Raw genomic sequence first — 55,291 nt, 5'->3', positions numbered from 1 at the left:
GTTCGGTGACCTGTTCGGCCGCAAGACGGTGTTCCAGATCAGCGTGCTGGTCTTCGTCGGCGGCTCGGTGCTGTGCGGCGTCGCGCAGGACATGGTCATGCTGATCGCGGCGCGGGCGGTCCAGGGGATCGGCGGCGGCGGGCTGATGGTCACCGCGATGGCGCTGATCGCCGACGTCATCCCGCTCCGCGAACGGGGGAAGTACCAGGGCGCGCTCGGCGCGGTCTTCGGTGTCACCACGGTGCTCGGGCCGACCCTGGGCGGGCTGTTCACCGACCACCTGAGCTGGCGCTGGGCGTTCTACATCAACGTGCCGGTGGCCGTGGTGGTGCTGGCCATCGCGGCCCGGGCCATCCCGTCGATCCGCAGCGACACCCGCCCGATCGTCGACTACGCGGGCATCGCCCTGGTCGCCACCGGCGCGTCCAGCATGATCCTGGCGCTCTCCTGGGGCGGCAACCAGTACGCCTGGAGCTCGGCCACCATCCTCACCCTGTTCACCGCGTCGATCGTCCTGCTCACCGCGTTCGTCCTGGTCGAGCTGCGGGCGAAGGAACCGATGCTGCCGATGCGGCTGTTCCGCAACTCGGTCTTCGTGGTCTGCTCGACGCTGAGCTTCATCGTCGGGTTCGCCATGCTCGGCGCGATGACGTTCCTGCCCACCTACCTGCAGTACGTCGACGGCGTCTCGGCCACCGGCTCCGGGGTGCGCACCCTGCCGATGGTGGCCGGCCTGTTCACCACGTCGATCCTGGCCGGGAACCTGGTCAGCCGCACCGGCAGGTACCGGGTCTTCCCGATCGCCGGCACCGCGGTGATGTCGCTCGGGCTGTGGCTGATGTCCACCATGGGCCCGGACACCGGTGCCGCGCTGATGTCGCTCTACATGTTCGTGCTGGGGATGGGGATCGGGCTGAGCATGCAGGTGCTGACGATCGTCGTGCAGAACACCGTCCCGTACGCCGACCTGGGCACGGCCACCTCGGGCGTGACGTTCTTCCGTACGCTGGGCAGCTCGTTCGGCACCGCGATCTTCGGCACCCTGTTCACGAACAAGCTCAGCTCGTTCCCGGCGGCGGCGGATCCGGCGGCGGCCAGCCCCGCGGCGTTGCACAAACTCTCCGCGGTCCAGGCCGCGCCGATCATCCAGGCCTATGCCGACACCATCGGGTACGTCTTCCGCTGGGTGGTTCCGGTCGCCGTGCTGGGTTTCGTGATCGCCTGGTTCCTCAAGGAGCTGCCGTTGCGGGACGGCGCCCGCTCGCACGCGACCGACGTGGGCGAGGGTTTCTCGGCGCCGGCCGCCGCCGACCGGGTCGCCCAGCTGGAACGGGCGATCAGTGACACCATGCGCAAAGCCGGACATGACCGGACGGTCCTGGAGGAGATCCTGGCCGACTCCGGTGGGCGGCTGAACCCGTCGCAGGCCTGGGCGATGGGCCAGACGCACCTGCACACCCGGGCCCGGGGGCGGGCCGACCTGGACACCATCGCGCGTACCAACCGGATGCCGGCCGAGGTGCTGCAGCCCGCGTTCACCGACCTCTGCCAGGCCGGATATGCGCGGCTCGACGGTGACGCGGTGCAGCTCACCGAGGCCGGGCAGGAACAGTTCGACCGGGTACGGCATGCCTGGCGGGAGTGGCTCGACGTCCGGCTGGAGGACTTCACGATGACCGATCCGGGTGACCGCGCGCTGCTCGACCAGGCGCTCACCAACATCGCGACCCGGCTGGTGGACGAGCCGGCGGCGGCCGGTTCCCCCGGTCGAGCCTGAACACGGCGCGCCGGGTCGGTTAGGGTTCCGCCGTGGGAATGCTCGACCGGTTCGTTTCGCCCCGGCGCCGATTCGCGGCGCTGGCTCTCCGCGTCGCGCGGCGCACCCCCGGTGTGGAGCGCGCGGTGCACCGGCCGGACGACTTCGCCATCGAGATCTACCGCACCGGTTCGCCCGGTCCGGCCCATCTCTACCTGGCCAACATCTTCCGGGAGACGGCCGACGCGACACCGTCCGAGCGCCGGGAGCGGCTGGTCAAGCTGGTCCGGATCATGGCGGCGCCACCGCCGCATGACGACTGGGAGACGGTACGCCCGAAGCTCCGCCCGGTCCTGCGCCCGGTCACGTTCGGCACCGCCGGCCCGCCCGGCATGCGCCCGCCGATCTCCCGGGCCGCGTTGCCGTACCTGAAGGAACTGGTTGTCGTCGACCAGCCGGACGCGATGGCCTACGTGGTGCCGGACCGGGTCGACGAGTGGGGCGTCTCCGCCGAGGAGGTGTTCACCACCGCCCGGGCCAATCTGGCCGGGATGGCCCGGCACTCCCTCGAGCAGAACTGGCCCGGCGGGCAGCCGCTGATCAGCATGCTGGACGACGGCGACGCGTACTTCACCTCGCTGCTGCTGGCGCCGGGCTGGCTGGCCGAGGTCGGCGAGCGGCTCGGCGGTCCGGTGCTGGCGTTCGCCCCGGACAACAACACGCTGCTGCTCTGCCCGTTGCCGGACGCCACCGCCGAGCCGTTCTACGCGCTCGTCGACCAGCACTTCAAGGAGGCGCCGCGGAGCCTGTCGCCGGTCGGGTACGTGGCCGGGCCGCAGGGCCGGACGGTGATGTACTCCCCGCCGCCCGAGCACGCGCACCACCTCTCCGCCCGCCGCGCCGAGACCCTGCTCGCCCTGACCGAGTACCACGGCCAGACCAACTGGCTCGCCGAGCAGTACGCCCAGGCCGGCGTCGACGTGCACATCGGCGGCCTGCTCGCCGCCGAGCCGGTGGGCGGCCTCCCGGAGACCATCGCGGTGTGGACCGCGGGGGTGAGCACGCTGCTGCCCAAGGCGGACACCATCGCGTTCGTGCACCCGGACACCGGCCCGCAGTTCCGGGCGCCCTGGGACGCGGTCGCCGAACGGGTCGGCCTGGACGCCGAGCCGCTGCTCGCCCCGGCCCGGTACCGGGTGGACGACTGGCCGTCCCCGGCGGTGCTGGCCGAACTGCGCCAGGAATACGCCTGACCGATCGGAAGATCCGGCTGGAGCCCGGCCGGGTCGGCGAGGCAGACTGGGCCCATGGCGCCGATCGATGACGAAGAGGCCCGCCTGCGGGTGGGTCCACCGGCTGACCACGCCGCCGGGTTGCAGGCCGTGCGCCTGAGCCTGGCCAACGCGGTGGGGCAGATGGGCGTGCGGAAAACCGTCCGTAACCTGCGCTCGCTGAACCAGCGCGACGGCTTCGACTGCATGAGCTGCGCCTGGCCCGACCCGCAGGGCCACCGGCACGCCGCCGAGTTCTGTGAGAACGGGGCCAAGGCGGTCGCCTGGGAGGGCACCCGGGACACCGCGGGCCCGGCGTTCTTCGCCGCGCACTCGATCGCCGACCTGGCCGGGCAGACCGACCACTGGCTGGAGAAGCAGGGCCGGCTCACCCACCCGATGGTCCGCCGCGACGGCGGCACGCACTACGAGCCGATCTCCTGGGGCGAGGCGTTCGCCCTGATCGGTGCGGAGTTCCAGAAGCTCGCGAGCCCGGACGAGGCGGTCTTCTACACCTCCGGGCGGGCCAGCAACGAGGCCGCGTTCGTCTATCAGCTCTTCGCCCGGGCGTTCGGCACCAACAACCTGCCGGACTGCTCCAACATGTGCCACGAGTCGACCGGCAGCGCGCTGATGCGCACCATCGGCGTCGGCAAGGGCTCGGTGACCCTGGAGGACCTGCACCAGGCCGACCTGATCGTGGTCTCCGGGCAGAACCCGGGCACCAACCACCCGCGGATGCTGACCGCGCTGGAGATCGCCAAACGGGACGGCGCGAAGATCCTGGCGATCAATCCGCTGTCCGAGGCCGGCCTGTTGCGCTTCGACAACCCGCAGAAGGCCCGCGGCCTGGTCGGCGGCGGCATCGGTCTGGCCGACCGGCTGCTGCGGATCCGCTCGAACGGCGACCTGGCGCTGTGGCAGGCGATCGGCAGTCTGCTGCTGCAGAAGGGTGTCGCCGACCGGGAGTTCATCGAGTCGTCCACCGTCGGCTTCGAGGCCTGGGCCAAGCACGTCGCCGAGGTCGACCGGGAGGCGGTGCTGGCCGCGACCGGCCTGGAGTGGTCCGAGATCGAGGCCGCCGCCGACATGCTCGCCTCGTCGAAGCGGATCGTGCACTGCTGGGCGATGGGCATCACCCAGCACCGCAACGCGGTCGCCACGATCAAGGAGTTCGTCAACGTCGCGCTGCTCCAGGGCATGATCGGCAAGCCCGGCGCGGGGCTCTGCCCGGTTCGCGGGCACTCCAACGTGCAGGGCGACCGGACCATGGGGATCTGGGAGAAGCCGCCCGTGGTCTTCCTCGACCGGCTGCGCGACGAGTTCGGGTTCGAGCCGCCGCGTGAGCACGGTGTGGACGCCGCCGACGCGGTCCGGGTGTTCCGGGACGGCAAGGCGAAGGTCTTCGTCGCGCTGGGCGGCAACTTCGTGGCCGCGATGTCGGACACCGAGGTGACCGCGGCCGCGATGCGCGGCGCCGACCTGACCGTGCAGATCTCCACGAAGCTGAACCGCAGCCACGTCGACGCGGGACGGACCGCGCTGATCCTGCCCACGCTGGGCCGCACCGAGCAGGACCGCACCGGCGGCGTGGTGCAGCGGGTCACCGTCGAGGACTCGATGTCCGCGGTGCACGCGTCGCGGGGCCGGTCCGAGCCGGCCGGGCCGCTGCTGCGCTCGGAGGTGGACATCATCTGCCGGATCGCCGAGGCCGTGGTGGGCGACCGGCAGGGCATCCCGTGGGCCGAGTTCGCCGGGGACTACTCCCGGATCCGGGAGCGGATCGGCCGGGTGGTGCCGGGCTGCGACGACTACGCAGCCAAGGTCGACAACGGCGGGTTCACCATGCCGCACCCGCCCCGGGACTCGCGGACCTTCCCGACCGCGGAGGGCCGTGCCGTGTTCACGGTCAGCCCGCTGCAGGTGATGACCGTGCCACCGGGCCGGCTGGTGCTGCAGACGCTGCGCAGCCACGACCAGTTCAACACCACGATCTACGGGCTGGACGACCGTTATCGCGGGGTCTACTCCGGGCGCCGGGTGGTCTTCATCAACGCGGCCGACCTCGCCGAGCTCGGCTTCGCCGACGGCGAGCTGGTCAACCTGGTCTCCGAGTTCGACGACGGCGAGCGGCGGGCCGATCGGTTCCGGCTCATCGCGTACGACACGCCGAAGGGTTGCGTGGCCGCGTACTACCCGGAGACGAATCCGTTGGTGCCGCTCGACTCGCAGGCCGAGGAGAGCGGAACACCGACGTCGAAATGGGTCATCGTACGGTTGGAGAAGATGGGTTGAGTCACACCGCCGGAGTGCTCGGAACTGTCGCTCCGGTGTCCAGAAGTCCCGCGATGGTCTCCACGCCGCCGCCCCACGCGGCGGCCAGCACCGCCGCCACCACGGTCACTGCGCGTAACGCGTGGAAGCCCCCGCGCCCCATCGTGGCGTGCAGCAGGTTGCGGGCCACGGCACGGGGCAGGGTCCGCTTGAGGTAGTCGGCCTCGGCGCCCAGCTTCTGCTCCTTCGGCAGCAGCCCGGCCATCTGCACCTTGCCCCGGCCCTCGTGGTAGCAGCGCGCCATCAGGAACCGGAACGTCGAGCGGGACCGCGGCACCTCGTGGTCGATCACCGCGCTCGGGACGTACATCCAGTGTCCGCCGTTCACCGCGCTCATCCGCAGGCAGAGCTCGGTGTCCTCGGGCCGGTTCTGGTCGCCGAGCTTGCCGAAGCCGGTCCGGAACCCGCCGACCGCCAGGAACGCATCCCGCCGCACGATCATGCTGGCGGACCAGACGTTGCGGATCGGCGCGGTGCTGGTCGGCATCCCGGTGTACGACACCCCGACGGCCCACAGCAGCTCATCGGGCCACCAGCGCGGATGTGACCCCTCCCAGGCCGGGATGATCCCACCGCCGGCGCCGACCACCCGGTCGTCCCGGAACGGGGTGATCAGGCCCTGCAGCCAGGTGGTCGCGGCCACCGTGTCGTCGTCGAGGAACGCGATCAGCGGGGTGCGGGTGTGGAACGCGCCGGTGTTCCGGTTGCCCGACGCACCCCGGGTGTACGCGTTCTCCAGCACCGTGACGCCGGGGAACTCGGCCCGGACCCGGGTCGCCATGGCCGGGTTGTGATCGACCACGACCACCACCTCGACGGCCGGGTACGTCTGGCTCTGCGCGGACCTGACGGTCCGGGTCAGGGACGCCCAGCGACGCTCGGTGTGTGTGGGGATGACGACGCTGACGGCGGGATTGCCGAAGGGGTCCAAGTCGGCTGCTCCTCAAGGAAAACTGCTCGGTGGGCGGCGATGACGCTACGTAACCGGTCAGGCGAGCGGAACTGCTGGAACGGGGCGGTGTCGTTCAACCGAAAGGTCGGCCGGGCGGGAAAATAGCAATGGGTGACGAGGTGTTCCCGGTCGGTTCACATTTCACCGCCCGAGGCCTGCAAATCTCCCCGAATTCGCTGTGCCGTTCCTGTGATTCGAAAAGGCGGGGCGCGCGATTTAGATCACTGCGCCGGGGCGATCGGGCAACAATTGCCGCAAAAGGCGCGGTCATGTCCTAGTAACTCAGTCTGATATGTGGGAACAGTGTGTAATGCCAGTCACTTTCTCCTGGTGGCGGCGTTGCGGCGTCCGTACGTTGCCCGGATGATCATCACTGGAACCAGCCGTCGCCGCTTCCTCGCCGCCTTCGCCGGCACGTCGCTCGTGCTCGCCCTCGGTGCATGCGGCGACGGTGACAACGGCGATACGCCCGCCGCCGGCGCGAGCGGGGCGTTGCGCAAGATCCAAGTCGCCCTGGACTGGACCCCGAACACCAACCACACCGGCCTGTACGTCGCCCAGGCCAAGGGCTACTTCGCGGCGCACGGCCTGGACGTCGAGATCGTCCAGCCCGGCGACGCCGACCCGGCCGCCCTGGTCGCCGCCGACAAGATCCCGTTCGCGGTCAGCGCGCAGGAGGCGCTCACCCAGGCCCGCGCCGAGGGCGCCCCGCTCGTCTCGGTCGCCGCGATCCTGCAGCACAACACGTCCGGCTTCGCCTCGCCCCAGGACCGCAACCTGACCCGGCCCGCCGACTATGCCGGCAAGACCTACGGCGGGTACGGCGGCGCGATCGAGGAGCCGCTGCTCAAGACGCTGGTCAAGGCGGACGGCGGCGATCCGGACAAGGTCAAGGTGGTGAACGTGGGCGAGGCCGACTTCCTCACCGCCACCAAGAAGGGCATCGACTTCGAGTGGATCTTCTACGGCTGGGACGGGGTCAACGCCGAGCTCAAGGGTTCGCCGCTGAACATCCAGTACGTCAAGGACTACGACAAGGCGCTCGACTTCTACACCCCGATCCTGATCACCAACGAGAAGCGGATCAGCAGCGACCCGGCGCTGGTCAAGGACTTCACGGCGGCGGTCTCCGAGGGGTACACGTACGCCGGCAAGAACGCCGCGGAGAGCGCGGACATCCTGCTGAAGGCGGCCCCCGACCTGGACGCCGCGCTGGTCAGGAAGAGCCAGGAGTGGCTGAGCCCGAAGTACCAGGACGACGCGGCGCGCTGGGGTGAGCAGAAGGCGACCGTGTGGACCGACTTCTCCGCGTGGCTCTACGCGCAGAAGGTGCTCAGCAAGGAGATCGACCCGGCGAAGGCCTACACCAACGACTTCCTGCCAGCGGCATGACGTACAAGAAATGGCTTCCCCCGGCGATCACGCTGATCCTGCTGATCGCCGGCTGGCAGGTCTACACCACGGTCTCCGGGATCGACGCGTGGCTGCTGCCCAGCCCCAAGGACATCGGGGACGCGGCGATCGAGCAGCGCGACGCGCTGACCACGCACACCCTGGCCACCGTCGAGCTCACCCTGTACGGCCTGGCCGCCGGGGTGGCCGCCGGCCTGCTGATCGCGATCGTCCTGCACCTGGTCCCGTTCCTGCGCGCGGCGGTCTACCCGCTGCTGGTGATCAGCCAGAACGTGCCGATCATCGCGCTCGCCCCGCTGCTGGTGATCTGGCTCGGCTTCGGCATCGCCCCGAAGATCGTGGTGATCGTGCTGGTCTGCTTCTTCCCGGTGGCCGTCGCGACCCTGGACGGGCTGGGCCGTAGTGACGCGCTGATCGCCGACTACCTGCGGATGAGCGGCGCCAACCGGCGGCAGCTGTTCACCAAGCTGCAGTGGCCGCACGCGCTGCCGACGATGTTCTCCGGCCTGAAGATCGCGGCCACCTACAGCGTGTTCGGCGCGATCATCTCGGAGTGGCTCGGCAGCGAGAAGGGCATCGGCCGGTACATGATCGTCCAGAAGTCCGCGTTCCGGGCCGATCGGATGTTCGTCGCCATCGTCATCGTCGTGGTGCTCGCCCTGGCCATCTTCGGCCTGGTCGCGCTCCTGGAGAAGCTCACCGTGCGGGGGCGCCGACATGCCTGATACGTTGCGGGTCGCCGGTGTGAATCACGGCTTCAAAGACCTAGAAGTCTTGAAAAATCTAGATATTTCGGTTAAGCAGGGCGAGTTCGTCTCGATCATCGGCCCGAGTGGCAGCGGCAAGAGCACCCTCTTCCACCTCATCGGCGGCCTGCTGACGCCGGCAAGCGGCACCATCGAGATCAACGGTGCAAACGCGGTCGGCCGCCGCGGCCTCATCGGCTACATGCCCCAGGCCCCGGCCCTCATGCCCTGGCGCACGATCGAAGCGAACGTCATCCTGGCCCGCGAGATCGCCGGCAAGAAAGACCGCAAGATCGCAAGAGAGTGGCTGGCCAGGGTAGGACTCGACGGCTTCGCCCGCTCCTACCCCCACCAGCTCTCCGGCGGCATGCAGCAACGCGTCGCGTTCCTCCGCGCCCTGATCTCCGACCAGGAGCTGCTCTGCCTGGACGAGCCGTTCAGCGCGCTCGACGCGATGACCCGCGCCGACATGCACCGCTGGCTGCTGGACATCTGGGAGGCCAACCGCCGCTCGGTCCTGTTCGTCACCCACAACATCGAGGAGGCGCTGCTGCTGTCCGACACCGTCTACGTCTTCTCGCACCGCCCGGCCACGGTCCTCGAGAAGATCACCGTGCCGTTCGGCCGTCCCCGTCGTGCCGAGGTGGTGGACGACCCCGAGTTCGTCAAGCTGCGCCGCCGCCTCACCGATCTGCTGACAGGTGTTCCGTCATGACACTCACCCACCTCCGCGTGATGCTCGAGTACTTCCACCCGTGGCCGAACGCGGCCGGTCTCTACGTCGCCAGCCACCGCGGCTGGTACCGCGACGCCGGCCTGGACGTCGAGCTCACCGTCTTCGACGCGCTGCGCGGCGACACCCTGGAGCACCTGGCCCGCGGCGAGGTCCACCTCGGCGTCTTCCCGACCAACCGGCTGCTGGTCCGCAGCGCGGCCGGGCAGCCGGTGCACGGCGTGGCCTCGGTCAACCACCGGGGCATGGAGACCATCCAGACGGTGGCCGGTCGCGGCATCACCCGGCCCCGCGACCTGGCCGGCAAGCGGCTCGCGCTGAACCCGACCCCGCGCGGCGTGGCGATGGTCCGGCACCTGATCACCGCGGACGGCGGCGACCCGGACGCGGTCGTGCTGATCGACAGCGGTCACCGTGAGCTGAGCGTCGACGACATCGCGGCCGGCGCGGTGGACGCCACGTTCGGCGGGTACTGGGCCTGGGACGCGCTCTTCGCCCAGTTGCCGGGTGAGCAGCGGATCGTCTGGCCGGTCGACGAGATCGGCGCGCCGCCCTACCACAGCTACCTGCTCGGCACCGGCCCGGCGCTCACCGACCCGGCCCTGCTGGCGACGTTCCTCGAGGTCACCGAGCGGGGCTACCGCGCGGCCACCGACGACCCGGCCGGCACCCTGGAGATCCTGGACCACGTCATCCCGTACTTCCCGCGCCCGATCCTGGCCCGGTCGCTGGAACTGATCGCGCCGACCTGGTGGCACGGCGGTCGCTGGGGCGAGATCCGTGGGGACCTGATGACGCCGTACACCGACTGGCTGATCAAAAACGACATCCTCCCGGCGGCCTTCGACTGGCGCCAGGCCGTCACCCCCGCGACGTCCGCTCCGGTCCAGACCGCTCCGCGATGACCGGTCCGCTGCTCTCTCCGCAAGACCTTGAGGTACGACGTCAGCACGGCGACATCGTCATCCTGGACGCCACGGTCGAGCTGGCCCCGGCCGCCCACGACGGCGACCACCGTTCGGTGTCGGGGCTGGCCGGGTGGCGGCGTGCGCACATCCCCGGTTCCCGGCACGCCGACCTGCTGCACACCCTGAGCGACCCGGCCGCGCCCTACCACTTCGCGGCCCCATCCCCGGAGGCCCTCGCCGCCGCCCTGCACGACCTGGGCGTCCGCGACGGCATCCCGGTGGTCACCTACGACCGGGCCGGTGGCCTCTGGGCCGCCCGCCTCTGGTACCTCCTCGACTGGCTGGGCCTGGAGTCCTACGTCCTCAACGGCGGCCTCCCCGCCTGGCAGTCCGCCGCCCTCCCGGTGGCGAGCACGCGCGAGGCCCCGGCTGGTTCTGGGGGCCCTTATGCCGGCCCCGAAGGGGCCGTCAGGGCCAGCTGGGACCGCGAGGTGGCGGGCACGCGCGGGGCCTCGGCTGGTTCTGGGGGCCCTTATGCCGGCCCCGAAGGGGCCGTCAGGGCCAGCCGGGACCGCGAGTCCGCTGCCCTCCCGGGTGCGGGCGGGCGCGGGGCTTCGGCTGGTTCTGAGGGGTCTCTCGGTGCCCTCGAGACACCCCTGGGGGCCAGCCGGGCCGGCGGGATCACCGTGCGGGCCAAGGGCGGGCGATGGGTGGGTGCGGGGGAACTGCGGGCTTGGCTCGCCGGGGACGTCGACGCGACGGTGGTGTGCGCGCTCAACCCTGAGGCCTACGCCGGGGAGGTGCCGACGCGGTACAGCCGGCGGGGGCACATCCCGGGGAGCGGGAACCTGCCGGCCCGGTCGCTGACCGGGGCGGACGGGCGGTTCCTGCCCGAGCCGGAGCTGCGGGCCGCGCTCGGTGACCTGGTCGACGACCCGGCGCCGGTGTGGCTCTACTGCGGCGGGGGCATCTCGGCGACCGTCGTCGCACTGGCCCTGGCCGTGGTCGGGCGGTCCGATGTGGCGCTCTACGACGGTTCGCTGGAGGAGTGGTCGGCCGACCCCGCGCTGCCGCTGGAGCTGGGCCGGGCCGGGAGCGCCGCATGACGGTCCGGCTCGGCGCGGAGGTGCGGGAGTTGCTGGAGCGGCCGGAGTTCGCGGTGCTGGCGACGGCCGAGGGGGATGGGAGTGTGCAGCTGTCGGTGATGTGGGTGGGCTGGGACGGTGAGGATCTGCTGATGGCGACGAAGGCCGGCCGCCGCAAGGTGGCGAACATCCGCCGTGACCCGCGGGTCACCGTGCTGCTGCACGACCGGGCCGCGCCGGCCCGGTACGCCGAGATCCGCGGCCGCGCCCGGGTTACGGGCCAGGACCCGCACGCACTGGTCGACGAGCTGGCCCGGCGCTACACCGGCGCCGCCCACGTGGTGACCGATCCCGATCAGGAGGACGACCGGGTGGTCCTGCGGATCACCCCCGAGCGGGTCCGGCACATCGGATGACCGGCGAGGCGACGTGGCTGGCGGCCGCGGTGGACCGGGTGGCCGGCTGGGCGGGCGAGCGGCAGCCGTCGGCGGGGGAGCGCGGGGTGCTCGCCGTCGAGGGCCGGTCCGGCTCCGGGAAGACCACCCTGGCCCGGGCGATCGCGGCACGTCTCGGCGCACCGCTGATCCACATGGACGACCTGTACGCCGGCTGGGACGGCCTCGACCAGGGCGTGGCCGAACTGCGCGACCGGGTGCTCGAGCCGCTCGCCGAGGGCCGTCCCGCGGCGTGGCGGCGCTGGGACTGGGCGGCCGGCGAGTACGCCGAGGAACACCCGGTGCCCGACGCCGCGTGGCTCGTCGTCGAGGGGGTCGGTGCCGGGGCGACGGTGCTCAGGTCGTACCAGATCGGGGTTGTCTGGTTGGACAGCTCCACCGGATTGCGCAAGCGGCGCGCCCTCGCCAGGGACGGTGAGACCTATGCCCCGCACTGGCAACGGTGGGCGGCGCACGAGGACGCGTTCTACGCGGCCGACCAGGTCCGCGCGCACGCCGATCTGATCATCGAGAACGAGGAACCCTGACCGCGCACGGGGCAGGATAGCGGGATGAGTGATCAACACATTGGTGTGAGCGGGGCGACCGGGCAACTGGGCGGCCGGGTGGCGCTGCGGCTGGCGGCTTACGGCGTACCCCAGAAGCTCCTGGTGCGGGACGTGGCGCGCGCGCCGCAGCTGCCCGGTGCGGTCGCGGCCGTCGCGCCGTTCCACGACGGCGAGGCCTGCCGGGCCGCCCTGGCCGGGCTGCGGACCGTGCTGATGGTGTCGGCGTCCGAGGCGCCGGACCGGGTCGGGCAGCACCGCACGTTCGTGGACGCCGCGGTGGCCGCCGGTGTCGAGCACCTGGTCTACATCTCGTTCTTCGGCGCGGCCCCGGACGCCACGTTCACCCTGGCCCGCGACCACTGGGCCACCGAGGAGCACATCCGGGCGTCCGGCATCGGCGCGACGTTCCTGCGGGACAACCTGTACGCGGACTTCCTGCCGATGCTGGCCGGCGAGGACCGGGTGATCCGCGGGCCGGCCGGCGACGGGCGGGTCGCGGCGGTGGCGCAGGACGACATCGCCGACGCGGCCGTGGCGGTGCTGCGCGACCCGGGCGCGCACGCCGGCCGGACGTACGGCCTGACCGGCCCGGAGGCGCTGAGCCTGACCGAGATCGCGGCGATCGTCGGCGCGACCTACCACCCGGAGACGGTCGACGAGGCGTACGCGTCCCGGGCGTCCTACGGCGCGCCGCCGTGGCAGCTGGACGCGTGGGTGTCGACGTACACCGCGATCGCGGCCGGCGAACTGTCCACGGTGACCACCGACGTGGCCGAGCTGACCGGCCGCCCGCCGACCCCGGTGGCGACCCTGCTGGCCGGGTCGTGAACGTTGGCTGAAGAACCGGCGTGAGCTGCGGAACCGGTGCATCGACCGGCATAGCATCAAAAGCCTTCCCGGGTGTGCGGAGGCGGAGATCGACTTCTGGTGGAGCGTCGCGCTGGCGACGCTCGGTGTGCTGGTTCCCAGCGTCGCGGCGTTCTACGAGTTCGTCCTCAAGGGACGCAAGCGGCTCGGCTACCGGCTGCAGATGGACACCACCACGACGAACGTCGCGGAGACCGACGCGGAACTGCCCGGCGCGCTGCTGGAGCTGCAGAACCACGGTGTGCCGTTGAAGCACGCGTCGCTGGTGCTGCTGCGGGTGGAGAACAACGGGTTCACCTACATCGACACGCACGACTACGTGGCGCTCGACGACGACCGGGTCGGCATCCGGTTCTTCTTCCCGAACCGCAAGGTGGTCGGGACCGTGGTCACCGAGCTGAGCAACGACTCGCTGCGGGCGAACTTCCGGGACCTGCGGACCAGCTTCCGCCCGGAGACCGACCGGCACCCGAGCGGCGGCGTGATCGAGCTGCCCAAGGTGCCGATGAACCGGCTGGCGCACTACAAGGTGCTGGCCGCGCTGGAACGGGTGGAGGGGGTCACCGGTGAGCCGGGACCGCCCACCCTGGAGGGTGACATCAAGGACGGCCGGATCCAGGAGACCCGGAGCCGGCCCGGCCCGCCGCGACGGGCCATCGCCCTGGTCGGCTTCCTGGTCGTGCTGGTCGTCGCGCAGCTGCTGGTGTTCCTGCGCAGCAACAGCGGCGCGCCGCTGGACTGCGCCACCGGGCACGTCACGATCTACGGCTCGACCGCGTTCGAGCCGATCGTCCAGGAGGCGGCCGGCGCGTACCGGGACCTGTGCCCGGGCGCGTCGTTCGCCTTCGCGATGGCGGGCAGCGGCGAGGGCGTCGCGGCGCTCGACGACCGCGCGCGGGCCGCGGACCCGGGGCAGTTCGTCGCGTTCTCCGACGGGCGCAAGGCCGACGGGATGCCGGCGCTGACCGGCCGGCCGATCAGCTTCTTCCTGTTCGCCCTGGTCGCGAACCCGGAGGCGGGGGTGCGTGACCTGACCCTCGCCCAGGTGCGGGACATCTACCGCGGCGAGATCACCAACTGGAAGGCGGTCGGCGGCAAGGACCTGCCGATCCGGCTGATCACCCGGCACCGGGGCTCCGGCACCCGCGCCGCGTTCAAGGAACGGGTGCTCGGCGACCTCGTCGAACGACCGTCCGACGTCGACGTCTGCCCGCGCGGCGACAACGGCCAGTGGGCCGGGAAGAGCTTCGCCTGCGAGGTCGGTGACACCGGGAAGCTGCTGGTCACGGTCGCCGGCACGGCCGGCGCGCTGGGCTACGCCGAGGCGGGCGCGGCCGCCGACAAGAAAAACCTCATCACGGTACGACTGGACGACCACGCCCCGACGGTCGAGGAGGCCGACGCGAACCGCTACCCGTTCTGGGAGACCGAGTACGCGTACACGGCCGGTGAACCCGCCGCGCGGTCGTTGAGCGGCAGCTTCCTGCGGTTCCTCACCAACCAGGTCGGAGCGGACATCCTGCGCTCGCACGGGCTGCGTCCCTGCCCCGAGCTGGCGAACCCGGCGCGCTGCCAACCCGTCTGAAAGTGATCACAGAAAGTCGCGCGCAGGTTACCGACTACGGGTGATCGACGGGGAGGCCCGGCGGGTCGTATGGTGAGCCGGCGGTTGAACGCGAGGTGACGGAGGGTCCTCCGATGCTCGATTCCATCCTGGAGATTCGTACCGCTGATGACGGCAGCGTGGTCATCAGCCCGCACGGCGCCGGTGACCCGGTCCGCGCCGGCGAACTGCGCCACGCTCTGGTGCACCTGCTGCGCCGGGTCCGCCCGCTCCGGGTGATCGTGGACCTGAGCGACGTGCCCGATCTCGATCCGTTCGACGTGGGCTCGGTGGCCGCCGCCTGCGATCTGGGCGACGACCACCAGGTGCCGGTGTTCGTCCGCAGCCCGAGTGGGGCGATGACCGACCGGCTCACCGCGGCGGGGATCCCCCGCCAGCGGGTCAGCCCTTCACCGCACCGGCCGTGATGCCGGCGACGAAGTGCCGCTGCAGGAACGCGTAGGCCAGCACCATCGGCAGCGACGCGACCACCACGCCGGTGAACAGCAGCGGGTACTCGGTCAGGTACTCGCCCTGGAAGTCGAGCAGGGCCAGCGGCAGGGTGCGCTTCGACGGGTCGTCGATGAACAGCAGCGGGTAGAGCAGGTCGTTCCAGTGCATGACGACCAGGAAGATCGAGGTCGCCGCCAGGGACGGCGCCGAGACCGGTACGACGATCCGCCGGAACACCGCCCACGGCCCGGCCCCGTCGATCTCGGCCGCCTCGAACAGCTCGGCCGGCAGCGTCCGCATGAACCCGGCCAGGATGAACACCGCCACCGGCAGCGTGACCACCACGTTGATCAGCATCAGGCCGGTCAGGCTGTTGCGCAGCCCGAGCCGGTCGAACTGGACGTACTGCGGGATCATCACGGCCTGGGCCGGCACCGCCAGCCCGAGCGCGAAGATCCCGAACAGGATCCGGGACGGCCAGCGCGGCAGCCGGGCCACCGCGTACGCGGTGAGACTGCCCAGCAGCAGGGTGACCGGGACCGAGACGGCGACCACCAGGACGCTGTTGCCGAGCACCCCGAGCAGGTCCTGCTTGGCCAGCACGGTGACGTAGTTGTCCAGGGTGGGCCGGGTCGGCAGGCCGAACGGCGAGGCGAACAGGTCGGCGGTGGTCTTGAAGCTGCCGCCGACGATCACGACGAGCGGCACGATGATCAGCAGGGTGTAGATCCCGAGGGCCACACGCCTCATTTGTGGACCATCCTCGCGGCTCGGTTCTGCAGGAACGTGACCACCGCGATGGCGACCATGAAGACGATCGACTCGGCGGCGGCGTAGCCGAGCTGCGAGTTCGCGAACGTCGCGTAGATCCGGGTGGCCAGCACGTCCAGACTGGACCGCGGCGGGTTCCCGGCCAGCCCCAGGATCAGGTCGAACGCCTTGAACGACTGCAGCGTGGTGTACGCGACCACCAGCGCGGTGGCCGGCGCGACCATCGGCCAGGTGACGTGCCGGAACTGCTGCCAGCGGCCGGCGCCGTCGGTCTTCGCCGCGTCGTAGAGCTCCTCCGGGATCTGGTGGAGGCCGGCGATGTAGATGACCATCATCTGCCCGGCGTGGAACCAGATCTGGGCGACCGCCACCCAGAGGATGGCGGTGTCCTCGTCACCCAGGTACGCCGACTGGAACCGGTCCAGCCCGACCGCGCCCAGCACCGCGTTGGCCAGCCCGAAGTTCGGGTCGTAGACGAACTTCCAGATGAACGCGACGGAGACCGAGGAGAGCACGGTGGGCAGGAAGAACACCGCGCGCAGCCAGGTCGAGCCGCGGCTGCGGGCGGCCAGCAGCACCGCCAGCAGCAGGGCCAGCGCGGTCTGCCCGAGCACCACCACCAGCAGGAACTTCAGGTTGTTGGTGAGCGCGTTCCGGAACAGGTCGTCGTCCGACACCACGTCGGTCAGGTTCGCCGCGCCGACATGGTGGAAGGCCGGGCTGAAGCCGTCCCAGTCGGTGGTCGCGTACTGCAGGCCCTGCACCGCCGGGAGCAGGAAGAATCCGCCGTACAGGGCCAGCGCCGGCAGCGCGAAGAGGTAGAGCGCGCGCGGGGTTCGACGGCTCATTTCTTCTGGTCGACGACCTTCTGGGCGGCCTCGGCGGCCTCCTCCGGGCTCGTGCCGCCGACCACCTGCACCGCCGCGTTCTCCACCGCGCCGCGGACGTCCAGGTTGGTGAACTGGAACCGGGGCGCGAGCGCGGTCTTCTTGGTCAGCCAGGGTGCGAGCGCCTTGAGGTCGGCGTTGGTGTATTCGACGCCCTTGACCGTGACGTGCTGGGAGGTGCCGTTGGCGTACACGCCGGCCACCGCCGGGTCGGAGAGGCGGTCCAGCCAGGCCAGCGCGGCGTCCTGCTTCGCCGACTTGGCGTTCACGCCGAGGATGAACGTCGCGTTGAAGACGCCCTCGTACTTGGCCTTGTCGGCGGTGGTCGTGATCGGCGCGAGCAGGTCGATCGGGAACGTCGCGCCCAGCTTGCGCACGCCGCTGACCTGGAACGACCCGGTGGCCAGCAGGCCCGCCTTGCCCTGCGCGAACAGCGCCAGCGCCGCGTCGCTGCTGGTGCCGGTGGCGCCCTTCTGGAAGTACGGCGCGAGCTGCTGGTACTGCTTGAGCACGGTGAGGAACCAGTCGTCGGTCACCTTGGCCTCGCCGCTCTCGATCTTGCCGAGCGCGTCGTCGGTGGGCGCGTTGTTGACCACCATGACGTTGAGCAGCTGACCGGCGTTCGCCGCGTCGCCGCCCGGCCAGGCGATCGGCGTGACGCCCTTGCCCTTGAGCGACTCGAGCAGGGCGAGGAAGCCGTCCCAGTCCTTCGGGGTCTCGGTGACCAGGTCCCGGTTGGCGAGCGGGGTGTTGAACACCAGCTGGTACGGCAGGCCCAGCTGCTTGCCGTCCTGCGCGCCCGCGGCGATCAGGGCCGGCTCGTACTTCCCGACCAGCGGCTTGCCGGTCAGGTCGGCCCACACCCCGGCCTTCGCGATGTCCAGGAACTGCGCGCCCCGGAACGCGGTGAACGCGTCGCCGACCGAGCCGCCGCGCAGCTTCTGCAGCGCGGTGCTCTGGTAGTCGGCCGACGGGGAGATGTCCTGCCGGACGGCGAGTCCGGAGTCCTTGATGATCTGCGCGAAGACGTCCTTGTCCTCGGCACGCCAGTGGGCGAAGGAGAGGTCACCGCCGGTGCCGGCGGTCTTCGAGGAGTCGCCGCCGGGGCCGGCGCACGCGGCCAGCAGGGAGGCGGCGCCGGTGCCGGCGGCGAGCCGGAAGAGGGTACGACGATCGATGGGCATGACCCGAGATATTTCCAGAAATCCTATAGATCAACAAGGTGATGTAGGGCATGTGCACGTGAACAGGCAATAGCCCGTTCTGTTGACGAACCTAACTGGCCGGCACCGCGTCGAGAACCGGCGCGTGCGCCGGCTCCGGCCCGTAGGCCACCGAGCCGGGCAGGGTGAACGCGAAGATCGTGCCACCGCCTGGGTTCGGGCCGGCGTCGATGTGCCCGCCGTGCCGTTCCACGATCCGCCGGCAGATCGCCAGCCCGAGCCCGGTGCCCGGGTGCGCGGTGCCGTTGCTGGCCCGGTGGAAGCTGTCGAAGACCGCGGCGTGCTCGCCGTCCGGGATGCCGATGCCGCGGTCGGCGATCCGCACCCGCACCCCGCCGTCCTCGTCGGTGCGCGCGGTGATGTCGATCCGTGCCGGCTGCCCCGGCGGGGTGTACTTGATCGCGTTGCCGACCAGGTTGTCGATCACCTGGCGGAGCAGCACCGGGTCGGCGTAGACGTCCGGCAGCGGCCCGACGAACACGTCCGGGCGGGACACCGCCTGATGGTCCGGCGAGTCGGTACGGGTGACCACCACGTCGTCGACCAGGGCGCGCATGCTCAGCCGCTCGACCCGCAGGGTGGCGTCCCGGGCCGCGGTGTAGTCCAGCAACTCGGTGATCAGCCGCTGCATCCGGGCGGCGCCGTGCAGCACCTTCGCGGTGCCCTTGCGGGCCTGCTCCAGGGTCGGCGCGCCGGCGCCGGCGGCCAGGTCGTCGAGGGCCTCGGTGACCAGCTCGCCGTACGCGCTGACCAGCGTGAGCGGCGCCTTGAGATCGTGCGCCACCACGCCGGCGAACCCGCGCAGCTCGGTCTCCACCCGCTTGCGGTCGGTGATGTCGTGGAACACCGCGACCGCGCCGCGCAGCCCCCCGCTGGTGTCGACCGGCCGGGCCGACACGCTGAGCACCCGGCCGTCCGGGTGGGTGCTGTTGCGGACCACCATCTCCACGTGGTCGACGCTCTCCCCGCCGAGCGCCCGGACCAGCGGCATTTCCTCGACCGGGAACGCGGTGACACCGTCCGCCCGGTACAGCCCGAAGTGCTGCTGCCAGGAGTCGGTGCCGCCGACCGCGTCCTCCTCCCGGCCCAGCAGTCCCCGGGCCGCCGGGTTGTGCAGCAGGAAGTTGCCGTTCGGGCCGATCACGCCGACCCCGTCGCTGATGCTGTCCAGCACCGCGCGCAGCAGCGCGGCCTGCCGGCTGGCCGCGGTCTGCTCGGCGGCCAGCTTGCTGGTGGCCGCGTGCACCCGGGACCGGGCCCGATCCCGGCCGGTGGCCAGCACCCAGATCAACGAGGTGAGCAGCAGGGTCACCACGAGACCGCCGGCCGCCACGGTCAGCGGCTGGCCGGTGTCCGCGCCGGGCAGCGTCCGGCGGTCGGCGCTCAGGCGCAGGGCCCAGGTCGAGTTCGCCACCGGGATCTCCACCGTGCGCCGCAGGTCGGCCGAGCCGGCCTCCGGGTGGTGCACCGACGCCATGGTGACCAGAAGGCCGTCCGCGTCGTCGGCCTGCAGAACCAGGTCCCGCAGCCCGGGGCCGACCGCGGTCAGCATGTCGCCCATGAAGTCCTGGCCGCGCACCCCGAGCAGCATCCAGCCCAGGAAGGACTGCTCGGCGCCCTGATAGACCGGTGCGGCCAGCGCGAACGAGTTCTGCCGCTGCTCGCTGGGCAGGGCCCGGTCGACGAGCAGCTGATAGGTGTCCGAGACGGCGATCTGCCGGCTGCGGCGGGCCTCGGCCAGCGCCGCGGCCGGGGCGGCGGCCTGCATCATGTCCAGACCGGCCGTGCTGGAGATCGCGTCCAACTCGGTGACCAGGACCGAGAACGCATGGTCACCGCTGCCGTGCGGGCGCAGGTCGAGGCCGGTGAGGCCGCGGTCGCGCCAGAGCTGCTGCACCCGCGCGACCTCGCCGTTGCCGGCCGGCACCACCAGGGAGATCGAGGTGGCGCCGGCCAGCGCCATGGCGCGCAGCGGAGCGGTGATGGTGGTGAAGTCGGCGGCGGTCAGGTCCTGCTGGGCGCCGACCGCCGCGGCCGTGTTGCGCAGTGTGTCGATGTAGCGGCGGGTTTCGAACTGCACCGCGGTGGTGGCGGCGGCGCTGCGCCGGTCCATCTGGGCATCGCCGGCGGCCAGTTCGTTGCGCCGCAGCACGGCGCCGACGCCCAGCGCCAGCGTGCAACCCACCACGGCCACGAGCGCGCTGACCGCCGCAGCCCGCCACCAGGGTTGAACACGCCTCCGGCTCACACCCGACTTATCGGGCGAAAAAGCGTGTCCCTGAACGTGCCGGGGCTCACGTGTTCGGCAGCAGCCACCGGACCCGCCGGACGAGATCCACCGGGTTGAGCGGCTTGGCCAGGTACTCCTCGGCGCCGGAGACGTACGCGAGATCGATGTCGGTCTCGCTGGCCATGCCGCTCAACATGATCACCGGGATGTCCGCGGTGGCCGGGTCGGCGTGCATCCGGTAGCAGACGCTGAGCCCGTCCATGCCCGGCATGACGATGTCCAGGACCACCAGGTCGGGATGGGTCTCGGTGACCATGGTGAGCGCGGTGCACCCGTCGGCCGCGGTGACCGTGTTGTACCCGGCCATCTCCAGCTTGAAGCTGACCAGGTCACGGACGTTCTCGTCGTCGTCGACGACCAGGATGGTGGGGCCGGCCAGGATCGGGCGGACAGCGGGTACGGACACGGATTCGAGAACGGCCGTCATGGTGGCTCCCATCGCCAGCGCGGCGGGCCGCTCCGTGGGGGGAGCGTCCCGAGATGCTCGAAGTCATCGGCCCGCGGTCCGCCCCCGCCAGCTAAACGCCGGTTGCAGGCCGGTTGTCACTGCTCATTCCGCGACGGCTCACTCCGCCACTGCTCGGAACCGAACACCTCGTAGCGGATCCGCTCGTCCGGGATGCCGCGCCGGTGCAGACCGGCCCGGACCTGCTGCATGAACGGCACCGGGCCGCACAGGTAGACCTCCGCCTCCGGGTGCACCGGGATCGCGTCGACGTCGATCCGGCCGGCGCCGTCCTCGTACCAGACCTGGCTGGTGAACGAGCGCAGCCGGGCGCCGTTCACCGCCATGTCGGCGCGCAGCGGGTGCCGGTCGGCGCTGCGGTCGGCGTGCACCGCGACCACCTCCCGGGCCGGGGCGACCCGGGACACGTGGTCCAGGATGGCGGCCATCGGAGTGATCCCGACACCCGCGCTGACCAGCAGCAGGGGGCCGTCGCCGGGGCGCAGCACCAGATCGCCGTACGGTTGGCTGATCCGCAGCTTGTCGCCCGCCTCGACCCGGTCGTGCAGGAAGCCGGAGATCAGGCCGTCCGGCGCGCCGGCTCGGCCCCGGACCCGGCGCACCGTGATCCGCAGCGTGCCGCCGGTGGCGGCCTGGGAGAGCGAGTACTGCCGGAGCTGGCGGCTGCCGTCCGGGAGATCCACCGCTACCGTGACATATTGCCCGGGCCGGAAGTGCGGCGCGGGCTCGCCGTTCAGCGGTGCGAGCAGCAACGACACCGTGTCGTCGGCCTCGGTGATCCGGTTGACCACCAGGTAGTCGCGCCACGGGTCGGTGCCGTCCACCCCGGCCTCGGCGTAGAGCCGGGCCTCACGGCCGATCAGCCGGGCCGCGAACAGCCAGTACACCTCGTCCCAGGCGGCCGCGATCTGCGGCGTCACGGCGTCGCCGAGCACCGTGCCGACCGCGCCGAGCAGGTACCGCCCGACCATTGTGTACTGCTCCGGGCGGATGCCGAGGGCGCAGTGCCGCTGCGCGATCCGCTCGACGATGTGGTCGAAGACCGCGGCGTCCGGTCCGGCGCCGATCAGGTGCGCGGCGAACGCCGCGACCGCGCCGGCCAGGGCGCCGCGCTGCTCGCCGGTGGCCTGCGCGCTGCGGCTGAACAGGTTGGTGAGCTCCGGGTTCTCCTCGAGCATGGTCCGGTAGAAGACCCCGGTGATGGCGTCCAGGTGCGCGCCGACGACCGGGAGGGTCGCCTCGACCACCGGCTTGCTGGATGCGGACAGCATGATTCCTCCGTTGTCTTCAGGGACGGCTTGTCCTCAGGGACGGCTTGTCCTCAGGGACGGCTTGTCCTCAGGGACGGCGACCGATGCTGAGCAGCGTCTCGCGCACCGGGGGCGCGGCGAGGTCGCCGATCGTGATCGGGTCCAGTGCGGCGTAGAACGCTTCCTGCGCGAGTCGTAACGCGCCCCGGAGCCGGCAGTTGCCGCGCAGCGGGCAGGGCGGGTCGCCGTCGCAGTCGACCACCTCGGCCGCCCCCTCCAAGGAGCGGACCAGGGCGCCGACCGACTCGCCGAGGCCGGCGGCGGCCAGCCGCACGCCGCCGCCACGGCCGCGGACGGTCTCCAGGAGGCCGCGATGCTGCAGCGTCTGCACCACCTTGGCGAGGTGGTTGCGGGGCACGGCGAGGGCCTCCGACAGGTCGTCGACGGTGAGCCGGTCGTCGCGTGCCGCGCACAGCATCAGGACGCGGAGGCCGATGTCGGTGGAGCGGTTCAGTCGCACACGAGCACCGTACGCTAAAAAGGTATCTCAGATACTTCTTTTGAGAGCGGGGTCTCAGGTCGGTGAATTTTCAGGCCTTTGTGCCCGGATGTTCAGGGATTCGCCGTTGCTGCCGAACTGGGAGTCGGAGCCGGCCACCTGACCCGAGGCGTACCCAGATGAGTCTTCAGATGCTGCCCAGCACCGTGCGCTTCGCGGTGCTCTACCTCGTCGCGATCGCCGCGGGACAGCTCACCATCCTCGGCATGCCGGACGCCATGCCGGTGATCTGGCCGGCCACCGCGGTCGCCGCGGTCTGGCTGGTCAACCGGAACGACTCCCGGTGGCGCTGGGTGGACGCCACAGTGCTCGGCGTGCTCACCGCTGTCGCGCTCGCGGCCACCGGGATGGACATCGGCCTGGCGCTGCTGCACGGCGGCACCGCGACGCTCGAGGCGCTGGCCTTCGCGGTCGCCGCGGTCCGCTGGATGCCCGGCATCTGGGTCACCGGCGCCGGCCCGGAGGGCACCGGCCGGCCGCTCGCCACGCTGCCCGACCTGGTGCGGGCGCTGATGGTGGCGACCGGCGCCGCGTTCCTCGGCGCGGCCTTCGGCGGGCTCGGCCAGCACCTGATCGCCGGGGATCCCTCGCTCACCGTGACCGCGATCTGGCTGATCCGCGACGTGGTCAGCGTGCTGGTCTTCGGAGCCGCCGCGCACCGGCTGCTGGCGGTGCCGTCCGACCAGCGGGTCTGGCGGGAAGCGGCGATCATCTACGCCATCTCGGCCGCTGCCTACTTCTACGTGTTCTCGGTCAACGAGGACCTGCCGATCGGGTTCGCGCTGCTGGCCATCACGGTCTGGGCGGCACTGCGGCTGCCCACCGCGCTCACCATCGGGCACGTCATGGTCTTCGGCACCACGGCCGCCGTGTTCACCATGCACGGCCAGGGCCCGTACGCCGCGATCGACCACGACAGCCCGGGCACACACACCCTCGTCGTGCAGCTCTTCATCGGGGTCCTGGCCCTGGTCGGCCTGGCCCTGGCGTTCAGCCGGGACGAGCGGAACGCGCTGATCGAGCGGCTGCGCGCCTCCGAGTTCGAGGCCACCGAGAAGGCCGGGCTGATGACCACGATCGTCAACTCGATGACCGAGGGCCTGGCGATCCTCGACCAGGCCGGTGGCCTGGTGCTGCGCAACCCGGCCGCCGGTCGGCTGCTGGGCAGCACCAACCAGGTGGCCGGCGGTTCCGCGCTGGGCAGCGACTACGGGTTCTTCCACCCGGACGGTGCCCCGCTCGCGGACGCCGAGCTGCCGTACCAGCGGGCCCTGGCCGGCGAGGACGTGCAGCCGATGGACGTGCTGATCCGCAACGCCGCGGTGCCGGAGGGCCGGATCGTCCGGTTCAACGTGGCCCGGCTGGCCAGCCCGGGCGGTCAGCAGCACGTGGTGGTGGTCTTCCACGACGTCACCGCGGACCGGCGGCACCGCGACGAGCTGATGTCGTTCGCCGGGATGGTCGCGCACGACCTGCTCAACCCGCTGACCACGATCGAGGGCTGGGCCGAGGTCCTGGAGACCGAGCTGGCCGGGTACAAGCCGGCCGAGCGGGTCGGCCGGATCCAGCGCGCCGCGGCCCGGATGCGGACGTTCCTGAACGGGCTGCTCGCCTACACCGCGGCCCGCGACGGCAAGCTGATGCCCACCACGATCAACCTGCAGCTGCTGCTCACCGACATCGCCAACAGCCGGCACGACCAGGCGGAGTCCAACCGCACCCAGCCGCCGCAGTTCGCCTTCGGCCAGCTCGACGCGGTCGAGGCCGACCCGGTGCTGGTCCGCCAGCTGCTGGAGAACCTGATCGACAACGCGCTGGAGCTGGCCGCGCCGGGCGTGGCGCCGCAGCTCAGCGTCGCCGCCCAGCCCGCGCCGAACGGGATGGTGCGGATCGACATCCTGGACAACGGGCTGGGCATCCCACCCGGCATGCGCCAGGCGATCTTCACGAACTTCCACCAGGGCGAGGGCCAGGGCGGGTCCGGGCTCGAGCTCGCCGTCTGCAAACGGATCGTGGAACGGCACGGCGGGACCATCGAGGCCGCCGCGAACCCGTACGGCAGCGGCACCCGGATGACGTTCACCCTCCCGGCCGGCCGCTCGGCGTACGCCCGGGTGCTCGAGAACCAGTGGCAGCAGCGCACCCAGGCTGCCGCGCCCTCCTCGCCGGCCGCGCATCCCAGGTAGCGGGCCTGCACCTGAGGAGGTCTCATTACCCCGGTCCGGCGACCGACTTTTACCTGTAGGGAAGTGCTCCGGGAAGTCCCGGAGGACCGCGAGGGGGATTTCGGATGGCGGCCACGCAAGTCGAGCGCGAGACGCTGGAGCAGGAACGCCTTGCCGCCCTCTATGGCTACGAGATCATGGACACCCCGGCGGAGAGCGACTTCGACGACATCGTCACGCTCGCCGCGCAGCTCTGCGACAAGCCGATCGCGCTGATCAGCCTGGTCGGCGCGGACCGGCAGTGGTTCAAGGCGCGGGTCGGCACGGAGCTCTGCGAGGGGCCCCGTGACGAGTCGTTCTGCACGCACGCCCTGCACCACGACGACATCCTGCAGGTTCCGGACGCCCGGCAGGACCCGCGGTTCGCGGAGCTGCCGCTGGTCGCCGGTGAGCAGCACGTCCGGTTCTACGCCGGCGCGCCGCTGATCACGCCGAACGGCCGCCGGATCGGCACCCTCTGCGTCGCCGACCGGGAGCCCGGGCTGCTCACCCCGGCCCAGCGTGAGGGCCTGCGTGCGCTGGCCCGGCACGTGGTCACCCACCTCGAACTGCGCAAGTACGCCCGGGACATGCATGCGCTCTACGAACGGTTGCGGGACGCCGAACGGATCAAGGACGAGTTCATCGCCCGGGTCAACCACGAGTTCCGTACGCCGCTCACCTCGATCCACGGGTATCTGGAGATGCTCGGCGACCCGGAACTGCCGTCGTCGAGCCGGGACGGCTTCCTGATGCGGGTCCAGCGCAACTCGGACCGGCTGCTCGCGCTGGTCGACGACATGCTGCTGGCCGCGCAGGTGAGCGCGGAGAGCCGCGACTTCCACCGGCAGCCGGCCGACCTGGCCCTGCTGTGCCGCGCCAAGGTCACCGAGAACCGGTCGCTGGCCGAGGCCAAGGGGCTGACCATCACCGTCGCGTCGGCCGGGCCGGTCTTCGCCGACATCGACCACCGGCGGATGGGTCAGGCGCTGGAGCGGCTGATCCTGAACGCCATCAAGTTCACCGAGCAGGGCTCGATCGAGGTGACCGCCGAGACCCGCGACGGGCAGGCGATGATGCTGGTGCGCGACACCGGCACCGGGATCAGCAAGGCCGACCAGGAGCGGGTGCTGGCGCCGTTCCGGCGTGGCGCGGACGCCGAGCGGGCCGAGGTGCAGGGGCTCGGGCTGGGGCTGAGCATCGTCAAGGCGATCGTGGAGGGCCACGAGGGCACTGTGGTGATCGACAGTGCTCCCGGGGAGGGCGCCACGGTAGGCATCGCGGTGCCGGCGTCCGGCCCGTACCCGGAAGTTTGATCTTTATCGGTCAGTTCGTGAAGGCGGCCTCGAGCTCGTCGTCGCGCAGCGCGCCGGCGCGGAACCCGGTGGTGCCGGTGGTCAGCAGCTCCTGCGCCGCGTCGCGCAGGGCGCCGTACGCCGCCCAGGCCAGCGCGCCGCCGGTGGACACCCGGCGGACACCGAGGGCGGCCAGCTCCGGCACGGCCGGCGCACCCGGCACGGCCAGCACGTTCACCGGTGCGGACACCTCGGACACCACCCGGGTGATCTCCGCGGGCGTCCGCAGCCCCGGCGCGTAGACCACGTCCGCGCCGGCCGCCCGGTACGCCAGCAGCCGCGCCACCGTGTCGTCGAGATCGTCCCGCCCGTACAGGTGGTTCTCCGCGCGGGCGGTCAGCACGATCCCGTGCCGGGCGCAGGCCCGCGCCGCCGCGGCCACCCGCTCGGCACCGGCCTCCAGGGTCTCGACCCGATCGGCCGCCGGGTCGTAGTCCTCGATCGAGATGCCCGCCGCGCCCGCCGCGGCCAGCAGGTCCACCGTCTCCGCGATGCCGGCCGCGGTCGCCGCGAAGCAGCGCTCGGCGTCCACGTTCAGCGGGATCTCGACCGCCGCGGTCAGCGCCGCCACGTGCGCCACCAGCTCGTCCCGGGTGACCTGCTGGTCCAGCTTGCCGAGGGTGGCCGCGAACCCGGACGACGTGGTGGCCAGCGCGGCGAAGCCGAGGCTCGCCAGCAGCCGGGCCGAGCCGGCGTCCCACGGGTTCGGCATCACGAACGTGCCGCTCTCGTGCAACTCCCGGAACCGTTCCCGCGCAGCAGTCATCTGCCGACCCTAAACGACGTCAGAGGGTCAGCACGACCTTGGCACGGGCGTGCTCGGTCTCCAGGTAGTGGATCGCCGCGGCCGCCTCGGCCATCGGGAACGTCCGGTCCAGCGCCGGGGTCAGCTGGCCGGAAACGGTCAGCCGGCTCAGCTCGTCGAGGGTGGCGCGGCTCGGGTCGGGCACCGGGTTGATCACTCGCTGCGGGCGGACGAACGCGGCGGCCAGCTTGCCCCGGATCAGCAGGGGGAGCGGGCCGATCACGGTGCCGCCGGTGGAGACGCCGCCGCCGGAGAGGACCAGCGTGCCGCCCGGCGCCAGCACCCGGCGCAGGTCGGCCAGGCTGCGGTTGCCGACCAGGTCGAAGACCACGTCGTAGCGCTGCCCGCCGGCGGCGAAGTCGGTGGTGGTGTAGTCGATCACGTGATCCGCGCCGAGTCCGGTGAGCAGCTCGACGTTGCGGGTGCGGCAGACGGCGGTCACCTCGGCGTGCCGGGCCTTGGCGATCTGCACCGCGAACGTGCCGACCCCGCCGGAGGCGCCGTTGATCAGAATCCGCCGGCCGCCGGCTCGATCAGCGCCCCCTTGATCAGTGCCCCCTTGATCAGTGCCCCCTTGATCAGCGTCCTCTTTGTTCGCGTCCTCTCGGTTCGCGTCCTCTCGGTTCGCGCCCCTTTTGTCCGCGGGCTCGGTCACGCCGGCCGCGTCGAGACAGGCCAGGGCGGTTCCGCCGGCCAGCGGCAGGGCGGCGGCCTCGGCGAAGGACAGGTGCGCCGGGATCGGGGCGAGCAGGCGCTGCGGGACGACGGCGTACTCGGCGAAGGCGCCCTGCGCGTCGCCCAGGTCGGCGAAGACCCGGTCGCCGGTCCGGAAACCCGTCACGTCGTGACCGATCGCGATCACTTCGCCCGCCAGGTCCCGGCCGCGGATCCGGCCGCGCGGCGCGCGGAGACCCAGGGCCAACCTCATCACGTACGGGTCGCCGCGCATCAGATGCCAGTCGTACGCGTTGAGCGCCGCCGCGCGGGTCCGCACGAGCACCTCGCCGTCGCCGGGGACCGGTGTCGCCACGTCGGCCCAGCGCAGCTGCTCCGGCCCGCCGTACTTCTCCTGCGTGATCGCCTTCACGGGTGCCTCCTTCGATGGGGTGTACGCTGTACACCATAGGTGTACGGCGTACACCGGTCAATGGTCCGGTTTAGGGTTGGCCCGTGGATGTTGCCGAGCGGCGGGTTCCGCTCAACCGGGATCGGGTGCTGCGCGCCGCCGTCGAGCTGGCCGACCGCACCGGCATCGACGCGCTGAGCATGCGCAATCTGGCCCAGGAACTGGGCGTGGTGCCGATGGCGCTGTACAAGCACGTGGCCAACAAGGACGAGCTGCTGGACGGCATGGTCGACACGGTGGTCGCCGCGATCGGCACCTCGGTCGCCGGTGACGGCTGGAAGACCGCGGTGCGGTCCCGGATCCTCGGCGCCCGTACCGCGCTGCTGCGCCACCCGTGGGCCTGGCGCGTGATCGACTCCCGGACCGCGCCGACCCCGGCGGTCCTCGCCTACCTCGACTCGATCATCGGACTGTTCCTGGCCGGGGGCTTCTCGCCGGACCAGACCCACCACATCGTGCACGCGCTCGGCACCCGGATGCTCGGCTACACCCAGGAGCTCTTCAACGACTCCCCGGCCAGCTCACCCGCGGCCCAGCGCGAGGCCGCCCGCCTGATGGCCCCGGCCTTCCCGAACCTCGCGATCATGGCGCTGGCCGCCGCGCACGACGAGTCCTCGGTGGTCGGCTCCGGCTGCGACGACCAGTTCGAGTTCGAGTTCGCCCTCAATCTGCTCCTCGACGGCTTCGACCACCTCCCCCGCTGACCCCGCCCGCGAGGCACCCCGGGCTCGAGACCGCAGCGCGCGTCCCGCCCCGCCGGCTGGTCGTGAGGGGTGCCTCGGCACGCCGCAGGCACCCCTCACGACCAGCCACCCCCGGTCCGGTTGCGGTTCCCGGCTGGTGCTCAGGGGTGTCTCAACGGCCGGGAGGCACCCCTGAGCACCAGCCGGGGTCGGGAGGCGCGCCGCGGTCCGGCAGGGTCGCGGTGTCGCGTCGCCTCACGGGCGGGACTCGGCTCGTAGCCTGCGGGCGGGCGCTCCGTACTCGTACCGGATGAGGGTTTCAGTGGAGCGCGGTCTTGAGCAGGATCATGGCGGCGCCGAAGGTGCCGGCGACCAGGGTGGACACCAGGCGTTCCGCGGTGGTGAGACGGCCGTCCGCGCCGATGCGCCAGCCGGCCACGCAGAGCAGCAGCGTGCTCATGCACAGCGAGAGGATCTCGGCGGTGAGCAGGCGGCTGCCGGTGAGCCGGACCGCGATCAGGGTCAGCAGCGGCAGCACCGACGCGGTGACCAGCTCCCAGCCGGAGGTCAGCTGCTCGCGGACGGTGTGCCAGGCCGGTCGGTGACCCTCGTGGATGCGCTCGGCGACGATCCGGGCGTAGCGTTCCGCGGCCCAGTAGACGATCAGGGTGACCAGGACCGCGATGACGTCGCGCCACGCCCGGTCGGCGTGCGCGGCGACCAGGACGGCGGCGCCGACGATGATGCCGTAGATGCCGGCGGCGGTCGCCTCGGCGGACTCGTGGGTGAGGCGGATGCGGCTGCCGGTCATGGGTCGAGCGTCGCCGGAACACCGGCCCGGATCGTCACCCCGCCAGGGTGAACCGGGCTCAGATCGCGGACAGCCCCAGCGAGACGGCGAAGCCGACGACCACGAACGGGCCGGTGAGCACACCGTCCACCTCGTACGCCTCGGGCAGCAGCGTGTCGGAGAGCATGGCCAGCAGCGCGCCCGCCGCGAACGCCTGCGTCAGCGCGCCGGTGAACTCACCCTGCGGGTCCAGCAGGGCGTATCCGGCGGCCGCGGACAGCGCGGAGACCAGCACCACCGAGGACCACATCAGCAGCACCCGCCGTTGTGGCCAGCCCGCGGCGCGCAGCCCGCTGGACGACGCCATCCCCTCCGGCAGGTTGGAGAGCACCACGCCGGCCAGCAGGGCCAGGCTGACCTGGCCCTGCAGCACGGTCAGGCCGAGCACGAACGACTCGGGGATGCCGTCCAGCACCGAGCCGAGCAGGATCGCCAGCGGTGAGCCGGTGGACTGGGCGCCCTCGGCGTCCTTGCGCTCGCCGCCGCCGCGCCGGCTCAGCAGCCAGTCGCCGGCGGTGAAGACCGCCGCGCCGAGCAGGACGAACACGCTGACCGCCGCGACCGTACGGGTCCGCAGCGCCTCGTCGATCAGCTCGAACGAGACCGAGCCGAGCAGCACGCCGGTGCCGAGGGCCATCACCGTGGCGATCACCCGCCGGCCGAGCCGGAACCGGTATGCCAGCAGCGCGCCCACCAGCAGAGCCGACGCGCTGACCAGGCCCCAGAAGAACGCCTCCGCCACGGTGCCGGCCCCTTCCCGGGCCGGCCCGCGCCGCCCCGGAACCACGGTGACGCGGCCGGTTCCCCGGCGAATCATCCGCGGCGAATGGCGACGCCCGGTGACGCCGGAACGGATTCTCGAGTCCGGGCGACGGCTGGGGGAGGAACCGCGAATGATCGGTCGAGGGGCCGCCCGCCGGTTCGGCGGGGAGCGCAACGTGCTGCGCCGCACCACCGACCGGGTGGAGAGCCTGCTGGTGTTCGTGCTGGTGTTCACGTTCCTGGCCGGCGCGCCGCTGCTGGCCTGGCAGGCCGGGGAGGCCAGCTACCGCTCCGACGTGCGGGCCCGGGAGTGGGAACGCGACCACATCTTCCGGGTGGACGCGGTGCTGGCCGAGAACGCCGGCACGTTCGGTCCGCAGGGGACCGCGTCCACCCTGCCGCTGGCCGCGCGGGCCACCTGGGCCGCGCCGAACGGTGCGCCGCGCGCCGGGATCGTGCAGGTCGACCCGGGCGCCCGCGCCGGCGGCCGGGTGCAGATCTGGGTGGACGAGACGGGTGAGCAACGGGCCGGCCCGGCCCGGCGGCGGCCGGTCTCCCAGGCGGTCCTGGTCGGTGCGGCGGTGGTGCTCTGCCTGGCCGCCGGGCTGACCGTCCTGCACCGGATCGGCCGGGCCCTGCTGGACCGCGGGCGGGACCGGGCCTGGACCCGGGAGTGGCGCGAGGTCGGCCCGCGCTGGAGCGGCGACCGCCGGTGAAAGTCATGCGCCCCGGAGGATGCCGGGAGCCGCACGCCGGGGCAGTGTGCGCCGGGACCGAGTAGACCACGGAGGCGGTGCAGCGATGACCGGACGTTTCCCGGCGGAACTCAGACGGGCCCTGATCCCGTTCGCGCTGGCCCAGTTCATTTGCAGTTTCGCCGGCTCGAACATGAACGTGATGATCAACGACATCAGCGAGGACCTGGACACCACGGTCGCCGGGGTCCAGGTGGCCATCACGATCTTCCTGCTGGTGATGGCGGCCCTGATGATCCCGGGCGGCAAGCTGACCGACCGGATCGGCCGCAAACGCTGCCTGACGATCGGCCTGCTGATCTACGCGGTCGGCGCGCTGCTCAGCTCGGTCGCACCGGGCCTGGGCGTGCTGATCCTGGGCAACTCGATCCTGGAGGGGGTCGGCACCGCGATGCTGATCCCGCCGGTCTACATCCTGACCACCCTGCTCTTCACCGACCTGGCGTCGCGGGCCCGGGCGTTCGGCATGATCAGCGCGCTGGGCGGGGTCGGCGCGGCGGCCGGGCCGCTGATCGGCGGGCTCATCACCACGGTGTTCAGCTGGCGGGCCGCGTTCGTGTTCCAGGCGCTCGTCGTGCTGCTGATCGCGGTGCTCAGCCGGCGCTGGGTGCGTGACCCGCTGCCGCCGGACCCGACCCAGCCGACCGACCCGGCCGGTGCGGCGCTCTCCGCGCTCGGCCTGGTGCTGGTGGTCTCCGGCATCCTGCTGGCCGACAACAACCTGCTGCTGTCCGTCGGCCTGGTGGTGGCCGGCGCGGGGGCACTGACCTGGTTCTTCTTCTCGATGCGCGCGAAGGAACGGTCCGGCCGGCCGGCGCTGCTGTCCACCGCGCTGTTCCGCGACCGGACCGCGAACCTCGGCATGATCACGCAGTGTCTGCAGTGGCTGATGCTGATGGGCACGTCGTTCGTGGTCTCGGCGTACCTGCAGGTGGTCCGGGGCTACAACGCGATCGAGACCGGGCTGGTGTTCACCGCCACCACGGCCGGGTTGCTGCTCTCCTCGCTGGCCGCCGAGCGGTTCGCGAAGCGGCGCGCTCAGCGGACCCTGATCGTCGGCGGCTTCCTGATCACCGTGGTCGGGGTGGTGCTGCTGATCTCGCTGGCCTTCGCCTGGCACTCGGTGTGGGCGTTCGTCCCGGGGCTGTTCGTGACCGGGTTCGGGCTGGGCGGCATGCTCACCCCGTCGGTGAACGTGGTGCAGTCCGCGTTCGGCGAGGAGCTCCAGGGAGAGATCTCCGGGCTGTCCCGCAGCGTCTCCAACCTCGGGTCGGCGCTGGGCGGCGCGGTGGCCGGGACGATCCTGGTGGCGGTGGTGGGCAACCGGCCGGGCACGGCGTACGCCCTGGCGATGCTGGCGGTGGCGGTAGCCGGCGCGATCGGGCTGGTGGCGGCGTGGTTCCTGCCTAAGACCGAGCCTGTTCGCGCGTGAGCAACTCCTGGGCGTGCCGGTCGGCCTCGGTGGGCCGGGCCGGGTCCAGGCCGCGGGGCCAGAGCCGGGCGTGCCGGACCGCGGCCACCTCGGCCGCGCCCACCAGCATGTTGCTGAGCAGGTAGAGCAGGGTGAACAGGCCGGCCACGGTGGCGAAACCGCCGTAGACCGGCCCGGCCCGCCGGATCAGGCCGGGCAGCAGCACCGCGCCGAGCTGGACCAGCAGGATCACCGCGCCCGCACCGAGCAGCGCGGCCGGCCAGAGCGACCGCAGCGGCGCCGGCCGGTCCAGCAGCACCCACGCGACCAGCAGCAGCACGACGAAGGCGCCGGCGAGCGCGCCGATCGCCGGCAGCGTGGCCACCAGCACGATGCCGGCCAGCAGGGCCGCCAGGGCGGCCATCACCCGCAGGTAGCGGGAGACCAGGCCGGACCGGTCCCGGTAGGGGACCGCCGCGAGATGGTTGAGCGTCTGGTGCGCCGAGAGCACCACCCCGGCGGCCGCGTAGGCGAGCCCGGCCACCCCGAGGGCCAGGGCGGCGTACGACGTCGGCATCCCCGCGATCGCCGCGTCCACGTCCGCGCGCAGCGGCACCGGCACGATCGCGTCGACCACCTCGCGCCGCAGCTCCGGCCGGTCGGCCAGGACCTGCGACACGATCGTCACGCCGAGCAGCAGCACCGGGAAGAGACTGAGGAACCCGTAGTACGTGATCAGCGCGGCCTCCCGGGGCCCGCCGTCGTCCAGGTACTTGCGCAGCACCGCGTACCCGAAGCCGGGCACGCGGTGCCGTCGCTGCCAGTCGTCGAGCCCGCGGATCACGACCCGAAGGCGGCCGGCGTCGGCGGGGCGATGGCGTCGGCGACCTCGTCGCCGTGCATGGCGGCCGCCCAGGCGATCAGCGTGGCCAGCACGACCGCGATGATCGACCACACCGGGAAGACCGCGATGAACGTGAAGTTCACCAGCGCGGCCAGCACCGCGAGCTGGATCGCCACCACCCGCGCCCAGGTCAGCCCGCGGATCAGCCCGGCGCCGGTGACCAGGGCGAGCACGCCCAGCGCCAGGTGCATCCAGGCGAGCGCGGTCAGCGACACCGGCAGCAGCAGGTCGGCCCGGTCGCCGGCGATGAACTCCGGGCGCAGCAGCGTGACCAGCCCGACGGTCAGGTGTATCGCGCCGAGCAGGACCAGCAGGATGCCGCCGAACAGCACCCAGGCGACCCAGCCGGTGGCCCGGCTCTCCTCGATCTCCATCGTGAACCCCCGCTCAGCAGGTCGAGGCCATGGCGTCGCGCAGGGTGTGCGCGCCGGCCCGGACCGAGGTGACCGAGGTGCGGACGGTGGCCAGGTTGGCCACGCTCGGATCGCCCTGCGCGGCCCGCAGGTCGGCGCCGAGCTGGTCGACCGCCGTGCGCAGCGCGTCGGCCTGCGGCGCGAACTGGGCCTTGGCGTCCAGGTAGAGCTGGTTGAACTGGTCCTTGAGCTGGGTCAGGTACGGCCGCAGCGCAGACAGCCCGTTCTCCGAGACGTTGGTGTTCCGGATGTGGTCGACGGTGTTCTGCACCGACGCCAGGCTGTCACAGACCGGTGGGGTGGACGGCTCCTCGGCGGCGCAGCCGGCCAGGCCGAGGAGGAGCACTACGACGAGGAAACGCTTCATGACCGGAGCGTGCCGCGTGGCCCCGCGAGTGGCTTCACCCGCGCCGGATGAGGCGGCGCCGGGTCCGCCGAACCGAGGATCGGGGCAGAGCACACAGCAACCAGAAGGGGCAGCAGATGGCCATCGGACCGGTACAGCTGATCGTGCTGGGCTTCCGGCACCCGGACTTCCACGGCGAGATCATCGCCGAGTTGGAACGGCTGCGGCAGACCGACACGGTACGAGTGATCGACGCCCTCGCCGTCTACAAGGACGCGCAGGGCGAACTGGAGGTCGAGCACCTCAGCAACCTGACCCGGGAGGAAGCCGTCGAGCTGGGCAGCAAGATCGGCGCGCTGATCGGGCTCGGCATCGAGGGTGAGGCCGGGATGGAGGCGGGAGCGGCGCTCGGCGCGGCGGCCGCGGACGCCGAGGGCGGTGTCGCGGTCTTCGACGATCCGCAGGCCTGGGACGTGCTGGGCGAGATCCCGAACGACAGTGCGGCCGCGCTCCTGCTGATCGAGCACCACTGGGCGGTGCCGCTGCGCGACGCGATCGCGCGGGCCGGCGGCGCCCGGCTCGCGGACGGGTTCATCAGCCCGTTCGACCTGATCGGGATCGGCCTGGTGAACGCCGAGGAGGCCAAGGAACTGCACGACCTGGAGACCGCGGGAGCCTGAGAGGAGACATCATGTTCGGATCACGGAGAGTGGCCCGGCGTACCGGGCGGCGCACCGCCCGCCGGGTGACCCGGCGCGTCGTCCGCCGGCGGTAAGCATTGATCGTCGCCCAGGTCCTCTTCTGGGCGACGATCAATTACCAGGCGGCGCGCACCAGGTCGGTGAAGCCGTTCACCAGCAGCACCACGGCGATGCTGGTGAGCAGGATCCCGGCGATCCGGTCCAGGATCGCCGCCGCGGCCGCCGAGATCCGGCGCTCCACGTGACCGGAGAGGTAGAGCGTCAGCCCGGTGACCAGGGCGTAGGTCACCGCGGCCAGCGACAGCCAGAGCCGGCCGGTCACCCCGCCCACGTCGGCCGCCGCGGCCACCCCGAACGCGAACGTGGTCCCGCCGACGGTGAGCGGGAAGGTGAGCGGCGTGAACAGCACCGACCGGGGTGAGACCGGTTCCACCTCCGGTGCCGTACTTTCCGGCGTCGTGCCGCGCATCAGCGGCACCGCGGCCAGGATCAGCGCGATGCCACCGGTCGCGGTCAGCGCCGCCGTGCTCAGCCCGAGCAGCTCCAGCAGCGGCTCGCCGACCCAGATGGCCAGCAGCACGAACACCACGACGTTGACGGCCAGCCCGGCCGCCATCCGCAGCTGCTGCGGATGGCTGAACGGCCGGACGTACGGCAGGTACGACGACAGCGCCGCCACCGGGCTGTAGAGCGCGAACAGCGCCAGGAACAACACCAGCGCCTCATAGTCGAAGGACACCGCGACCTCAGAACTCCACCGCGTCGCGGATCAGCGGGCAGGTCATGCAGTGCCCGCCGCCGCGGCCCCGGCCCAGCTCGGCGCCGACGATCGTGATGACCTCGATCCCGGCCCGGCGCAGCAGGGTGTTCGTCTGGGTGTTGCGGTCGTAGGTGAAGACCACACCGGGTTCGACCGCGACCGCGTTGTTACCGCTGTCCCACTGCTGGCGTTCCGAGGCGTACACGTCGCCGCCGGTCTCGATCACCCGCAGCTGCTTGAGGCCCAGCGACTCCGCCACCACCTCCACGAACGACCGGTCACCCTCGTCGATCACGTCGAGGCCGGTGTCCCGGTCGCTGGGCACCAGGGTGAACGTGTGCACCCCGTCCATGATGTGCGGGTACAGCGTGACCACGTCGCGGTCGGCGAACGTGAACACGGTGTCCAGGTGCATGGCGGCCCGCAGCTTCGGCATCCCGGCGACGATCACCCGCTCGGCGGCGCCGGCCGCGAACAGCGCCGCGGCGACCTGGGTGATGGCTTGCCGGGAGGTGCGCTCACTCATCCCGACCAGCACCACGCCGTTGCCGACCGGCATCACGTCGCCGCCCTCGAAGGTGGCAAGTCCCCAGTCCCGCTCCGGGTCGCCCCACCAGACCGGCGCGCCGGCGAAGTCCGGGTGGAACCGGTAGACCGCCTTCATCAGCAGGGTCTCGTCGTGCCGGGCCGGCCAGTAGAGCGGGTTGAGGGTCACCCCGCCGTACAGCCAGCAGGTGGTGTCGCGGGTGTAGAGGGTGTTGGGCAGCGGGGGCATCAGGTACTCGCGGACGCCGGAGGACTCCCGGGCCAGGGCCAGATAACCGGAGCGGACCTCGGCCGGCAGGTCGGCGGTGGACAGCCCGCCGATCAGGTACTCGGTGAGCTCCCGCGGCTTGAGCTCACCCAGGAACGCGCGGGTGTCGTCGAGCAGGCCCAGCCCGACCTCGTTGGCGATGATCTTGCGGTCGAGCAGCCAGTCCCGGGCCTCGGTGATCGCCATCGTCTCGGCGAGCAGGTCGTGCAGCTCGACCACCTCCACGCCGCGGGACCGCAGCTTGTTGACGAAGTCGGCGTGGTCGCGCTGCGCCATCTCCACCCACATGACGTCGTCGAAGAGCAGGTCGTCGGCGTTGCTCGGGGTGAGCCGGCGGTGCGCCAGGCCGGGCGAGCAGACCAGCACCTTGCGCAGCCGGCCGACCTCCGAGTGCACACCCAGCGTGGTGACGTCGTTGTCGAGGGACATGGGTTGCCTCCTGAAAGGTCAGATGGAGATCCAGCCGGTCGCGAGCGCCGTGATGCCGGCGACGGCGCCGATCACCGAGACGGCGAGGATGACGAGTTCGCGGCCGGAGAACAGCCGCCGGCCCTGCTCCCGGCGGGCCAGCACGAACAGCAGCGTGGCCGGGGCGTAGACGATGAACGAGACGAGCAGGAACTTCGGCCCGGCCGCGAAGAGCAGGAAGATCGTGTACGCCACGGCGAGCACCCCCACGGTCAGCTCCCGCCCCCAGCCCCGTGGCTGCTCGCGGTAGGTGTCCCGGGTGATGGCGAGCTTCAACGCGTACGCGGCGGCGAGCAGGAACGGGATCAGGCTCAGCGCGCTGGTCAGGTCGAGCGCGAAGTTGAACGCGTCCTCGGAGAAATACGTGACCACCAGGACCACCTGGATCAGGGCGGTGGTCAGCAGCAGCGCGGCGAACGGCACGTCACCGGCGGTGGTGCGGCGCAGGAACCGCGGCATGTCGTCGTCCTGGGCGGCCACGTAGAGCACCTCGGCGGCCATCAGCGTCCACGCCAGGTAGGCGCCGAGCACCGACACGATCAGTCCGATACTGACCAGGACCTTGCCCCACTCGCCGACGGCCGCCTCCAGCACCCCGCCCATCGAGGGCTGTCGCAGCGCGGCGATCTCGTCGCTGGGCAGGATGCCGTACGACACGATCGTCACCGACGCGAAGACCGCGAACACCGCGAGGAACCCGAGCACAGTGGCCCGGCCGACGTCCTGGCGGCGCTTGGCGTGCCGGGAGTAGACGCTGGCCCCCTCGACACCCAGGAACACGAAAACGGTGACCAGCATGGTGCCCTTGACCTGCTCGAACAGTGATCCCATACCGGTGCCGCCGCGCAGGTTGTCGGCGAACACGCCCGGGTCCAGGGCGAAGAGCGCGAGCAGCACGAAGACCAGGATCGGCACCACCTTGGCGATGGTGACGATCCGGTTGACCACCGCCGCGTCCTTGACACCGCGCTGGATCAGGTAGAAGAAGACCCACACGCCGACCGTCGACAGCACTATCGACAACCAGGTGTCGCCGTCGCCGAGTCCGGGAACGACCGCACCGACCGTCGACATGATCAGCACCCAGTAGGTCACGTTGCCCACACAGGCGCTGGCCCAGTACCCGAACGCGGAGAAGAACCCGAGATATTCACCGAAACCCGCTTTGGCGTACGCGTAGACGCCGGCGTCCAGGCCGGGCTTGCGTACCGCGAGGGTCTGGAAGACGAACGCCAGCATCAGCATGCCCGCGCCGGCGATGGTCCAGGCGATCAGTGCCCCGGCCACCCCGGTCTCCTGGGCGAAGCGACGCGGCAGCGAGAACACGCCGGCGCCGATCATCGACCCGACCACCATCGACGTCATGGTCAGGAAGCTCAGCTTCTGCACGGTCGACGCGGGCGGTGCGGTGTCGGTTCCGGCCACGGTGCTGTGCCTCTCTATCCGGGTGTCGCCACGGGCCTCTATCCGGGTGTCGCCACGGTCACGCCGGCCCGCTGCGGTGCGCCGGCCCGCTGGAATCCGACCTGGACCGTGTCGCCCGGCCGGTGCGCCTGCACCGCCACCAGCAGCTGGTCGGTGCTGGTCACCGCGACGTCGCCGACCTGGGTGATCACGTCGCCGGCCCGCAGCCCGCCCCGGGCGGCGCCGAGTCCGGGCAGCACCTGCTCGACGTAGGCGCCGCGCGGCAGCCCGGTCGACCGGGCCATCTCGTCGGTGACCGTCACGCTCAGCACGCCGAGCACCGGGTGCTCGGCGCGTCCGTTCTTGATCAGCTGGCCGGCGACCGACACGGCGAAGTCGATCGGGATGGCGAAGTTCAGGCCGATGCTGCCGCCGCCACCGTCCGGGGTCTGCGCCCCGGCCGAGTTGACGCCGACCTGCCGCCCCGCGCAGTCGGCGAGCGGGCCGCCGCTGTTACCCGGGTTGACCGCCGCGTCGGTCTGCACCGCGTTGATCAGCGCGGCCGGCTCCTCGCCCTGGCCGACGTCGACGTACCGGTTGAGCGCGCTGACCACGCCGGCGGTGATGGTGGCGCTCAGGCCGAGCGGCGAACCGGCCGCGACCACCGGCTGCCCGACCACCAGGGCCGAGGAGTCGCCGACGGTCACCGGGGTGAGCCGGGTCGAGCCCGGGTCGACACGGAGCACCGCGAGGTCGGTCGCCGGGTCCCGGCCCACTATCGTCGCGGCGACACCGGCCGGGCCGCGGGCGAAGTCGACGGTCACGGTGCCACCCGCCCCCGGCGCGACGACGTGGTCGTTGGTCAGGATGTTCCCGGCACTGTCGAGCACCGAGCCGGACCCGATCCCGCTGACGTCGCCGCGCCGCACGTGCACGGTCACCAGCGACGGGAACACCCGCGCGGCCACCCCGGCGACGTCACACGACCCGGCGCCGGCCGGCCCGGCCGACGCCGTCGTGGTGGTGGCCGGGTCGTCGTCGGCGATCAGCGCGCCCACGGCCCCACCGGCGCCGCCGGCGACCAGGGCCAGCCCGGCCGCCGCGGCGACGACCCGTCCCGTGCTGGCGTGCACGGGGGTTCCTCAGGCCGCGCCGAGCTCGGCGGCGAGTTCTCGCTCCTGCTCGTGCGTCAGCGACGTCTGCAGGACCTCGCCGCCGAACGGCCGCAGCGCGTCGAGGAACTTGTCCTCGGTCCGCTGCGCACTCATGATCACAACGGCGGACTTGCCCGGCGCCAGCAGCTCGTGCACCCGCTTGCGGAACGAGTCGTTGATCCCGGCCTTGCCGAGCTTGCCGAACAACGCCCCGAGCGCACCGCCGACCACCGCTCCGGCCACCGGCACCAGGAACAGGATCCCGAACAGCGCACCCCACAGCGCCCCGCCCGCCGCACCGGTCTTGACCAGATGCCCGGGCGTGTCGACGTGGCTCTTGCCCTCACTGTCCACATTCACCACCGCGAGCCCGGTCAGCTCCACGATGTGGTCCTTGTTCAGGTCGATGATCTGCTCGTAGGCCCGCACGGCGGTGTCGTGGTCGTCGTACCCAATGATGATCAAGTCAGACATGGTTCTCCCTCTCGCAATCGGCGCCCCGGAGCCTAGGCACCACCCACCCCGCCCCAGCTCATCCAGAGCGGATGATTGCCCCACCCGCCCCGGCTGGCGCTGACGGTCGTCTCGGGGCCGCGGACCCGGCCGTGAGCGCCAGCCGCCGGACCCTGGCTGGCTTCCAGGGGTGTCTCACGGCTCGTGAGACACCCCTGGCGACCAGCCGGCGGCCAGGTGGCGCAGGCGAGTCCAGTCCAGCTGCGGGGGCGGGGCGGGGACGCCCGGGCGGTCGCGCGGCACCCGGACCCGCAGCGCGCCGGGGCGGATCGCGCAGTGCACCGGCGTCGGCAGCAGCAGCGCCTCGCCGTCCACGCCGACCGGGACCTCGCCGGTGTCCGCGTCGACCACCGCGGAACGGGCCGCCCGCACGGTCAGCGCCCGGGCCCGGCCGCGCCGGCCGATCAGCCCGGCCGCGTCCATGGCGCCGCGGACGGTCACCGCGAGCACGCCCAGCTCGCCCCGGTCCAGCCGGGGCCGCTGGCCGGAGTCGGTGCGGTAGGCGTTGTTGCTGATCAGCACGGCCTGCGGCCCGGTCACCGTGGTCCCGTCCACGGTCAGCCGCAGCGGTTCCGCGCCGGCCAGCGCGGTGGGCAGCAGGTCGAGCGCGGTGCCCAGCTTGGCGTCCCGGTAGGCCGGGCTCTGCACCACGGCGGCGTAGGCGCCGAACGACGCGTTGTTGACGAACGTCCGGTCGCCGATCAGGCCCAGGTCGATCCGCACCTCCTCGCCGTCGGCGAGCGCGTCCAGGCAGGCCGCCGGGTTCTCCCGGTCCAGGCCCAGGTCCAGGGCGAAGTGGTTGCGGGTGCCCGCCGAGATCACCAGGAACGGCAGGCCGTGCTCGGCCGCGACCCCGGCCACCAGCGCCTGGGTGCCGTCGCCGCCGGCCACCCCGAGCAGGTCCGCGCCGTCGCGGATCGCGGCCCGGGCCACCTCGGCGACGTCGACCGCCGGTCCGTCCAGCAGGAACACCTCGGCGCCGAGGTCGCGGGCCCGTTCGTCCAGGTGGAACCGGCCGACCTTCCCGCCGCCCGAGCGCGGGTTCATGATCAGGTAGGGCCGGTGCGGCGGCGGGGTGACGACCGCGTCCGGCCCGCCGTCGGTCACCGCGAGTGCCCGCCGGCCGGCCGCGACCGCGCCCGCCCAGAGCAGGCCGAACAGCACCACCACCCAGATCAGCCGGGCTCGCGCGTAGAGCACCGCCACCACCAGCGGGGCGAGCACCACGATCAGCCCGGCCACCCAGCGCAGCAGCCCGCGGTGGGTGAGGAACCACCAGGCCGCGGCCAGGGTCACCGCGCTGCCCAGGACGGCGGTCAGCAGCAGCGCCAGGCTGCCGCCCAGCCCGGCAGCCGCGAGGACCAGCACGGTCGCGGCCGCGGCGGCGACGAACGCGAGGCGGGCGAGCCAGGGCCGGCTCGGGTTGAGGTCGGTCATGGCGTCCAGCGTCGCGGGTGGCCGGGGCGGCGGCCTCACTCCGGCGGGATGAGGTGGCGCCGGGATCTCTGGTGGAGCGTGGCAGCGAGCCGCGGCGTCCCCGCGGCATCGGGAGGAGAGGAGGGCCGACTGTGTCGACTCCAGCGGTCGGCAAACGGCTGCGGCACCCGGCCGAGATGCCGTTCTACGTGTTCATGGTGGTGCTCAACCTGGTCATCATCTGGCTGATCCTGCAGGCCGCGATCACCCTGCCGGTGCTGCCGGAGCGGCTGCGCGACGGGGCCTGGGGCACCGCGGTGCGCAGCGCGTTCCTCGGGCTGTTGCTGCTGATCCCGGCCCTGGTGGTGATCCGCGAGACGCAGCGTGCCTCGGTGCGCGGCAGCGCGGTCCAGCTGAGCCGGCACCAGTGGGGCGACCTGTACCGCACCGCGGACGACTTCGCGCACCGGCTCGGCCTGCCCCGCCGGCCGACGATCTACCTGGCCAACGGCAACGGCACGCTCAACGCGTTCGCCGCTCAGGCCACCGGCCACGACTACGTGGTGCTGGCCAACGAGCTGTTCGTCAATCTGCGGCAGAACAACCGGGACGGGCTGCGGTTCATCCTGGGCCACGAGATGGGCCACATCCGGCTGCATCACGTCTCGCTGTGGTACCAGCTCTCGGTCGCCTATTCGGAACGGATCCCGCTGCTCGGCCCGGCCCTGTCCCGGCTGCGGGAGTACTCCTGCGACCGGCACGGCGCACACCTGTGCCCGTCCGGCGCGAGCGGTCTGGTGCTGCTGACCTCCGGGCGGCACACCGAGCACACCACCGACCTGGAGCAGCTGCTGCGGCAGGGCCGGGCACTGCGCGGCTTCTGGGTGGGTCTGGCCCAGCTGCCGCGGTCGCACCCGTTCACCGTGCGGCGGATCGAGCGGCTCTTCCAGCTCGGGCTGCTGCACGCCGGAGTCCCGGAACGTTCCGCGAAAGAAGACTTCGCGACATAGGAGTCAGCCAATGAAAAACCAGGAGGGAGCGAGCGATGCCGGATGCCACCTACCAGGTGCGGGTCTCCGGAGAGCTTCCGGCCGAGCTGCTGGCCGAGCTGCACGACCTGACCGTCAGCGTGGAACCGCCGGAGACCGTGCTGCACGGAAGCCTGCCGGATCAGTCCGCCGTGGTCGGGTTGATCTCCCGGATCCACGGGCTGGGTCTGCGGTTGATCGAGGTTCGCCGCCTGCCGGCGGATGATTCTCCGGCCGGATGAGACCCCGATCCGGGTACGGCCTGGTCCTGTGCCTGATCGTGGGCACATACCTGCTGGCCCTGGTCGCCGAGCGGCGCTGGATGGTGACCGTCCTGCTGGCGGTGCAGACCGCCACGGTGTGGCAGTCACTGCGGGTCTCCGGCGCCCGCCCGGCGCTGCGGCTGGCCGGCGCGGGGGTGTTCGCGCTCGCGCTGACCGCCGCAGTGATCAACCTGGTCGCCCGCGGGCAGCCGCTGACCGCTGTGGCGTTCTCCGCGGCCAGCGCGCTGTACCTGCTGGCACCGTTCTCGATCGTCCGGGACCTGGGCCGCCGGGACCGGGTCGACGCGCAGACGATGCTCGGGGCGCTGGCGGCGTACCTGCTGATCGGGATGGCGTTCGGGTTCGCCTACGCGTGCGTGGCGGCGTGGCAGCCCGGCCCGCTGTTCGGTGAGGGCGGTGATCCGCCGCTGTCCCAGGCGCTGTTCTTCAGCTTCGTCACGGTGACCACCACCGGGTACGGCGACCTGGTCCCGGCCGGCAACCCGGCGCAGACGATCGCCGTCGTCGAGGCGCTCACCGGCCAGCTGTTCCTGGTCACCGCGGTGGCCAAGGTCGTCGAGAACTGGCGTCCGCGGAACTGGCGTCGCGGCTCATCCACCGGGGATGACGCGGCCGCGCCGGACGTCCGGTGAGCATGCCGCTCATCGATGAGATCTGGAGGAAAGAACATGTCGGAAACACAGCAGAGAGCCAATTTCGCGGACGAGGAGCCGTACAACCCGTCCAGTGCCCCGCCGCCCAGCGCCTGGGTCGGCATGGTGGTGTTCGCCGGCGTCATGCTGCTGCTGATGGGCGGCTTCCAGGCGATCGAGGGCATCGTCGCCCTGGTCCGTGACGACTACTACTTGACCACCCGTTCCGGGCTGGTGCTGACGTTCGACTACACCACCTGGGGCTGGACCCACCTGCTGATCGGGGTGATCGCGCTGCTCACCGGTGTCGGTGTGCTCCTCGGCCAGATGTGGGCCCGGGTGGTCGGCATCATCATCGCGGTGCTGGGCGCGCTGGCGAACCTGATGTTCCTGCCCGCCTACCCGATCTGGGCCACCATCATGATCGCCACCGACGTACTGATCATCTATGCCCTGGCCGCGCACGGCCGTGAGGTCCGGTCCCGCTGACCGGGACCCTGTCAGGAGAGGCGGCCCAGATGGTCCGCAAGACAGGATGGCTGAGCCTGACGGCCGGGGTGTTCGCCCTGGTCCTGGGGATCGTCGCGTTCGCCTGGCCCTCGGCCACGCTCAAGGTGGTCGGGTTCCTGTTCGGACTGAACCTGCTGATCGTGGGGGTGATCCGGATCCTGCAGTTCGTGTTCACCCCGGAGGCGCCGGTGGCCGGCCGGGTGCTCGGGGTCATCTTCGGGGTGCTGGTCGGGCTGCTCGGCATCCTGTGCCTGCGCAACCTGGCCGGCTCGGTGACGCTGCTGCTGGTCATCGTGGCGCTGGGTTGGCTGCTCGAAGGCCTTGCCGAAATCTTCACGAGCGTCGGTGACGGCGGCGCGGGCGGCGGGGCGCGGATCGCGCTGGGGCTGGTCGCGGTGCTCGGCGCGGTCGCGGTGCTGGTCTGGCCGGGGCTGGGGCTGGCCACGTTCGTGTTCATCGGCGCGACGACACTGTGCTTCGTCGGTATCGCCGGCATCTTCGCCGGTGTCGCCGGCCTGCGGGCCCGGCCGGCCTGACCCGCACAGCAACAGGGCCCGGCGCTGACCAGCGCCGGGCCCTGTTGCTGTTTATTTCTGGTAGCTCTGCAGGAAGAGCGCCTCGGCCAGGGCCAGATCGGCGATCTCGCGCGGGTCGACGCTCTCGTTCGGGGCGTGGATCAGCGCGTGCGGCTCCTCCACCCCGATCAGCATGATCTCGGCGTCCGGGTAGGTGTCGGCGAACACCGTGCACAGCGGGATCGACCCGCCCTGACCGAGCGTCGTCATCTCCCGCCCGTACGACTCGCGCATCGCCGCGGCGAGGGTCCGGTACGCCGGCCCGCCGGTGCGCGCCTCGAACGGCTGCCCCAGCGCCTCCGGCAGGACGTCCACCCGGACACCCCAGGGCGCCACCGCGTGCAGGTGCGTGATCAGCGCGTCCTGGGCCTTGGTCGCGTCGACGCCGGGCGGGACCCGCAGGTTGAGCCGGGCCCGGGCGTGCGGCTGGATGGCCGCGGCCGAGCCGACCACCGGCGGGCAGTCGATGCCGAGCACGGTCACCGCGGGCCGGGCCCAGACCATGTCCGACACCGATCCGTCGCCGAGCAGGCCCACGCCGTCGAGCAGGCCGATGTCCGAGCGGAACTGCTCGGGCGGGTACGGCCCGCCGCTCCAGAACTGATCGTGCTCGAGCCCCGCGACGGTGGTGTTGCCGGCCCGGTCCCGCAGCGTGGCCAGGATCTGGATCAGCGCTGCCAGGGCGTCCGGTGCGGCGCCGCCGAACATGCCGGAGTGCAGCTCGTTGCGCAGCGCCTCGACCGTGACCACCACGTTGACCATGCCGCGCAGCGTCACCGTGGCGGCCGGCACCCCGACCGCCGCGTTACCGGTGTCGCAGACCAGGATCGCGTCGGCGCGCAGCAGGTCCGGGTGGCGGACCACGAAGTCCTCCAGCCCGCCGGTGCCCTGCTCCTCGGAGCCCTCGACGATCAGTTTGAGGTGCACCGGCAGCGGGCCGGGACCCAGCGCCCGCAGCGCGGTCAGGTGCATCACGATGTTGCCCTTGCAGTCGGCGGCGCCCCGGCCGTACCAGCGGCCACCGGACTCGGTGAGCTGGAACGGCGGGGTCCGCCAGGCGTCCTCGTCCAGTGGTGGCTGCACGTCGTAGTGCGCGTAGAGCAGCACGGTCGGCGCGTCCGGGTCGCTGCCCGGGCGTTCGCCGTAGACCGCGTGGCTGCCGTCGCTGGTCTCGTGCAGGCCGAGCCGGGTGAAGCCGGCCTCGGCGAAGTTGTCCACCACCCAGTTCGCCGCCCGCAGGCACTCCTCGGGCGGGAACTGCCGCGGGTCGGCCACCGAGCGGATCGCCACCAGGTGGGCCAGGTCGTCGTGGGCCCGCGGCATGAGCGCGGCGATGTCGTCACGAAGCGCCATGTCACGCGTCCTTCAGATCGTTGATCACGTCCTGGAAGGCGTCCACGTACTGCGGGCAGTACACCTTCATGATCAGAAGCTGGCCCTGCATGAGGTTGTTGTCGACCAGCACCGGGCGCTGCCCGGGGCCGGCCGCGCCGTTGGTGAGCATCCCGTAGAGCGTGCTGCGGCGCAGCGCGTCGGTCGGGTCGGCGCAGATCGCGCCGCCGTCGTCACCGAGCACCCGGACGAGCTGGTCCCGGGTCGGCACCCGCAGGCCGGCCGTGGCCAGCGCGGTCTGCAACTGCTCGGCCTTCGCGATCGCCTGCTCGGTCTCCTTCTTGCCGTGGTAGGAGACCAGGGCGACAGTGCCGAGCACGATGAACAGCACGCCGGCGACGAGGTAGACGATCCGGTTCTTCACGAGGCCTCCTTCCAGGACGGTTTGCGCAGGCGGTAGAAGAGGTACGGCACCAGCAGGCCGAGGCCGAGCGCCCCGCCCGCGACGATCGCCAGGTACACGCCGACGCTGCCGCCGCCGAACTGCGACGACGGGACGAAGCCGATCAGCAGGGCGGCCAGTGAGGCGGCGAAGCCCACCCCGCACAGGGCGGTGAGCATCGGGGCCCGGTAACCGCGCGGGTGGTCCGGCTGGTTGCGGCGCAGGCGTACGGCGGCCACGAACATCAGCAGGTACATGATCAGATAGACCTGCGTGGTGATCACCGAGAAGATCCAGTACACGCTCGACACGTCCGGGATGAACGCGTACGCCAGCGCGATGACCGTGGTGACCAGACCCTGGGTGACCAGGATGTTCTGCTGCACGCCGTGCTTGTTGAGCCGTTGCAGGAACGGCGGCAGGTAACCCTCCTGGCGGGAGATCAGCAGCAGCCCGCGGGACGGACCGGCCAGCCAGGTGAGCATGCCGCCCAGCGACGCGGCGACCAGCATGACACCGAGAATCGGGGTCAGCCACTGCGAGTCGAACGCGGCGAACACCGCGTCGAACGCCTGCATCACCCCGGCGGTCAGCGATAGCTGATCGGCCGGCACGATCCAGCTGATCGCCAGCGCGGGCAGGATGAAGATCAGCAGGACCAGGCCCATGGCCATGAACATCGCGCGCGGGAACTCGCGGCCGGGCTTGCGCAGCGAGGAGACGTGCACGGCGTTCATCTCCATGCCCGAGTAGGACAGGAAGTTGTTCACGATCAGCACCAGGCTGGACAGCCCGGCCCAGGCCGGCAGCAGGTGACTCGCGGTCATCGGCGCGGCCGACTCGTGGCCCTGGCCCAGGAACGCGATGCCCAGGATCACCAGCAGCGCGCCCGGCACCAGCGTGCCGATGATCAGGCCGCCGCTGGCCAGACCGGCCACCCCGCTGGTGCCGCGGGACGACACCCAGACCCCGGCCCAGTAACAGACCATGATCACGATGGCGGTCCAGACACCGCTGGACGCCAGGTCCGGGTTGATCACGTAGGCCAAGGTGCTGGCCACGAAGCCGAGCAGGCTGGGGTAGTAGAAGATGGTCATCGCGAACTGGCACCACACGGCCAGGAAGCCCATCGGCTTGGACAGGCCCTCGCTGACCCAGTTGTAGACACCGCCGCTCCAGCCGGACGCCAGCTCCGCGGAGACCAGCGCGGTCGGCAGCAGGAACACGATGGCCGGCACGACGTAGAGGAAGATGCTGGCCAGGCCGTAGACGGCCATCGTCGGCGACGGGCGGAGGCTGGCCACCGAACTGGTGGTCATCAGGGCCAGCGCGACCCAGGAGATGTAGGCGACCGTGCGCTTGGGTTGCGGTGGCGCCGTCGCTTCGTTTTCCGCCTCAGCGCTCATATCGTCCCTTTCGGATAGGTGAGACTCCGGCGGAATCATCGGTGGGCTCCGATGCCGGGCGCCTCATCCGTGGGGGGCGGTTCGGATCCAGCCGGCCGCCGTACCAGGCGCTCGCGACGGCGGTGGCGCAGCCGAGGACCTCCAGCAGCAGCACACCGGGCGCGACGACGCGGTCGCCGCTGCGCACCCGGACCAGGGCCAGCACCGCGAACGCGACGAGCACGCCCATGTCGAGCAGCAGGATCAGCGCCCGGCGCGGGTCGCCGACGGCGTCGACGCTGCCGGCCACCGCGGCGAGGACGCCGCCGAGCAGACCGGCGAGCACGTTCCAGAACGCCAGGGTGCCGACCAGCGTGGGCGCACCGAGCTGGGTCGCCAGATCGAGCAGGGCGGCCACCGTGAAGAAACCGAGCGGGAACATCAGCAGCAGCGGCTGGACCGGGTTGCCACCGAGACGGAGACGGCTCTGCATGACCTCTGAGCCTGCGCCCGGCCGGTCCGCGGAGCGTCACCCCGTACGGATGAATCGTCCGACCGATGCGGCGCCGACCAGCATGCCGACCGCGATCGCGACCAGCAGCGCCACCATGTCGGCCACCCCGGTCACCCCCTGGATCGGGTCCCCGCCGATCCAGCTCTCCAGCCCGCGCAGCCCGTGCGACCCCGGCGTGAGCACGTAGAACGCGCCCAGGTAGAGCACGTACGCCGGTGGCAGCCCGGGCCGGCGGCCGAGCAGCAACGCGGTCACCGTCATCACGATCGCGCCCAGGAACGTGCCGGCCGGGTCGCCGGCCGCGCGGGTGCCGGCCGCGGTCACCGCCGCGGTCAGCAGCACCAGCCCGAGCGCCCACGGGAAGTCCCGCACGGACATCGAGAACGTCAGCATCACTCCGATCGCGAACAGCACCCAGCCGCCCCACACCTCGAGCGGACCGAGCGTGCCCGGCACGGTCACGTCGAACAGCGCGCTCTGCGGCACCCGCAGCAGCACCGTCGCGATCAGCGCGCCGAACGCCAGCACCAGCAGCACCACCACGCTGTAGACCAGCCGGGCGGCGCCCGCGGTCATCCGGTTCGCGGCCAGCTCGAGCGCGGCGGCGCTGATCGCGTCGCCGGGGATGAAGTAGAACAGCGCCGGCACGATCAACTGGATCGGCCCACCGGCGATCAGGTCGTGCCGTTGCAGGGTCAGCACCACCATCGTGACCAGCAGCGACGCCAGGAACGGCTCGATCAGGGCGAGTCGCCGGTGGCCGCCGCCGGCCACCACCAGCAGCCCGATCAGCAGGCCGGTCAGCGCGGACACACCGACCTGCTGCCAGGTGGCCTGCACCGAGACGCCGAAGCCGACGGTGAAGCAGACCAGCCCGAGCACCTGCCAGGGCTTCGACCAGCGCGGCGGCAGTGCGCGGATCGCGGCCAGCCGCCCGGCGGCCTCGGCGGCGGGCAGCCCCTGGCGGATCTCGGCGAGCAGCCGCTTGGTCCGGGTGACCTGGTGCAGCGGCGGCACGCCGGGCTCGCGGGCGAACGACAGCGTGCGCTCGCCGACCGACAGCAGCGCCGCGTCGGCCAGGAACGTCGTCTCCACGGTGTGCCCGTACCGTCCGGCCACCTCCCGGACGATCGCCTCGCACCGCATCGTGCCCTCGAAACTGGAGCTGAGCAGCCACTCGGTCAGCGGCCCGAGCAGCGCGAGGAGCTCCTTCTCGGTGGTCATCGGGCCAGGGCGCGGTAGATCGGGTGCCCGCAGAGCACCCCGAGCGCGATCGCCACCATCGAGCCGGTCGCGCCGATCAGGTCCTGTACGCCGCGGACGGCGTCCTGGCCGAGGTACTCGGTCAACCCGATCAGGGTCAGCGCACCGGGCACCAGCAGCCAGAACCCCGGCAGGAACGAGACCAGCGCGGGCGGGCCGGAGGGCAGGCGTTCCACCAGGTACGCGACCACGGTCAGGACCAGCCCGCCGACGAACCCGCTCAGGTATCCGCCGAGCACCAGGTTGCCCAGGTACTGGCCGGCCCATCCGGCGTAGAGCACCAGCAGCAACCAGCCGAGCGACCGGCGTGGCCCGGCGAGCAGCAGGAAGTCGCCGATGCCCACGACCAGCGGACCCAGCCACGGCGCCCAGCCACCCACGGTGCCGGCCGCGGCACCGCTCTCCGGCGCCGGCACGCCGGCGACGTGCGCCGCGCCGACGATCCCGAAGGCGAGCAGGAGAAGCTGCAGGCCGCCGGCGACCAGGCGGCTGGAACCGGCGACCATTTCGTACGCGGACAGCTCCACCACGCCCATGGTCAGCATCGCCCCGGGCAGGAACGTCACCAGCGGCGCCACCATGGCCCGCAGGTCGGTGCCCGCCCAGCCCACGCCGGACAGCAGGAACGTCGCCGACGAGACCACGAACGCGGCGACCACCGGCATGATCATCTGTACGCTGGCCCAGCGCGCGCCGACCAGCCGCAGCACACCGATCAGCACCCCGAACATCCCGGCCAGCAGCACGTCGGCCCAGGTCGGCACGAGTAGCAGGCAGACGCCGGCGGTCAGCACGGCGTGCCCGAACACCCGGGTCACCGCGCCGAACCGGGGTGGCATCCGCACCGCGGCGAGCACCTGGCGGACACCCTCGGCGGGGGACACCTCGCCGCGTTCGGCGGCCCGGAGCACGTCGTACACCGCGGTGGTCTGGTCCAGCCGCAGCCCGCCGCGCAGGGCCCGGGTCGGTTCCAGCGTGGCCGGGCGGCCCGGCTCCAGGGACAGCACCACGTAGGTGGGCAGCACGCTGACCCGGGCCTGCGGGGCGCCGTAGGCCGCGGCCACCCGCAGCAGCCGTTCCTCGATCTGGTTGACCGCCTCACCGGCGGCGGTGAGCGCGCTGCCCAGGAACAGCAGGAGTTGCTGCAGGTCCTTTTCGTCCGGTGGGGTGTGCGACACGGTCGATTCGGCCATGGTGTCCGAAGGTAGGGGAGCCGGGCGGCCCGGCGATTCATCCGGCGCGAGCGATGCCCGGGCCCGGCATCGCCGGAAAGCTGGCTGCCATCGAGCCCAACCCCCTCAGGAGCGGCCCATGGCGGCGATCGACTCATCGAAGCAGGACAGCCGGGCCGCGGGGCTCGGCGTGTTGCTGGCGGCCTGCGTCTCCGCGCTGGTGGTGAACGCCAACACGTCCGCGGTGACCATCCTGCTCCCGGCGATCAGCCAGGACACCGGCGCGCCGGTGGACACCCTGCAGTGGGCGGTGACCGGATACATGCTGGTCGGCGCGGCGGTGATCGTCACCTCGGGCGCGCTCGGCGACGTCTTCGGCCGGCGCCGGATCTTCCTGGCCGGGCTGGTGCTGTTCGTGATCTCCTGCGTGCTGATCGCCTTCTCCACCGGCGCCGCCGGGGTGATCGGCGGCCGGATGATCCAGGGCGCGGCCGGCTCGACCATCCTGGCCTGCGGGATGAGCCTGCTCTCGGTGGACTCGGCCGGGGCCGGGCAGCTGCGGGCGATCACGCTCTGGGGCGCGGCGTCGGCGGTCGGCGCCGCGGCCGGGCCGCTGATCGGCGGGGTGCTGGTCGGTGTCACCGGCTGGCAGGGACTGTTCTGGATCGACGCGGCGATCGCGGCCCTGTGCGTGCCGCTGACCCTGCGCACCGTGCGGGAGTCCCGCGACCCGGACCGGCCCCGGGAGATCGACGTGCTCGGCACGGTGCTGGTCGCGGTGGCGCTGGTCCCGCTGGTGCTCGCGCTCAGCGAGAGCGGCACCTGGGGCTGGCTCTCCTTCCCGACGATCGCCTGCCTGCTGCTCGCGGTGATGGGCGGCGTCGGCTTCGTGATCGCCGAGCGGCACGCCACCACGCCCCTCGTCGATCTGGCGTTGCTGCGCAACCGGGTGCTGGTCGGCGCGACCCTGGCGATCCTGCTGGTGGCCGGTGTGATCAACGCGCTGATGTACCTGCTCAGCCTGTACTTCCAGAACCCGGACGGCTTCGGGATGAGCGCACTGGAGGCCGGGCTGGCCACCCTCCCGGCGGCGGCCGCCATGATCGCGATCACCCCGCTGATCACCCCGCTGGCCGTGAAGATCGGCGCTCGGGCCGCCGTCGCGATCGGGTTCGGTCTGGCCACCGTCGGGTTCGCGGCGCTGGTGTTCGTCGACCCGTCGTGGTCCTACGGCGCGTTCGTGCTGCCGCTGATCGTGCTCTCGGTCGGCCTCGGCCTGGCCAACGGCCCGGCGTCGTCGGCGTCCACGGCGGCCGTCGACCCCGACCAGGTCGGTCAGGCCTCCGGCATCTCCAACATGGCCCGGTACGTGGGCGGATCACTCGCGGTCGCCGCCGCTGCCACGGTCTCCACCGCGGTCAGCTCCGGCCGGGCCGCCGACGGTGAACCGGCCGACGCCGTGCTCGCCGCCGGACTGGCCGGTGGCGCCCTGCTGATGACGCTCATGTCGGCCGCCGGGGTGGCCCTGGTCCTGCTGCTGCGGCGGCACCGGTCCGAGCCTGCCACCCCGTTGCACCTGGCCGCGGCCGCTGCGGTCACCAGCCACACCATCCCGACCCGGCCCACCGGAGGTGCCTGATGGCCCCGTTCACCAGCAAGGACTTCACCCAGCGGATGGAGCGGGCGGTGGCCCAGGCGGGGGAGGCCGGGCTCACCGGCCTGCTCGTCACCCCGGGCCCCGACCTGACCTACTTCACCGGCTACCGGCCGACCGCGATCACCGAGCGGCTCACCGTGCTGGTGCTGGACCGCGACCACGAGCCACGGCTGATCGTCCCGGTCCTGGAACGGCCGGACGCGGCCGCGGCGCCCGGAGCGCCAGCGGTCACCCTCAGCGGCTGGGCGGACGGCGCCGACCCGTACGCCACCGCGGCCCGGCTGCTCGACCCGGTCGGGCGCTACGCGATCTCCGACTCGGCGTGGGCCCTGCATCTGCTCGGCCTGCAGCAGGCGCTGCCCGGAACGTCGTACACGTCGATGACCGCGACGCTGCCGATGCTGCGAGCGATCAAGGACCCGGACGAGGTGGAACGCCTCGCGGCGGCCGGCGCGGCCGCGGACGCCGCCTATCTGGACATCCTCGGCGTGCCGTTCGCGGGCCGTACCGAGCGCGCGGTCGGCGCCGACCTGGCCCACCTGCTCCGCGAGCACGGCCACTCCCAGGTCGATTTCACCGTGGTCGGCTCCGGCCCGAACGGCGCGAACCCGCACCACGAGATGGGCGACCGGGTGATCCAGCGCGGCGACATGGTGGTGCTGGACTTCGGCGGTCTCAAGGACGGGTACGGCTCGGACACCACCCGTACCGTGCACGTCGGCGCGCCCACCGCGGAGGAGCTGGAGATCTTCGACGTGGTGCGGCGGGCGCAGCAGGCCGCGTTCGAGGCGGTCCGCCCCGGCGTGACGTGCCAGGAGATCGACCGGACGGCCCGGCAGGTGATCGAGGCCGACGGCTACGGCGAGTACTTCATCCACCGGACCGGCCACGGGATCGGCCTGACCACCCACGAGCCGCCGTACGTGGTGGAGGGGGAGCGGCAGGCGCTGCTGCCCGGTATGTGCTTCTCCATCGAGCCGGGGGTCTACCTGCCGGGCCGTCTCGGCATCCGGATCGAGGACATCGTGACGGTCACCGAGACCGGCGGCCGTCGCCTCAACAACACGCCCCGCGACCTGCACATCGTCGCCTGAGTCTGCCTTCCGTTCGACACGTCGCGGGCCGATGGGGGTCGCTCGCGGCGTGCGGGGTGCCGGCCGCCGCGTCCGTTCTCGTTCCGGCCGGCACCCCGCCCCACCCGGCCCGCACGGCCGCGATAGTGAGGAGAGTCCATGAAGTCCCTGCGAGGGTTGCGGGTCGCCGCGGCGCTGCTGCTGGCCGCCGGGGCGCTGGCCGCCTGTGGCGGGGAGGGCGACCAGGAGGGGCTGCCGACGACGCGCCCGTCCATCGAGGTCTCGCTGGAGCGGACCACCCGGCCGACACCTGCCGACGACGAGACCACCACCCGCACCGAGCCGACCCGTACCCAGGAGCCGACTCGTACCCAGGAGCCGACCCGGACCCAGGAACCCACCCGGACCGAGGAGCCCACCCGGACCCAGGAACCCACCCGGACCGAGGAGCCCACCCGGACGCAGGAACCGACGCCGACCGAGGAGCCCACCCGGGCCCAGGAACCGACACCGACCGACGAACCGACCCGGACCGACGAGCCCACCAGCGCGGTGGCGGCCGTACCGGTCGCCGACGACGACAGCGGCATCGGGGCCTGGGGCTGGCTGCTCCTGCTCGGGCTGCTCACCGCGCTGCTGGCGTTGCTGCTGAACGCGCGCTCCCGCCGGTTCGCCGGCTGGGACGCCGAGGCCCGGGGGCTGTCCGGAGAGACCCGCGCCGGGATCGGGATCCGCCTTCCCCGGGTGCTGACCGCGCCGGACGCCGGGCAGCGCGGCCTGGCCTGGCCGCCGGCCCGCGACGACCTCGCCGCGGTCGAGGTCCGCTGGGCCGCGCTCGCCGAGCGCGCGCCGGACGCCGAACGCCAGGCGTATGCGAGCCAGCTCGCGACCATGCTGGAAGACCTGGTCATCGCGGTCGACGCGGAGAACGAGGCGGTCGCCGCCGGCCGTGACTGGCGCCTGCTGCGCCCCCGGGTCGACGCGATCCTGGCCGCCCTGAACGCCGCCCTGGAGCCGGGCCCCGCGCCGGCCCCCGCCGCGGCCACCGCCTCGGTCCCGGCCGACACCACCTCGGCCGGCGCCCCACCGCCGCCGCCTGGCACGCCGCCCACCGCTCCGCCGCCGCCTGGCACGCCGACGCCGCCCGGCACGCCGGCCCCGCCGCCCCGGCTGAACGAATACGGCGAGCCCCTCGACGACGACTGATGGACGTCAATCCCCGGAGCGGCCCCAGAAGTAGATCTCGGCCAGCACCCGGTCCATGTCCAGGATCGACGGGCCGGTCAGGCCCGGCGCCGCAGCACCCGCACGCTGTGCGCGGTCGTGGGCACGCTCTCCTTGGCCTCGGCAGTGGAGCCGGAGCCGGCAGCGGAGCCGGAGCCGCTCGGCGCGGAGGCCAGCAGCGGATCGGCGGTGTCCACCACGGTCTGCCAGCGCTCGCCGTACCCGGCGTGCGGCAGGGTGAAGATAACGTCCTGCGCCGACGCGTTGAACAGCATCAGGAACGAGTCGTCCGCGATCCGCTCACCGAGCGCGTCCACCTCCCGGATGCCCTCCCCGTTGAGGAACACCGCGAGGGTACGAACGTCCACCGCGTCCCAGTCACTTTCGGACATCGGCTCCCCGTCCACGCGCAGCCAGGCGATCCCGGGCAGGTGTGCGTCCCCGGCCGGCGCGTCGGTGAAGAACCGCCGGCGCCGGAAGATCGGGTGCTCGGCCCGCAGCCGGGTCAGGCCCCGGGTGAACGCGGTCAGCACGTCGTGCTGCTCGCCGGCCGTCCAGTCCACCCAGCTGAGCTCGTTGTCCTGGGCGTACACGTTGTTGTTGCCCTGCTGGGTACGGTCGCGCTCGTCGCCGTGTGCCAGCATCGGCACGCCCTGGCTGAGCAGCAGCGTGGCGAGGAAGTTCCGCTTCTGCCGGTCGCGCAGCGCGGTGATCGCCGGGTCGTCGGTCGGCCCCTCGGCGCCGCAGTTCCAGGACCGGTTGTGGCTCTCGCCGTCCCGGTTCTCC

54 protein-coding genes and 1 pseudogene (1 of these 55 cut by a window edge) are annotated in these 55,291 nt (G+C 72.0%); 27 read left to right on the top strand and 28 right to left on the bottom strand.

Annotation, left to right across the window (positions count from 1 at the left end; all coding sequences use genetic code 11):
* The 3 genes in view from Apa02nite_RS23180 to Apa02nite_RS23170 are tightly spaced (at most 54 nt apart) and all read left to right on the top strand, a layout consistent with a single transcriptional unit that may run on beyond the window.
* A protein-coding gene (locus Apa02nite_RS23180) for an MDR family MFS transporter (RefSeq protein ID WP_203826855.1) crosses the window boundary here: on the top strand, window positions 1-1,777 show its 3' portion. Its footprint begins 218 nt before the window's first position; the window shows 1,777 of its 1,995 coding nt (coding positions 219-1,995); its start codon lies beyond the left edge, outside the window; it ends in the stop codon at window positions 1,775-1,777.
* Between the two features lie 38 nt (window positions 1,778-1,815).
* On the top strand, window positions 1,816-3,009 hold the full coding sequence (locus tag Apa02nite_RS23175) for a DUF1444 domain-containing protein (protein WP_239164502.1): 1,194 nt from the start codon (window positions 1,816-1,818) through the stop codon (window positions 3,007-3,009).
* Between the two features lie 54 nt (window positions 3,010-3,063).
* Window positions 3,064-5,322, top strand: a complete 2,259-nt coding sequence (locus Apa02nite_RS23170) for an FdhF/YdeP family oxidoreductase (protein WP_203826853.1) — start codon at window positions 3,064-3,066, stop codon at window positions 5,320-5,322.
* Between the two features lies 1 nt (window position 5,323).
* Here the strand turns inward: Apa02nite_RS23170 and Apa02nite_RS23165 are convergent, their stop codons facing one another.
* Window positions 5,324-6,292 carry a glycosyltransferase family 2 protein gene (locus Apa02nite_RS23165; protein WP_203826852.1) on the bottom strand — a complete coding sequence of 323 codons (969 nt, stop codon included), beginning with the start codon at window positions 6,290-6,292 and terminating at the stop codon, window positions 5,324-5,326.
* Between the two features lie 384 nt (window positions 6,293-6,676).
* Between Apa02nite_RS23165 and Apa02nite_RS23160 the strand changes: the two genes are divergently transcribed.
* The 10 genes from Apa02nite_RS23160 (at window position 6,677) to Apa02nite_RS23115 (ending at window position 15,099) form a co-directional block, all read left to right on the top strand.
* Entirely contained in the window at window positions 6,677-7,705 is a 1,029-nt protein-coding gene (locus Apa02nite_RS23160) for an ABC transporter substrate-binding protein (RefSeq protein WP_203826851.1), read from the top strand.
* Window positions 7,702-8,451 carry an ABC transporter permease gene (locus Apa02nite_RS23155; RefSeq protein WP_203826850.1) on the top strand — a complete coding sequence of 250 codons (750 nt, stop codon included), beginning with the start codon at window positions 7,702-7,704 and terminating at the stop codon, window positions 8,449-8,451. Before Apa02nite_RS23160 ends, Apa02nite_RS23155 begins: the two co-directional genes overlap by 4 nt.
* A gap of 19 nt (window positions 8,452-8,470) precedes the next feature.
* Window positions 8,471-9,187, top strand: a complete 717-nt coding sequence (locus Apa02nite_RS23150) for an ABC transporter ATP-binding protein (protein WP_203826849.1) — start codon at window positions 8,471-8,473, stop codon at window positions 9,185-9,187.
* A complete protein-coding gene (locus Apa02nite_RS23145) occupies window positions 9,184-10,110 on the top strand; it encodes an ABC transporter substrate-binding protein (RefSeq protein ID WP_203826848.1) in 927 nt (308 codons plus the stop codon). Before Apa02nite_RS23150 ends, Apa02nite_RS23145 begins: the two co-directional genes overlap by 4 nt.
* Window positions 10,107-11,219 (top strand): sulfurtransferase, encoded by a 1,113-nt coding sequence (locus Apa02nite_RS23140; protein WP_239164500.1) that lies wholly within the window; start codon window positions 10,107-10,109, stop codon window positions 11,217-11,219. The genes Apa02nite_RS23145 and Apa02nite_RS23140 overlap by 4 nt, the downstream gene beginning before the upstream one ends.
* Entirely contained in the window at window positions 11,216-11,614 is a 399-nt protein-coding gene (locus tag Apa02nite_RS23135; protein WP_203826847.1) for a PPOX class F420-dependent oxidoreductase, read from the top strand. Before Apa02nite_RS23140 ends, Apa02nite_RS23135 begins: the two co-directional genes overlap by 4 nt.
* Window positions 11,611-12,180: a nucleoside/nucleotide kinase family protein gene (locus tag Apa02nite_RS23130; protein WP_203826846.1), complete on the top strand. Its 570-nt coding sequence runs from the start codon at window positions 11,611-11,613 to the stop codon at window positions 12,178-12,180. Before Apa02nite_RS23135 ends, Apa02nite_RS23130 begins: the two co-directional genes overlap by 4 nt.
* A gap of 24 nt (window positions 12,181-12,204) precedes the next feature.
* The gene (locus Apa02nite_RS23125) at window positions 12,205-13,029 is read left to right on the top strand and encodes an SDR family oxidoreductase (protein WP_203826845.1); all 825 of its coding nucleotides are present in this window, start codon (window positions 12,205-12,207) and stop codon (window positions 13,027-13,029) included.
* Window positions 13,030-13,156: 127 nt separating this feature from the next.
* Window positions 13,157-14,653 carry a PstS family phosphate ABC transporter substrate-binding protein gene (locus Apa02nite_RS23120; RefSeq protein WP_203826844.1) on the top strand — a complete coding sequence of 499 codons (1,497 nt, stop codon included), beginning with the start codon at window positions 13,157-13,159 and terminating at the stop codon, window positions 14,651-14,653.
* Window positions 14,654-14,766: 113 nt separating this feature from the next.
* The gene (locus tag Apa02nite_RS23115) at window positions 14,767-15,099 is read left to right on the top strand and encodes an STAS domain-containing protein (protein ID WP_067705855.1); all 333 of its coding nucleotides are present in this window, start codon (window positions 14,767-14,769) and stop codon (window positions 15,097-15,099) included.
* On the opposite strand, the gene Apa02nite_RS23110 is transcribed toward Apa02nite_RS23115, so the two are convergent.
* From Apa02nite_RS23110 to Apa02nite_RS23080, 7 genes are all read right to left on the bottom strand, one after another.
* Entirely contained in the window at window positions 15,074-15,874 is an 801-nt protein-coding gene (locus Apa02nite_RS23110) for a carbohydrate ABC transporter permease (RefSeq protein WP_067705851.1), read from the bottom strand. The two genes, Apa02nite_RS23115 and Apa02nite_RS23110, sit on opposite strands and share 26 nt — an antisense overlap.
* A complete protein-coding gene (locus Apa02nite_RS23105; protein ID WP_203826843.1) occupies window positions 15,871-16,743 on the bottom strand; it encodes a carbohydrate ABC transporter permease in 873 nt (290 codons plus the stop codon). Before Apa02nite_RS23105 ends, Apa02nite_RS23110 begins: the two co-directional genes overlap by 4 nt.
* Window positions 16,740-17,966, bottom strand: a complete 1,227-nt coding sequence (locus Apa02nite_RS23100; RefSeq protein WP_275412509.1) for an ABC transporter substrate-binding protein — start codon at window positions 17,964-17,966, stop codon at window positions 16,740-16,742. Before Apa02nite_RS23100 ends, Apa02nite_RS23105 begins: the two co-directional genes overlap by 4 nt.
* 91 nt (window positions 17,967-18,057) lie before the next feature.
* On the bottom strand, window positions 18,058-20,199 hold the full coding sequence (locus tag Apa02nite_RS23095; protein ID WP_239164499.1) for an ATP-binding protein: 2,142 nt from the start codon (window positions 20,197-20,199) through the stop codon (window positions 18,058-18,060).
* Between the two features lie 100 nt (window positions 20,200-20,299).
* On the bottom strand, window positions 20,300-20,722 hold the full coding sequence (locus Apa02nite_RS23090) for a response regulator transcription factor (protein WP_203826841.1): 423 nt from the start codon (window positions 20,720-20,722) through the stop codon (window positions 20,300-20,302).
* 116 nt (window positions 20,723-20,838) lie between these two features.
* Window positions 20,839-22,032, bottom strand: a complete 1,194-nt coding sequence (locus Apa02nite_RS23085) for a globin domain-containing protein (RefSeq protein WP_203826840.1) — start codon at window positions 22,030-22,032, stop codon at window positions 20,839-20,841.
* A gap of 67 nt (window positions 22,033-22,099) precedes the next feature.
* On the bottom strand, window positions 22,100-22,531 hold the full coding sequence (locus Apa02nite_RS23080; RefSeq protein ID WP_203826839.1) for an RrF2 family transcriptional regulator: 432 nt from the start codon (window positions 22,529-22,531) through the stop codon (window positions 22,100-22,102).
* A 158-nt stretch (window positions 22,532-22,689) separates the two neighbouring features.
* On the opposite strand from Apa02nite_RS23080, the gene Apa02nite_RS23075 reads away from it, so the two are divergent.
* Together Apa02nite_RS23075 and Apa02nite_RS23070 are read left to right on the top strand one after the other, a co-directional pair.
* On the top strand, window positions 22,690-24,756 hold the full coding sequence (locus Apa02nite_RS23075) for a sensor histidine kinase (protein WP_203826838.1): 2,067 nt from the start codon (window positions 22,690-22,692) through the stop codon (window positions 24,754-24,756).
* A 104-nt stretch (window positions 24,757-24,860) separates the two neighbouring features.
* Window positions 24,861-26,090 (top strand): GAF domain-containing sensor histidine kinase, encoded by a 1,230-nt coding sequence (locus Apa02nite_RS23070; protein ID WP_203826837.1) that lies wholly within the window; start codon window positions 24,861-24,863, stop codon window positions 26,088-26,090.
* Between the two features lie 10 nt (window positions 26,091-26,100).
* Here Apa02nite_RS23070 and Apa02nite_RS23065 read toward each other — a convergent pair whose 3' ends face one another.
* Together Apa02nite_RS23065 and Apa02nite_RS23060 are read right to left on the bottom strand one after the other, a co-directional pair.
* On the bottom strand, window positions 26,101-26,895 hold the full coding sequence (locus Apa02nite_RS23065; protein WP_203826836.1) for an isocitrate lyase/PEP mutase family protein: 795 nt from the start codon (window positions 26,893-26,895) through the stop codon (window positions 26,101-26,103).
* Window positions 26,896-26,914: 19 nt separating this feature from the next.
* Window positions 26,915-28,021: an NAD(P)-dependent alcohol dehydrogenase gene (locus tag Apa02nite_RS23060; RefSeq protein WP_239164498.1), complete on the bottom strand. Its 1,107-nt coding sequence runs from the start codon at window positions 28,019-28,021 to the stop codon at window positions 26,915-26,917.
* A gap of 83 nt (window positions 28,022-28,104) precedes the next feature.
* Here Apa02nite_RS23060 and Apa02nite_RS23055 point away from each other — a divergent pair, with 83 nt between their 5' ends.
* Complete coding sequence (locus tag Apa02nite_RS23055; protein ID WP_203826835.1) at window positions 28,105-28,764, top strand: TetR/AcrR family transcriptional regulator C-terminal domain-containing protein; 660 nt, start codon at window positions 28,105-28,107, stop codon at window positions 28,762-28,764.
* Window positions 28,765-29,062: 298 nt separating this feature from the next.
* Here the strand turns inward: Apa02nite_RS23055 and Apa02nite_RS23050 are convergent, their stop codons facing one another.
* Both Apa02nite_RS23050 and Apa02nite_RS23045 read right to left on the bottom strand, forming a co-directional pair.
* On the bottom strand, window positions 29,063-29,554 hold the full coding sequence (locus Apa02nite_RS23050) for a hypothetical protein (protein WP_203826834.1): 492 nt from the start codon (window positions 29,552-29,554) through the stop codon (window positions 29,063-29,065).
* 58 nt (window positions 29,555-29,612) lie between these two features.
* Window positions 29,613-30,335, bottom strand: coding sequence for a ZIP family metal transporter (locus Apa02nite_RS23045; RefSeq protein ID WP_067699259.1), 723 nt, complete (start codon window positions 30,333-30,335; stop codon window positions 29,613-29,615).
* A gap of 151 nt (window positions 30,336-30,486) precedes the next feature.
* Between Apa02nite_RS23045 and Apa02nite_RS23040 the strand changes: the two genes are divergently transcribed.
* Together Apa02nite_RS23040 and Apa02nite_RS23035 are read left to right on the top strand one after the other, a co-directional pair.
* The gene (locus Apa02nite_RS23040; protein WP_203826833.1) at window positions 30,487-31,071 is read left to right on the top strand and encodes an Rv1733c family protein; all 585 of its coding nucleotides are present in this window, start codon (window positions 30,487-30,489) and stop codon (window positions 31,069-31,071) included.
* An 85-nt stretch (window positions 31,072-31,156) separates the two neighbouring features.
* The gene (locus tag Apa02nite_RS23035; protein ID WP_067699224.1) at window positions 31,157-32,542 is read left to right on the top strand and encodes an MFS transporter; all 1,386 of its coding nucleotides are present in this window, start codon (window positions 31,157-31,159) and stop codon (window positions 32,540-32,542) included.
* On the opposite strand, the gene Apa02nite_RS23030 is transcribed toward Apa02nite_RS23035, so the two are convergent.
* From Apa02nite_RS23030 to Apa02nite_RS23020, 3 genes are read right to left on the bottom strand one after another with little or no spacing between them, the layout of a single operon-like run.
* Window positions 32,517-33,365, bottom strand: a complete 849-nt coding sequence (locus Apa02nite_RS23030; RefSeq protein WP_239164497.1) for a YihY/virulence factor BrkB family protein — start codon at window positions 33,363-33,365, stop codon at window positions 32,517-32,519. The two genes, Apa02nite_RS23035 and Apa02nite_RS23030, sit on opposite strands and share 26 nt — an antisense overlap.
* On the bottom strand, window positions 33,362-33,799 hold the full coding sequence (locus Apa02nite_RS23025; RefSeq protein ID WP_203826832.1) for a DUF7144 family membrane protein: 438 nt from the start codon (window positions 33,797-33,799) through the stop codon (window positions 33,362-33,364). The genes Apa02nite_RS23030 and Apa02nite_RS23025 overlap by 4 nt, the downstream gene beginning before the upstream one ends.
* Before the next feature lie 13 nt (window positions 33,800-33,812).
* On the bottom strand, window positions 33,813-34,205 hold the full coding sequence (locus tag Apa02nite_RS23020; RefSeq protein WP_203826831.1) for a hypothetical protein: 393 nt from the start codon (window positions 34,203-34,205) through the stop codon (window positions 33,813-33,815).
* Window positions 34,206-34,321: 116 nt separating this feature from the next.
* On the opposite strand from Apa02nite_RS23020, the gene Apa02nite_RS23015 reads away from it, so the two are divergent.
* On the top strand, window positions 34,322-34,864 hold the full coding sequence (locus tag Apa02nite_RS23015) for a hypothetical protein (RefSeq protein ID WP_203826830.1): 543 nt from the start codon (window positions 34,322-34,324) through the stop codon (window positions 34,862-34,864).
* 136 nt (window positions 34,865-35,000) lie between these two features.
* On the opposite strand, the gene Apa02nite_RS23010 is transcribed toward Apa02nite_RS23015, so the two are convergent.
* The 6 genes from Apa02nite_RS23010 to Apa02nite_RS22985 form a co-directional block, all read right to left on the bottom strand.
* The gene (locus tag Apa02nite_RS23010) at window positions 35,001-35,624 is read right to left on the bottom strand and encodes a MarC family protein (protein WP_203826829.1); all 624 of its coding nucleotides are present in this window, start codon (window positions 35,622-35,624) and stop codon (window positions 35,001-35,003) included.
* Between the two features lie 7 nt (window positions 35,625-35,631).
* On the bottom strand, window positions 35,632-36,888 hold the full coding sequence (arcA, locus tag Apa02nite_RS23005; RefSeq protein ID WP_203826828.1) for an arginine deiminase: 1,257 nt from the start codon (window positions 36,886-36,888) through the stop codon (window positions 35,632-35,634).
* Between the two features lie 18 nt (window positions 36,889-36,906).
* The gene (locus Apa02nite_RS23000; RefSeq protein WP_239164496.1) at window positions 36,907-38,352 is read right to left on the bottom strand and encodes a basic amino acid/polyamine antiporter; all 1,446 of its coding nucleotides are present in this window, start codon (window positions 38,350-38,352) and stop codon (window positions 36,907-36,909) included.
* A gap of 38 nt (window positions 38,353-38,390) precedes the next feature.
* Entirely contained in the window at window positions 38,391-39,464 is a 1,074-nt protein-coding gene (locus tag Apa02nite_RS22995; RefSeq protein ID WP_203826827.1) for a S1C family serine protease, read from the bottom strand.
* A gap of 9 nt (window positions 39,465-39,473) precedes the next feature.
* Entirely contained in the window at window positions 39,474-39,959 is a 486-nt protein-coding gene (locus Apa02nite_RS22990; RefSeq protein WP_203826826.1) for a DUF1269 domain-containing protein, read from the bottom strand.
* 174 nt (window positions 39,960-40,133) lie between these two features.
* Entirely contained in the window at window positions 40,134-41,435 is a 1,302-nt protein-coding gene (locus tag Apa02nite_RS22985) for a diacylglycerol/lipid kinase family protein (RefSeq protein ID WP_203826825.1), read from the bottom strand.
* Window positions 41,436-41,566: 131 nt separating this feature from the next.
* Between Apa02nite_RS22985 and Apa02nite_RS22980 the strand changes: the two genes are divergently transcribed.
* The 5 genes from Apa02nite_RS22980 to Apa02nite_RS22960 are packed head-to-tail and all read left to right on the top strand — an operon-like array spanning window position 41,567 to window position 44,404.
* Entirely contained in the window at window positions 41,567-42,424 is an 858-nt protein-coding gene (locus tag Apa02nite_RS22980) for a M48 family metallopeptidase (RefSeq protein ID WP_239164495.1), read from the top strand.
* 35 nt (window positions 42,425-42,459) lie between these two features.
* A complete protein-coding gene (locus Apa02nite_RS22975) occupies window positions 42,460-42,684 on the top strand; it encodes a DUF8691 family protein (protein ID WP_067699206.1) in 225 nt (74 codons plus the stop codon).
* Window positions 42,681-43,358, top strand: a complete 678-nt coding sequence (locus tag Apa02nite_RS22970; protein WP_067699204.1) for a potassium channel family protein — start codon at window positions 42,681-42,683, stop codon at window positions 43,356-43,358. Before Apa02nite_RS22975 ends, Apa02nite_RS22970 begins: the two co-directional genes overlap by 4 nt.
* A 36-nt stretch (window positions 43,359-43,394) precedes the next feature.
* Entirely contained in the window at window positions 43,395-43,847 is a 453-nt protein-coding gene (locus Apa02nite_RS22965; RefSeq protein WP_067699202.1) for a DUF7144 family membrane protein, read from the top strand.
* Window positions 43,848-43,876: 29 nt separating this feature from the next.
* Window positions 43,877-44,404 (top strand): HdeD family acid-resistance protein, encoded by a 528-nt coding sequence (locus tag Apa02nite_RS22960; protein WP_203826824.1) that lies wholly within the window; start codon window positions 43,877-43,879, stop codon window positions 44,402-44,404.
* Between the two features lie 51 nt (window positions 44,405-44,455).
* On the opposite strand, the gene Apa02nite_RS22955 is transcribed toward Apa02nite_RS22960, so the two are convergent.
* From Apa02nite_RS22955 to Apa02nite_RS22930, 6 genes are read right to left on the bottom strand one after another with little or no spacing between them, the layout of a single operon-like run.
* Window positions 44,456-45,796: a dipeptidase gene (locus tag Apa02nite_RS22955; RefSeq protein WP_067699198.1), complete on the bottom strand. Its 1,341-nt coding sequence runs from the start codon at window positions 45,794-45,796 to the stop codon at window positions 44,456-44,458.
* 1 nt (window position 45,797) lies between these two features.
* Window positions 45,798-46,199, bottom strand: coding sequence for a hypothetical protein (locus Apa02nite_RS22950; protein WP_083972037.1), 402 nt, complete (start codon window positions 46,197-46,199; stop codon window positions 45,798-45,800).
* On the bottom strand, window positions 46,196-47,623 hold the full coding sequence (gene gadC, locus Apa02nite_RS22945) for a glutamate/gamma-aminobutyrate antiporter GadC (protein WP_203826823.1): 1,428 nt from the start codon (window positions 47,621-47,623) through the stop codon (window positions 46,196-46,198). The genes Apa02nite_RS22950 and gadC overlap by 4 nt, the downstream gene beginning before the upstream one ends.
* Window positions 47,613-48,095, bottom strand: a complete 483-nt coding sequence (locus Apa02nite_RS22940) for a DUF2231 domain-containing protein (RefSeq protein WP_203826822.1) — start codon at window positions 48,093-48,095, stop codon at window positions 47,613-47,615. Before Apa02nite_RS22940 ends, gadC begins: the two co-directional genes overlap by 11 nt.
* A gap of 36 nt (window positions 48,096-48,131) precedes the next feature.
* Window positions 48,132-49,340: a threonine/serine exporter family protein gene (locus tag Apa02nite_RS22935; protein WP_203826821.1), complete on the bottom strand. Its 1,209-nt coding sequence runs from the start codon at window positions 49,338-49,340 to the stop codon at window positions 48,132-48,134.
* A complete protein-coding gene (locus tag Apa02nite_RS22930) occupies window positions 49,337-50,572 on the bottom strand; it encodes a threonine/serine exporter family protein (RefSeq protein WP_067699190.1) in 1,236 nt (411 codons plus the stop codon). The genes Apa02nite_RS22935 and Apa02nite_RS22930 overlap by 4 nt, the downstream gene beginning before the upstream one ends.
* A 118-nt stretch (window positions 50,573-50,690) precedes the next feature.
* Here Apa02nite_RS22930 and Apa02nite_RS22925 point away from each other — a divergent pair, with 118 nt between their 5' ends.
* The 3 genes from Apa02nite_RS22925 to Apa02nite_RS51145 all read left to right on the top strand — a co-directional run bounded on the left by Apa02nite_RS22925 (window position 50,691) and on the right by Apa02nite_RS51145 (window position 54,487).
* Window positions 50,691-52,190: an MFS transporter gene (locus Apa02nite_RS22925; RefSeq protein ID WP_203826820.1), complete on the top strand. Its 1,500-nt coding sequence runs from the start codon at window positions 50,691-50,693 to the stop codon at window positions 52,188-52,190.
* The gene (locus Apa02nite_RS22920) at window positions 52,190-53,302 is read left to right on the top strand and encodes a M24 family metallopeptidase (protein ID WP_203826819.1); all 1,113 of its coding nucleotides are present in this window, start codon (window positions 52,190-52,192) and stop codon (window positions 53,300-53,302) included. Before Apa02nite_RS22925 ends, Apa02nite_RS22920 begins: the two co-directional genes overlap by 1 nt.
* Before the next feature lie 138 nt (window positions 53,303-53,440).
* On the top strand, window positions 53,441-54,487 hold the full coding sequence (locus Apa02nite_RS51145) for a hypothetical protein (RefSeq protein ID WP_239164494.1): 1,047 nt from the start codon (window positions 53,441-53,443) through the stop codon (window positions 54,485-54,487).
* A 77-nt stretch (window positions 54,488-54,564) separates the two neighbouring features.
* Here the strand turns inward: Apa02nite_RS51145 and Apa02nite_RS22905 are convergent.
* Window positions 54,565-55,291: pseudogene (locus tag Apa02nite_RS22905) on the bottom strand (glycogen debranching enzyme); the annotation flags it as partial.

It is taken from the genome of Actinoplanes palleronii (assembly GCF_016862315.1).
Lineage (GTDB): Bacteria > Actinomycetota > Actinomycetes > Mycobacteriales > Micromonosporaceae > Actinoplanes > Actinoplanes palleronii.
Note: the sequence above shows the minus strand (reverse complement) of the source record. Positions and strands in the feature narration are given on the sequence as shown.

Bases quoted from the DNA above. Each gene is read 5' to 3' on its own strand.
- Apa02nite_RS23050 (WP_203826834.1), bottom strand. From the start codon at position 29,554: ATGACCGGCAGCCGCATCCGCCTCACCCACGAGTCCGCCGAGGCGACC.
- Apa02nite_RS23020 (WP_203826831.1), bottom strand. From the start codon at position 34,205: ATGAAGCGTTTCCTCGTCGTAGTGCTCCTCCTCGGCCTGGCCGGCTGC.
- Apa02nite_RS22990 (WP_203826826.1), bottom strand. From the start codon at position 39,959: ATGTCTGACTTGATCATCATTGGGTACGACGACCACGACACCGCCGTG.
- Apa02nite_RS23100 (WP_275412509.1), bottom strand. From the start codon at position 17,966: ATGCCCATCGATCGTCGTACCCTCTTCCGGCTCGCCGCCGGCACCGGC.
- Apa02nite_RS23105 (WP_203826843.1), bottom strand. From the start codon at position 16,743: ATGAGCCGTCGAACCCCGCGCGCGCTCTACCTCTTCGCGCTGCCGGCG.
- Apa02nite_RS23085 (WP_203826840.1), bottom strand. From the start codon at position 22,032: ATGCTGTCCGCATCCAGCAAGCCGGTGGTCGAGGCGACCCTCCCGGTC.
- gadC (WP_203826823.1), bottom strand. From the start codon at position 47,623: ATGAGCGCTGAGGCGGAAAACGAAGCGACGGCGCCACCGCAACCCAAG.
- Apa02nite_RS23110 (WP_067705851.1), bottom strand. From the start codon at position 15,874: ATGAGGCGTGTGGCCCTCGGGATCTACACCCTGCTGATCATCGTGCCG.
- Apa02nite_RS22985 (WP_203826825.1), bottom strand. From the start codon at position 41,435: ATGACCGACCTCAACCCGAGCCGGCCCTGGCTCGCCCGCCTCGCGTTC.
- Apa02nite_RS23160 (WP_203826851.1), top strand. From the start codon at position 6,677: ATGATCATCACTGGAACCAGCCGTCGCCGCTTCCTCGCCGCCTTCGCC.
- Apa02nite_RS23035 (WP_067699224.1), top strand. From the start codon at position 31,157: ATGACCGGACGTTTCCCGGCGGAACTCAGACGGGCCCTGATCCCGTTC.
- Apa02nite_RS23025 (WP_203826832.1), bottom strand. From the start codon at position 33,799: ATGGAGATCGAGGAGAGCCGGGCCACCGGCTGGGTCGCCTGGGTGCTG.
- Apa02nite_RS22925 (WP_203826820.1), top strand. From the start codon at position 50,691: ATGGCGGCGATCGACTCATCGAAGCAGGACAGCCGGGCCGCGGGGCTC.
- Apa02nite_RS23140 (WP_239164500.1), top strand. From the start codon at position 10,107: ATGACCGGTCCGCTGCTCTCTCCGCAAGACCTTGAGGTACGACGTCAG.
- Apa02nite_RS23065 (WP_203826836.1), bottom strand. From the start codon at position 26,895: ATGACTGCTGCGCGGGAACGGTTCCGGGAGTTGCACGAGAGCGGCACG.
- Apa02nite_RS23070 (WP_203826837.1), top strand. From the start codon at position 24,861: ATGGCGGCCACGCAAGTCGAGCGCGAGACGCTGGAGCAGGAACGCCTT.
- Apa02nite_RS22970 (WP_067699204.1), top strand. From the start codon at position 42,681: ATGAGACCCCGATCCGGGTACGGCCTGGTCCTGTGCCTGATCGTGGGC.
- Apa02nite_RS23145 (WP_203826848.1), top strand. From the start codon at position 9,184: ATGACACTCACCCACCTCCGCGTGATGCTCGAGTACTTCCACCCGTGG.
- Apa02nite_RS22920 (WP_203826819.1), top strand. From the start codon at position 52,190: ATGGCCCCGTTCACCAGCAAGGACTTCACCCAGCGGATGGAGCGGGCG.
- arcA (WP_203826828.1), bottom strand. From the start codon at position 36,888: ATGTCCCTCGACAACGACGTCACCACGCTGGGTGTGCACTCGGAGGTC.
- Apa02nite_RS22935 (WP_203826821.1), bottom strand. From the start codon at position 49,340: ATGACCACCGAGAAGGAGCTCCTCGCGCTGCTCGGGCCGCTGACCGAG.
- Apa02nite_RS22955 (WP_067699198.1), bottom strand. From the start codon at position 45,796: ATGGCGCTTCGTGACGACATCGCCGCGCTCATGCCGCGGGCCCACGAC.
- Apa02nite_RS23125 (WP_203826845.1), top strand. From the start codon at position 12,205: ATGAGTGATCAACACATTGGTGTGAGCGGGGCGACCGGGCAACTGGGC.
- Apa02nite_RS22940 (WP_203826822.1), bottom strand. From the start codon at position 48,095: ATGCAGAGCCGTCTCCGTCTCGGTGGCAACCCGGTCCAGCCGCTGCTG.
- Apa02nite_RS23155 (WP_203826850.1), top strand. From the start codon at position 7,702: ATGACGTACAAGAAATGGCTTCCCCCGGCGATCACGCTGATCCTGCTG.
- Apa02nite_RS23135 (WP_203826847.1), top strand. From the start codon at position 11,216: ATGACGGTCCGGCTCGGCGCGGAGGTGCGGGAGTTGCTGGAGCGGCCG.
- Apa02nite_RS23175 (WP_239164502.1), top strand. From the start codon at position 1,816: ATGCTCGACCGGTTCGTTTCGCCCCGGCGCCGATTCGCGGCGCTGGCT.
- Apa02nite_RS23130 (WP_203826846.1), top strand. From the start codon at position 11,611: ATGACCGGCGAGGCGACGTGGCTGGCGGCCGCGGTGGACCGGGTGGCC.
- Apa02nite_RS23170 (WP_203826853.1), top strand. From the start codon at position 3,064: ATGGCGCCGATCGATGACGAAGAGGCCCGCCTGCGGGTGGGTCCACCG.
- Apa02nite_RS51145 (WP_239164494.1), top strand. From the start codon at position 53,441: ATGAAGTCCCTGCGAGGGTTGCGGGTCGCCGCGGCGCTGCTGCTGGCC.
- Apa02nite_RS22930 (WP_067699190.1), bottom strand. From the start codon at position 50,572: ATGGCCGAATCGACCGTGTCGCACACCCCACCGGACGAAAAGGACCTG.
- Apa02nite_RS22965 (WP_067699202.1), top strand. From the start codon at position 43,395: ATGTCGGAAACACAGCAGAGAGCCAATTTCGCGGACGAGGAGCCGTAC.
- Apa02nite_RS22975 (WP_067699206.1), top strand. From the start codon at position 42,460: ATGCCGGATGCCACCTACCAGGTGCGGGTCTCCGGAGAGCTTCCGGCC.
- Apa02nite_RS23075 (WP_203826838.1), top strand. From the start codon at position 22,690: ATGAGTCTTCAGATGCTGCCCAGCACCGTGCGCTTCGCGGTGCTCTAC.
- Apa02nite_RS23040 (WP_203826833.1), top strand. From the start codon at position 30,487: ATGATCGGTCGAGGGGCCGCCCGCCGGTTCGGCGGGGAGCGCAACGTG.
- Apa02nite_RS23090 (WP_203826841.1), bottom strand. From the start codon at position 20,722: ATGACGGCCGTTCTCGAATCCGTGTCCGTACCCGCTGTCCGCCCGATC.
- Apa02nite_RS22960 (WP_203826824.1), top strand. From the start codon at position 43,877: ATGGTCCGCAAGACAGGATGGCTGAGCCTGACGGCCGGGGTGTTCGCC.
- Apa02nite_RS23115 (WP_067705855.1), top strand. From the start codon at position 14,767: ATGCTCGATTCCATCCTGGAGATTCGTACCGCTGATGACGGCAGCGTG.
- Apa02nite_RS23015 (WP_203826830.1), top strand. From the start codon at position 34,322: ATGGCCATCGGACCGGTACAGCTGATCGTGCTGGGCTTCCGGCACCCG.